A 54,080-nucleotide genomic window follows, 5' to 3' on the forward strand; every position below is an offset into this window, starting at 1 on the left:
ACCGTCCACCAGTACGACGGCGGCTACGCGTCCTACGTGCTGGCCCGCGCCGAGCGCGACCGCCAGGAGGCCGCCCAGGACGCCCGGCGCCGGCATCCGTCGCCAGGCGCAGTCGCCCCTCCTCCAGGCGCAGGGTGGTCGCCGCCGCGGGATCGACGGTCAGCGCGAGCGCCTCGAGGGTCGCCGCGAGGGCGCCCGCGTAGTCGGCCGACGCGTTCAGCCGCGTGGCCCGGAGGGTGAGCACCGCGGCGCGCTCCTCCCGGCCGTCGGGGAGCTGCTCGACGATCAGGAGCGCCTGGCGCTCGAGCCCCGCGGCGTCGTCGCGGCGCCCGGTGGCGAGCACCCGGCGCGCGTGGTCGAGGTAGGAGGAGACACGGGGGTCCATGGGGCGCTCGCCTGGTCGGTGGGTCGCGCGGGAGCCGACGCGACGTCGTGCGACGACCGTAGCGGGGAGCCGAGGCGATCGGGCCGGGCGCTGCACGGGACGGCCACCGCGCCGGCCGGTGCGGGCCTCGCCGCGGAACGACGCGCGAGCACCGGCGCTCCGCCCGCCCGGCGCTGCGCCCCGGGTCGCGACCGCGGCGATCCGTCCGGCGCCTCAGGACCCCTCGGGGTGGAAGGCTGCCCGCTCGTCGAGGCGGTTAGTCCGCCGCACCTGGGCCTCGCGCTGACGTCGCTGGGCCTGCACGTCGTCGTCGGCGATCTCCAGCGGCGGGACCTGCACCGGCCGGCCCTCGGCCGTGACGGCGACCATCGTCAGGTAGGCGGTCGAGGTGTGGCGCGTCTCGCCGGTCTGGAGGTTCTCGGCGGTGACCTTGACGCCGACCTCCAGGGAGGTCCGCCAGACGGCGTTGACCGTGGCCTGGAGGGTCACGACCTCCCCCACGTCGACGCGGGAGTTGAACGTCATCCGGTCCATCCCCGCGGTCACGCAGCGGACGCGACTGTGCCGGACGGCGGCGAGTCCGGCGGCCTCGTCGCAGAGCTTCATGATCGTCCCGCCGTGGACGAAGCCGCCGTTGTTGGCGTCCTCCGGTCCCATCCACTCCACCAGGGTCGCGTGCATGCCGACAGGGTCCCACCCCGGACGGCACGCGGTCGGCTCGCAGAGGGAGCGCGCCTGGCCGGCGGTGCGCCGCCGCCCGGGCGACCCGGGCGCCGTCCCGGCGGCCTCGGGCGGCGACCGCCACCTCGCGGCTACGCGGCGTCCGGGTCGACGAGGAACGCGACCGTCGCGTCGAACGCCTCGTCGGTGTCGGACATCGGCCAGTGTCCGCCCTCCACCGGCAGCGTGCGGGTCGGGCCGCCGACGGCCGCGGCGAGCACGTCCATCTCGGCGATCCCGACGTACGGGTCCTGCGTCCCCCAGATCACGAGCGACGGGCAGCGCAGCGACCCCAGGGCCTCGCCGTGCCCTCCGAGCACCTCGGGGTCCGCGGAGCGGTAGAGGCGCATGATCGCCCGCTTGGTGCCGCCGTCGAGGTCGCGGCCGATGCGGTCCAGGAGGCCGGGGTCGAGCGGGCGGAGGCCGAGAGCGGCACGACGTCGATCGCGACGACCGACCGGACCTGCTCCGGCCGCAGCGCCGCGGCGGCGAGCGCGACGCTGCCGAAGTCGTGGACGACGAGCCGGTAGGACGTCAGCCCGAGGGCGTCGACGAGCTCCCCGAACCAGCGGACGTAGGCGTCGACGGTGAGGTCGAAGTCGGCGACGTCCGGACGCCCGGAGCGCCAGAAGCCCGGCAGGTCCGGCGCCGAGGCGGTCGGGTTCGGGGCCCTGCGGGTCCGAACCGCGATCGACCACTGCCTCGCCGTGTCGTCGTCGCCGGGCGAGGCGGTCGAGCGCTACTTCGCGCTCGCCGGCGAGGTGCTGGCGGCCAGCGACTGGACCGAGGGCTGCCCGGTCGGGACCGTGGCGCTGGAGACGTCGGCCGTCCCGGGACCGGTGGCGGAGGCGTGCGGGACGGCCTTCGCGGGGTGGGAGGCGGCCTGGTCGGCGGCGTTCGCGGACGCCGGGGTCTCCCCCGCGCGGGCGGCCGAGCTGGCGACGATCGTCGTGGCGAACGTCGAGGGCGCGCTGCTGCTCGGCCGCGTCGCCCGCAGTCCCGATCCGATGCGGCTCGCGGGCCGGGCGGCTCGGGCGCTGGTCGACGCCGAGATCCACGGCTGACCGTGCCGCCGATGAGTTTCGCGGGAGCCGTCCGTCTAGGTGGCGAGCATCCTCCCGCCGGCGCGGCCCGCCGAACACCACCCCAGGAGCCCCACATGAGCACCAGGATCATCGTCACCGCCTTCGTCTCCGCCGACGGCGTCATGGAGGCCCCCGGCGGCGAGGAGGGCTACCGCAACGAGGGCTGGACCTTCAAGGACGTCCCGTTCGACGCCGCGGCCTACGAGCTCAAGGGCCGCGAGCAGGAGGAGGCCGGCGGGCTGCTCCTCGGCCGCCGGAGCTACGAGGCCTTCGCGCCGGTCTGGCCGACGATGGACGACTTCGCGCGCTACAGCGCGCTGCCCCGCTACGTCGTCTCGACGACGCTCGAGCAGGACGACGAGCGCTGGCCCGCGACGATCCTCCGGTCCGTCGACGACGTCGCCGCGCTGAAGGAGCAGGACGGCGCGCCGTTGCTGATCCACGGCAGCGCCGAGCTCGGCATCGCGCTGGCCGACGCCGGCCTCGTCGACCGCTACCACCTGCTCGTCTTCCCGGTGCTCCTCGGCGCCGGCAAGCGCCTCTTCAGCGCGGTCGACAAGGACACGACGAAGCTGACCCTCGTCGAGCACGAGGCCTACGCCAACGGCGTCCAGAAGCAGGTCTTCGACGTCGTCCGCTGATCCACGGGCCCCGGCGGCGAGGCCGGGGCGCTTGGCGCGCCGCCTATCATCGGCGCATGACCGGGACCCCGCCACCGCACCCGGACACCGAGCTGCGGTTCACCGTCGAGCGGGCCGACACCGAGCCCGGCGCGACGCTGCTGCGCGAGTTCCGCGCCGAGCTGGAGGGCCGCTACGGGCCGCTCGATCCGTCGGCCCCGTTGGGCCCGACGGCGACGCCCGACGAGCTCGCCGCGCCCTACGGCACCTTCCTCGTCGCCCGGCTGGGCGACGAGCCCGTCGGCTGCGGCGGCTGCAAGCGCCTGCTCGGTCACGACCACCTGGACGGCCCGACGGCCGAGATCAAGCGGATGTACGTGCGCCCCGCGGGTCGCGGCCACGGCGTCGCCCGCGCGCTGCTGGCCGCCCTCGAGCGCGCCGCGACGGACCTCGGCCACCGCCTCGTCCGGCTGGACACCGGGCCGAAGCAGCCCGACGCCCGGCACATCTACCGCACGTCGGGCTACCGCGAGATCGACGACTACAACGGCAACCCGCTCGCGGCGCACTGGTTCGAGAAGGACCTCGGGGCGGGGCCGGCTGAGCCGGCCGGCCGCGGAACGGCTCAGGCGTCCGCCGACGACCCGCCACCCGTCCGCCGACGCACCAGCCACATCACGGACCCGCCCAGGTAGGTCCCGCCGACGGCGCCGAAGATCCTCAGCGCGTCCCGCCGCGAGGCGAGCCCGGCGAGGTCCTCGTGCAGGCCGTCGCCGTGCCCGTGCGCGGGGCCGTGGTCGGTGGTGTCGTGCTCTATGGGCGACCCGGTCCCGCAGGACCCTGGGAGCCTCCTGACCGAAGAGGAGAAGCCTCCCACCGGCAACCACACCGGCCAACCCATCCTGAGACACAGAAGGGCGGCGGGGAACCTGCCGGGCGCGCCGCGGTCCTCACCGCCGCCGAATCGTGACGTGGCGGGCGCTGACCGAGCTCACGCCGAAGCGCTGGTACGTCACGATCCGCAGGAGCGCGCGGTGCGGGTTGCCGCCGGGCTGCAGCCGGTAGAGCCGGTCCGCCTCGACCCGCACGTTGACCGCGCGGTGCCGGAACGCCCCGGCCGGCAGGGACGTCGACGCCAGGGTGTAGCCGCCGGGCAGGAACAGGATGATCTGCTGCTGCGCGGCCGACGTGAGCGGCCGGAGCCGCAGCGAGAAGCGTCCCGAGTGGTTCACGACGATCCGGTCGTCGGCGGGATCGATCGTGGCCCGCGGGGCCGGCAGACCCATGGATGCGGTGAACCCGCCGAGCTCCCGGGCCGGGTCCCCGACCGGCCGGAGCGAGCCGTCGACCCGCTCCGGCCGCGGACGGCCGGCCAGGGACGGGTCGCGGACCGACACCGTCAACGTCGTGCCGGACCGGTTGTAGCGGGCGGTCGGGACGATCGGTGACGGCTCGACCGTCGGGGCGGTCGCTGGCTCCTGGGGCGGCGTCACCCTTCGGTAGACCGGGGCGGCCGCGCCCGGCGCCGTGCGGACGGTGATCGTCGGGACGGCCGCGAAGACGAGGTCGCCGTAGAAGCCGAGGCCGAGCGTCAGCTCCGCGTCGTTGGCGGCGGTTCGTCGACCGGCGAAGCGCGTCGTGGTCGTCCAGACCCCCGTCCTGGTGTCGAGCGCGGCGGTGACGCGGCCGATCCGCTGGTCCCGCGGGGCGTCCCGGGCCGGGTCCCCGCGACCGGAGCCCGGGACCACCGGCGGCGCCGGGGCCGGGACCGCGCCGGCGGGGGCCGTGGCGCCGAGCGCGATCGACAGGGCGACCGCGGCCGCGGCGGCGGACCGGACGGATGAGGAGGCCCGGGTCACGGGTATCGCCCTCGGAGGCGGACGCGAGGCGGGAGCACGCGCGTCCCGGTACCCCGCGACAGCGCTCGCCAAGACGGATCCCTCGGACCTCGTCGTCGCCCCGCGAGACCCGGTCGTCGGTCGACGCTGTCACAAGCGCGATGGCTGGTTCCATAGAAGGGGCGTGGTGGCTCCCAGACCCCTCTCCCGCGACGACCGCGAGCTGCTCGTCGCCGCCCGGACCGACCCCGACGCGTTCGGGGCCTTCTACGACCGCCACGCCGACGGCCTGCTCCGGCACTTCCGGCGCCGGGGCCTGCAGACCGACCTCGCACTGGACCTCGTCGCCGAGACGTTCGCCGCCGCCCTCGAGAGCCTCGAGCGCTACGCGCCCGGGCCGGAGCCGGCCGCGGCCTGGCTCTACGGGATCGGGCACCACGTCCTCGCCAGCAGCGCCCGCCGCGGCCGCATCGGCGACGACGCGCGCCGCCGTATGCACGTGCCCCGCCTGTCCGTCACCGACCTCGGGATCGCCGCGATCGACGACCGCGCGGACAGCGGCGACGACCCGCTGCTGCTCGCACTCGCCGAGCTCCCCGACGACCACCGTCAGGCGGTGTGGGCGCGCATCGTCGACGACCGCGACTACGCGGACATCGCCACCGACATGCGGTGCTCCGAGCACCTCGTCCGCCAACGCGTCAGCCGCGGGCTCCGCCGCCTCCGCGACGTCCTGCAGGGAGACCACGCATGAGCCACGATCCGCTCCAGGACCTCCGTGCCGGTCTCGTCCGCGCCGCCCGTCGGCGGCACCGGCCGTGGTGGCGTCGTCGTCCCGCGCTCCTCGGGTTCCTGGTCGTCCTGCTCGCCGCCGCTCCGGCCACCGCGGCGATCAGCACCCTGTGGCGCCCCGACGTCCCGCCGCTGCCCCCGGCCCGGACCACGGTCGCGACGCGGGTGTCTGCGTCCGCCCCGCGCTGCGTCCAGAACCCCGGGTTGCGGGCCGGCCACGGCACGACCGACCTCGTACCACCGAAGGACATGACCGACGCGTTCGCGGTGCTCCGCCGGCCGCAGACGGCGGCGGACCGCGCCGGCGGCCGGTACGCGCGCGTCATGATCGCCGGGAAGCTGGCCTCCGCCGCCGTGCGGACCGTCGGCCCGGACGCGAACGGCGACCCGAAGTTCCTCGTCCCGTCGCTGATCGACGTGCCGGCCCGGCCGCGGACCGAGCACTGCCCCGCCCGGCCCGCCGTCCGGACCTGGATGTTGAGCGTCGCCGGCCGGAGCGGCGGCGGCACCAGCCCCTACCGGGACTTCATCGCCCGAGGGACGTTCGGGACCAGCGGGCCCAGCGACCGCGAGTCCGTCGTCAGCGGCATCGTCCCCGACGGCGTCGCGTCGGTCACGGTCACGTACGGCTCCGCCGATCCGCGGACGTTCCCGACCCACGACAACGCCTTCACGTACGAGGTCGGGCTCGCGGCCGAGCAGTTCCCGAGCTCGGTCGTCTGGAACGACGCCGACGGACGGCCGATCAAGCGGGTGCACTGAGCGGCATCCGTGCCGGTCAGATCAGGACCGGCGGCGCCCAGCGCGGCCACGTCGCCGTGCCGACGAGTCGCCCCCGCTCGTAGCCGGCCACCGGCCGGAACGGCGCGTCGGCGCGGCTGTTGTCGTAGAACGACGTGCGGTCCGCGACGGCCCGGGCCTCCACCACCAGCGGCCAGAGCCGGTCGTAGCGCTCCCGGATCTTCGCCGGCGGCACCGCGTGCCCGCCCCGGGCGACACGGTGGTCGACGCGCCGCACGGTGACCCCGACCGGAACCAGGACGACGTGGAGCGCGACGAGATAGCCGGCGGCGACGCCCTGCCGGACCAGGTCGACCTTGCTGGGGTGGCTGAAGACGGTCTCGGTGATGAACGATCGCCGCTGCCCGAGCAGCTCGGCCCGCTCGCTCGCGGCGGCCGCCGAGGCCTCGTACGCGTGCTCGGCCTCGTGGCCGGGCCAGCGCACCTTCGCGATCTCGTCCGCGTTGACGAACGGCAGCCGCGTCACGGGCCGCAGGACCTCCGCGACGAAGGTCGACTTGCCCGCCCCGTTCGGCCCTGCGAGGACGTGCAGGACCGGCGTGCTCACGCCGAGGGCGCACCGGGTCCGCGGACGACGACCTCACCGTCGTCGTCGGCCTCGGCCCACTGCAGGCCCGTCGCCCGCAGGCGCTCGGTCAGATCCAGCCCGGCGATCCGCCCGGCGATCTCCTCGTCCCACGCCGCGCGCACCACGGCCTGGGTCCGGTCGTCGGCGTCGTCGTACGCCGCACGGCCCGTGAGCACCCGCTCGATCGCGTCGTGCGTCACCGCCGGCGACGCCTCGAGCTCCCGCCCGATGCGCGCCCAGTGGTCGAGCTGCTGCGCCGCGCTGCGGCTGTGGACCTGTCCGGCGGCCTTCGCCGCCTCGAACAGGTCCCCGTCGATCCGCGTCGGCATCGTCGCCATGGATCGACTGTAGCAGTCCGCTACAGCCGTTTCGGGCCGATCTGCGCGAACTCCTTCGTGCTGGAATGCATAAGGGAGGTGTATGCCGCCGACGAGACCTCACCAGGTGCTGCCTGACGACCGGGACGACCTGCATCCGGCGTTCGCCGACCTCTACCGGGAGCACCTCCCGACGATCACGCGATACCTGCGACGCCGGCTGGGCGACGCGCCGGCCGAGGACGCCGCCGCGGAGGTCTTCGTCCGGGCGCTGCGCGGACTCGCGACCTACGAGCAGTCGTCGGCGTCGCTCTCGGCGCTGCCGTGGCTCTACGGGATCGCCGCCAACGTCATCCGCGAGCAGCGACGTGCCGAGACGCGCCGGCTGCGGACGGTCGAGCGCCTCCTCGCGGACCCGCCCGCAGCGTCGCCGGACGCACCCGAGCGCGAGGCGCTGGATCCCCGGCTCGCCCGCGCGCTGCGCGGACTCCCGCCCGCGGACCGCGAGACGTTGCTCCTCGTCGCGTGGGGAGAGCTGACGTACGAGGAGACGGCGCTGGCGCTGGGGATCCCCGTCGGCACCGTGCGCTCCAGGATCGCGCGGTCCCGGAAGCGGCTCGACGACGGTCTCGGGGCCGAGCCGAGACCGCACGACGCGCGAGCCCTGACCGGAGAGACCCATGCCTGAGCACGACGAGCTGCACATCCCGCTCCACGACCTCCGAGCGATCGCCGACGTCGGCCTCGACCCGCTCGCGGCCGGGCGCGTGGAGGCCGGCGCGCGCCGCGCGTTCGAGCGCCGCCGGACTCGCGCGCGGACACCCCGGGGACGGTGGATCCTCGGGATCGGGGCCGGCGTCGTGGTCCTCGCCGGCGGCGGCGCCGCGGCGTCCGGGGTCCTGCACCTCGACGAGGGGACGACGCCCGGTCGCGACTACGTCATCGACCGGACCTCGCCGCCCGCGGCGGTCGCCGGCGAGCCGGAGCGGGCCGGATCGATCTGCCTGCAGCTGGCCGAGCGGCACGGCGGTGGCGTCGCCTACGGGTGCGGGGACCGGCCCACCAGGGACCGACGCTTCGGCGTCGTGATCGCCGACGCCGGCGACGCGTCGCGCGAACGCGTGATCTACGGGCTCGTCGCCGACGACGTCCGCACCGTCAGCGTCCTCGGCGCGGGCACCGCCCACACCGACGGCCGGACGACCGTCAAGCGCGGGCTGCCCGGCCGGTACTTCCGGGTCGTCGTGCCGAACCGGGGGCGGATCGAGGTCGTCGGCCTGGACGCCGAGGGCGCCGAGATCGCGCGGATCGGCAGCCGGGCGACGCCGACGAGGCCCGCGACCTCGCGGGAGGAGGCGCGGGCCCAGGGGGCGCTCGCGGGGTTCGCCCCGGCCGTCGCGATGCCCGGGTCCTTCGTCTACCGCGGCGGAACGATCGCCCCGGCGGAGGCCGCCCGCCGTGGCCTGGTCTGTGACCAGGACCGGAGCGAGGTCCGCTGCTTCGACACGCTCGGGGACCTCGACGCCGCGCGGCGCCCGGATCCGGGGCGGTAGACCGGCGCGGCGGCCACACGCTGGAGACTCGGTGCAGCGTTTCGACGCCCGTCGGGCGTCTCTCTCGTACATGCACCAGCTCACCACCTCCAACGGGCCGCCGGACCTCGGTGCCGCCGCCGCGCGGCGGTCGTCCGTCTCCGCCGCCGACGACGTGCGGGCCGGCCTCGCGACCGCGTCGCTCGCGGAACGCGCGCTCGAGGTCGCCTACCGGACGGCGCTCGGCGTCACCCGCGACCCGCAGCTGGCGTCGGACATCGCCCAGGACGTCGCCATCAAGGCCCTGCAGCGCGCGAAGGACCTCCGCGATCCCGAGGCCCTCGGGGCGTGGCTGCACCGCACCACGGTCCGTGCCGCGATCGACCAGCACCGCAGGACCCGCCGCCGACGGGCCGCCGAGGACGGCTTCGCGTCCGCTGCGCCGCAGAGCCACCGGGACGACGACCCGTACGACTCGGCGCTCGAGCTGCTCGCGATCCTGCCCGACCGGCAGCGTGCGGCGATGACGCTCCGCCACGTCCACGACCTCAGCGACCGCCAGATCGCCCACGCGCTGGGGTGCCGGACCGGGACCGCCCGGTCCCTGCTCTCCCGCGCCACCGCCACCCTCCGCGACCGGCTCGCGACCACCGCCACCTCGAAGGCCGACCGATGACCACCGACACCGACGACCTGCTGGCCGCCTCCTTCGAGCACCTCCGCGATGCGACCCCGCCGCCCGCCGCCTACGACGCCGTCCGGCGCGCGCAGCACCACGCACCCGCTGAGCGGGCGACGTCCTCCCGGCGCCGGCGGCCCGCGGCACGCACCCTCGCCCTGCTGGTCGCCGGGCTGGCGGTCGCCGGCACCGCGACGGCCGCGGTGACCAGCAGCGGGCCCTTCTCCGGCCTCGACGGCTCCGCGACGAGCGACGCGCCGGCGGCACGCACCCTCGGCGTGCTCCTGCACGCCCTCGACGACCTCGCTTCGCAGTCGGGCGCTCCGGCTGGCGCGACGGCGCCCGAGCGTGCCCTGGCCGGGAGCGGCACCGTCCGGGGCACCACGGTCACCCGCGACGGGATCAGCGTCGACATCGCGCTCGACGACACGCGGATCTGCCTCGGGACCGCCGGGCCGCGGACCCCCTCGGCCCGCGGCGGCGCCCGCGCGGACACCGAGCGGTCGCTACCGCCGCTGACGGAGGTCCCCCGGGCGACCGACCCACCCGCGGTGGCGTGCTTCTCCCGGTCCGCCTCCGACGTGTCGCTCCCGTCGATCAGCGGTCGCGACGCCGGCCGCGTCTGGCTGACGGCCGTGGTCCCCGACGACGTCCGCGACCTGTCCGTCACCGCGGACGGCGGCCGCACCGCCACCCCGTCGGTCCAGGACAACGTCGCGATCGCCTCGATCCCCGGCGCCGATCGCCTCGAGACCCTGTCCTGGACCGCGCCGACGGGCCGCCGGGTGTCCCAGGACCTCTCGGTCACCCCCGGCTCCGCCACGCCGACCGTCCGCAGGCTCGACGTCAAGTAGCCCCGCGGGGTGCGGGCGGCTCGGTCGTCGCGAGACCGCCCGCGATCCGGGAGCAGCCGGCGTTCCCGGGTCCTAGACTCGGGCGGTGTCTGTCCCGAGACCCGTCCTCCTGCTCGTGTGCGCCGTTCCCGTCGTCGGTGCGTCGGGTGCGCTATCGCCGTCGGCCGTCGCCGACGACGGGAAGCCGCCGCTGACCGTCCGCAACGACGGCGTCCACGCGTTGAGCAGGACCGTCGGCGGTATCGACTGGACGCTGCGGGGCGCGAAGCTCACCGTCACGGTCACGCGTGACGCGCCGAGGCGGATCCGGCGTCGGATCCTCGGACACACCCTCACGGCGGCCTGCGCCAAGAGCGGGCGCAAGCTCTCCGAGCTCGCGTCCACCCACACCCGGGCGGCGTTCCCGCGGGCGACCGGGCGGACGGTCTCGATCGCGCTGCCGAGGCACCTCCGGCGCGCCACGGCCTGCATCCTCGAGCCCCTCGGCGAGGCCGACGACCTCGTCACCGTGCGCTTCGCGCCGCAGCAGCCGCCCCAGGGGGCGCTGTAGGACCGGCGACGGACGGCTCAGGTCCGCCGGGTCCTGGTCCTGTACTCGTGGGATCTCGAGACCGTCCGACGGTCACGCGCGATTCGGATCCACCGCCGTCCCCAGCGCCCGGACCCGCGACCGATCGCCGGCCAGCGCGTCGATCTGGTCGTTCGTGATGCGGGCGCGAAGCGTGAGGTCGTCGACGGCCTGGAGCAGGGCGTTCCGGTCCCCCGAAGGCGTGGTGCGCTGATCGACGACGCGGACGATCCGCGTGTCGCCGAACTGCTCCGCAGGGTCGGGACCGGCGTGGACGAGCGAGACGATCGTCCCGACCCCACCGGCCACGACGTCCCGGCGCCCGATCCGGGTCTCCCCCGCGGCCACCGTCGCGCGTTCCCGGGCCTCGGGGCCGGCTCGCGCGGATCCCGAGCAGCGACTCGCGCGCGACCGCAACCCCCGCCAGGTGCATCAGCGCGTCCTCGGCGTCGGAGCGATTCGGCCTCGTCCGTGACGTGCTCGAGGACCAGACGTATCGAGACCTTGTGCGGCGGCGGACCGATGACGGCGAGCACGTGCAGGAGCCGCGCTCGGAGGACGCCGGGCGCAGCAGCCAGCTCCAGGACCAGCGTCCCCGGATCGTCGGCCGGGAGGTCAGCGCCGACGTCCGGGGCCTCGTCGCTCACCGGGAGACCGACCAAGCGCCGGACCGACGCTTCGTCCCGACGGATCCGGCCGGCGAGCGTTCCGACCGACACGACCTCGAGCGGTCCGTGGAGGATCCGCCGGTCGAGCTCCGCTGCACCGGCATCGTTCAGCGGATCGAGCTCACGAGCCGCATCGAACGCCCCCATCACCTACCCGCGTCCGGTCGAGCGACCGCGCTGCGCGCCGGAGCGTTCCAAGCCCCTCGCGCAACCGTCCGGGGCGCCCCCTGCGCGTCACGACGATCGAACAGGACGTCCGCGGTGGCGAGCCGCGTCATGCGGTCACCTCGGCCGAGACGACCTGGCCGGCGACGAACCGCACCGCCAGGATCCCCACCACGACGGCGACGACCACGAGCGTGAACCCGGCGGCGATGCCCCAGGCCGGGCCGGTGCTGCGGGCGTGCGGGTACCGATCCACGGCCGGGACCCTACGGGGCGCGTCAACCGCAGCGAGACGGCGTCCGCGCCACATCGGCGCTCGCGATCGTCTCGGTGCTCGGCGTCGACGCGCGCGGGGCGGTGGCACGGACGAGGTCCGCTGGACCGCGACCCAGGTGCACGCCGTCCTCCGATCACGTGCAGATGGGGCGGGTCGTGGTCTGCGTGAGGCCGCCCACGACGTACGGGACGAGCAGGACGAAGACGGCGCAGGCGGCCCAGGCGCCGAGCGTCGCGCCCCAGGTGCCGGGGAGCGCGGCGCCCCGCTCGGCCACGAGCGCCGCTGCGCCGAGCATCAGCACGAGTCCGGGGCCGAGGAAGAACCAGAACAGCCAGATCACGGAGTCGTCGCGGAACGGAGCGTAGAAGAGGACCGCCGCGATGCCGCCGAGCGACGCCGCCGCCAGGAGGACCACGCCGGGCGCCCGGCTGCGCGTGGCGGACCGTCGGCGCCGTCCCAGCGCGGCGGCGGTCGTGACCATCGCGACGACGAGCAGAACCAGCGGCCCAGCGCCGGCGCGCGCGAGCGCCCGGTCCGTCGCGGGCTGCAGGCTCGGGCACCCGGGGCCGTAGCCGCTGCCGTCGTACCGCAGATCCACGCCCTCGAACGCGATCGACAGCCAGCCGATAGCGACCAGCAGCACCAGTGGCGGGAGCCACGCGGGCAAGACACGCAGCACACGCATCGATCGAGCGTCCCATCTCCGGCTGGAGGACTTGTGCGCAGGACGTGCGGGTCCCGTGCGGGTCAGGCGCCCTCGATCGTCGCCAGGAAGTCCCCGAACGCCCGGTCCGTCCGCTCGGCGTCGCCGGTCGCGTCGAGATCCATGAGGAGGCCGCGGATGACGGCGAGGACGACCGTCGCCAGCTCCGGCCGGCCGAGGCTGCGCATGCCGTCCTCCAACGGCGCCAGCCAGTCGGTGGTCGCCATCCGCCGGAAGCCCGGCCAGTGCGGCTCGCCTGCGGTGTCGTGCAGCCGGCTGAAGATGCGCAGGTAGGGCCGGCCCTGGGGACCGGACATCGCGGACCACGCACGACGCAAGGTGACCGGGTAGGGCTCCTCGGGCCGGACGCGCAGGAGTGCGGTGAACGCCTCGACCTGGCGCTGCCGCGCCCGTTCCAGGACCGCGCGGATGAGCTCGTCGCGGGTGCCGAAGTGGTAGATCAGCATGCGGCTCGAGGCGCCCGTGGCCGTCGCGAACGGACCGAGGCGATCGGGCAGCCCGTGCTCCAGCGCGTGGTCGGTGCACGCGTCGACGAGCCGTTCCCGGATCTCCGGCTGACGGTGCCTGCCCATGGCCCAACCTTTTCACGTAACAATCGGTACGTCTAACGTTGCGGAGCGACAGTCGGAACGAGACGAGAGGCACCGATGAGAGTCGTGTTCGTGCACGGGGCATGTGTCGAGGACGGGTCGTGGTGGTGGCACCCCACGGCCGAGCTGCTCGCGCGGCGGGACGTCGCCAGCGAGGCGCCCGCGCTGCCGAGCTGCGGCGAGACCGACGACCCCGTCGACGGAAGCGGGCCGGGCCTGGCGGAGGACGTCGCCGCAGTCCGGGCGGTGCTGACGGCGAGCGACGAGCCGACCGTCGTGGTCGCCCACAGCTACGGCGGCATCGTCGTGGCCGAGGCCGCGGCGGGCCTGGACGCCGTCCGCCACCTGCTGCTCGTGTCCAGCTACCTGCCGGAGGTCGGCGAGAGCCTGTCCTCGTTCGGCGGCGAGGAGCCCGCCCCGTTCCTGCAGATCGACCCCGAGGGCGGCACCTTCACCGTCCGGACCGACGCCCTGGCCGGCACGTTCCTCCAGGACTGCGACCCCGGGATCCAGCGGGCCGCCGCGGACCGGACCGCCCACCAGAGCCTGGCGGTCCTCCAGCAGCCCGTGCAGGCCGCGGCCTGGAAGGACGTGCCGACGACGTACCTCGTCTGCGCGGACGACCGCGGGACGCCCGCCGGCCTGCAGCGCGGGTTCGCCCGCCGGGCCGGGCGCGTCGTGGAGCTCGGCACCGGCCACCACCCGTTCCTGTCGCAGCCGGCCGCGGTCCGCGACCTGGTGCTCGGCCTCTGACGGCCGCCAGGCCCTCGCGTCGCTCGGGCGGCACGACGGCCTCCGGCCCGGGGACCGCAGCGGCCACCACCCGTCGGCGACCCGGCGCGAGGCCGATGCCCGTCCGGCGATCGAGATCACGCGTCCCGGGCCCGCGAGCGGCGATACTGACCCGGTGCGTGTGCTGTCTCGTCCCTTCGTGGGCGGCCCGCGGGCTGCCTTGATCCCGGTCTCCGGGCCCGGACCTTCGTCCTCCGGAGGCGCCGGCTCGACCGTGCGGGCGGACGCGAGATCCGAAGCGACGCGCACCGGCGATGTGGTCCAGGCCGCCCTCGCCGCCGGAACAGGACGATGAGCACCGATCGAGCCCGCGCCGCCGCCGGCCGCGGCGCACCGGCAGGGCGCCGCCCGCCTTCCCGGCGCCGCCCGAGGCCGGTTCGCATCGCGAGCGTCCTCGTAATCCTCCTCGCCGCCGTCGCCGTCTACGTGCTGCTCGACGGCCGTGCCACCAGGAACGCCGAGCGCGATGTCGTCGCCCGCTACCTCTCGTCGTGGGAGACGAACGACCCCGCCGCGATGTACGGCACGATCGACGCCGCGGCCCGGGGTCGGCTCGACCAGGGGCGCTTCACGCGGCTGGTGCGCGGAGCACTGGACACCGCCACCGTCCGTTCGATCACGACCGGCGAGCTCCGCCGCGACGGCCGCACGTTCACCGTCCCGGTCGCTCTGCGCACCCGGGTCTTCGGTGTCCTGCGCAGCACGATGTCGCTGGCGATCACCGGCCAGGGTGACGACGCCCGCGTGGACTGGTCGAGGCGCCTGACGTTCCCCGGGCTCCGCGACGGCGAGACGCTGAAGCGCACGACCCAGATGCCGCCGCGCGCGACGATCCTCGCCCGCGACGGCACCGTCCTCGCCCAAGGCCCCGCCCGCACGTCTCCGATGCCGGGCATCGCCGATCAGGTCCGCGGGCTGCTCGGTCCCGCCGATCCCGCCGACGCCGCACTGATGCGCCGCCTCGGCGTCCCGCCGGGCGCGAAGGTCGGGACATCGGGCCTGGAGCGCGTCCTCAACCCGCAGCTCGTCGGCATCCCCGGCGGCACCCTGACCGCCGGGGACCGCACCGTCGCGCGGGCCGCCCCGAAGCAGGGCCCGGCCGTCCGCTCGTCGATCTCCCCCGCCGTCGTCAAGGCCGCAGCGCTCGCCCAGCAGGACGCGCCGGACGTCACCGGCACCACCGTCATCGACACCCGGACCGGCGAGGTCCTGGCGTTCCAGGGCAGCGCTTGGCGGACCCTCCAGGCGCCCGGATCGACGATGAAGATCGTCACGGCCGCCGCGGCGCTCGAGGACGGCCTCGCCACCACCGGCACGGAGTACCCGATCGAGACCGAGGCGAAGGACTACGGCATCCAGAACTCCAACAACGAGCCCTGCGGCGGGACGCTCGTGCAGTCCTTCGCGATGTCCTGCAACTCGGTCTTCGTCCCCCTCGGCGCCGAGCTCGGGCCGAAGCGCCTCGTCGACATGGCCGAGCGGTTCGGCTTCAACCGCACCCCCACCGTCCCCGGCGCCGTCGCCAGCGTCATCCCACCCGCCGCCGGCATGACCGACGGCCAGGCCGCGATCTCCGCCATCGGCCAGCTCGGCGTCCGAGCCACCAGCCTCCAGGTCGCCCTGATGGCGGCCACGATCGCCGCCGACGGCCGGCAGCCCACCGTCACGTTCCTGAAGACGGACGCCCCCGCGCCGACCCGCCGCGTCATCACCCTGAAGACCGCCGCCGCGATGCGCCAGCTGATGGCCGCCGTCGTCTCCGACGGCACCGGCAAGGACGCGCGCGTGACCCTCCCCGGCATCACCACCGCCGGCAAGACCGGAACCGCCGAGCTCGCGACCACCCAGGGCGAGCAGTGCGACCAGCAACAAGCCGCCAAGAAGCAGCCCGACGACATCACCACCGCCCCGGAACCACCCTCGCCGTGCGGCAACGCGGACGGCAAGTCGACGACCGCGTGGATGGCCGCCTTCGCTCCCATCACCCCCATCCGCGGCAGGTCCCCGATCGCCGTCGGCGTCATGCGGGCCCGGAACTTCCAGGGTGGCGCCACCGCGGCCCCGGTCGCGCGGGACGTGCTCACCGCGGCGCTGCGGTGAGGTCATCGGCTGGCCGTCGCTGTCACAGCGGCGACCGCCGTGCGTAGTCCTTCGTGATGCCGCCCGCACCGTCCGACGAGGTCCTGCTCGCCAGCGCCCACGCGGCGGACTTCGAGATGTTCTACCGGCGCCACCTCGACCTCGTGACCGCCTACGTCACCCGCCGCGCGGGATCGCCGGACCTCACCGTCGACCTGGTGGCCGAGACGTTCGCCCGGGCGCTCACCGCCCGACGCCGCTACGACGCCGACCGCGGCCCCGGCATCGCCTGGCTGCTGTGGATCGCCCGGAACCTCCTGATCGACACCGCCCGACGCGGCCGCGTCGCCTCCGACGCCCGTGAGCGACTGCGGATGGAGCCGGTGGTCCTCGACGACGACGGGTATCGCCGCGTCGAGGAGCGCGCCGCGTTCGACGTCGACGCCCTCCTGGAGTCCTTGCCGCCCGATCAGCGCGAGGTCGTTCGCCGCCGGGTGATCGACGAGGAGCCCTACGTCCTGGTCGCCGACCACGTCGGATGTTCCGAACAGCTCGTCCGGCAGCGTCTGAGCCGCGGCCTGGCCACCCTCCGTCGCACCGTGGAGCGCCCATGAGCACCCCCGACCCCTTCGACCAGATCGCCACGCAGCTCCGCCGCGCGCACCACCTCCGGCCGGACGACTGCGACGCGGTCCCGACGCCGCCGCCCGCGGGTCGCCGCCACGGCCGCCTTCCGGTGCTCGCGGTGTTGGCCGGCCTCGCCGTCGGCGGGACGGCGACCGCGGCGGCGATCGTCGCCACGCGTTCCCCGTCCCGGCCGCTCTCCGGGCGGCTCGTGCCCGGGGCCGGCCCGTCCGACGGGCGCTACGTGGTGCGGATCGGCCCGTCCCTGGACGCCGGCGACACGTCCTGGTGCACGACCACGCAGGTCCGAGTCGGCGACCGCATCGCCGGGTCGTCCGGTTGCGGCGGGGCCGCGACGACCCGGCAGCCGGTGGTCGCGGCGGGTGGGCTGATGGACGTCAGCCGCGGCGGCACCTCGGTCCTCTCCGCCGTCGTCGACCGGCGCGTGAGCGCGATGCGGCTCCCGTCCGGCCGGCGGATCACCCCCGTCCGCGCGCCCGAGCTCCCCGACGGCTTCCGGGCGATCGTCGCCACCTCCGACGCCGGCGACGCCGAGGGCGATCCGGTCTTCGAGGGCCGGGACGGGCGGCCGATCCCGGCACCGACCGGTCGGTCGTTCCTCCCCCGGCAGGCGACCCGGGACGCGTCGACCGCGTCGGCGCGGACGGCACCGTGCTCCATCGCGGGCACGGGATCCGCCCGGCTGGGCACCCAACGCGTCCTCCGCTCGCCGCCCACCGCCGCCCCGCGGGCGAACGGCCGGCCGTTCCTGACCTGCGCGTCGGTCGTCGTCCGGATGCGGGGGCGTCGGTTCGTCGCCGCCGTGCTGCTGGACGCGAAGCACCCCGGCGACCGGCCGGCGCCCCTGCCCGGAGCCGTCCGCGAGAGCGACGGCACCTACCGCGCCGAGCCCGCGCTCTCCGCCGTCCGATCGCGGGACACGTGGCTCGTCGTCCGCGGGGTCGACGGGGCGGTGCGGCGAGCGGTCCTGCGCAGGCTGTCGGTGCACCGCGGTGCCCGGCGGTGATCCCGCTGAGCCCGGGCGCGTGAGCGTCGCGAGGGCCGCACGGGGAGCGGTCGGGCCGCCGAGGTCCCCGATGGCCTGCGTCCAGACGACCGTCGCCCGACCGACGACGCCCTCATCGCGGGGCCAGGTACCGCAGGTGGACCTCCGTCCCGTCCGCCTTCCGGCCCGTGAGGACGCGTCGCTCCTCACCACCGAAGAAGCCGTACCCGGTGGCGACGTCGCCGGCGCGCTGGACGTAGACCAGCGAGACGCGGCCGAGCGGGACGGTGCGGACCGTGCGCACGCCGAGCGCGTCCTCGATGTCGACCTCGGTGATGTCGCGCGGGAACGCCCAGGCCTGCGAGCTCGAGCCCACGAGCGTCCGGCGCTCCCGGAGGCGACGGTGCTCGGCGTCGCGGTCGGTGCTGTTGCTGGACGAGCCGCCGTTCAGCCCCGTCCACCGTCCCGGCGGGACGTCGAAGGCACGCTGGCAAGAGGCCGGCGCCGGAGCGAGGGCGCCGGTGTCCTCCATGCTCCGGACGGGCTCCCCGCCCACCAGTCGGTCGAGGATCGCGTAGCACGGGGCGCCGGTCGTGGGCTCCCGCGACGTCGCCACGAGCGTCGGGCGATCCGACGACGGATCGGCGACGACCGCGGCCACGCGCAGCCCGGCGGTGACGCCGGCGAGGCCGTGGTCGTCCCCGCCGGAGCGCGTCCCCCGCCAGAAGCTCGGCACGCCGTACCAGGCGTTGTCAATCCCGCCGTCGATCGGCTCGCCGGCCGCGATCACCGTCCGCCGGCCGACGTCGAGGTCGCCGCGGACGACCCGGAGTCGCGCGCCGCCCCGGAGCGCCGGCAGCTCCATCGCGTCCTCCGGGGAGCGCAGCGTCACACGGGTCCGTGGCCGCGGGCTCACGCCCCACACGACGGTCGCGGAGATCTGCGGGTTCGATCCGGGATCGGCGGCGGCCGGCAGTCGCAGCGCGCCGAGGACGACCGCCCGGCTCCGACCGGTGCAGACCGTCGTGGTGGTCGTGTTCACCGGGACCCCGAGCGCCCGCGGGCGGTGCGGATCGATCCACACGAACGTCCCGTCGAGGATCCGCCCGACCTGGGCGCAGGTCTGGTGCACGCGGCGCGGCGGTCGCTTGTCGCTGTAGCGCAGCGAGCGGGCCGCGAAGGTCCGGATCGCCCAGTCGGGTCCGCCGTACGGATCGGGGACGCGGGCCACGATCCGGGCGCCGTGGCCCGGGCGCGCAGGTCCCGCGACCGGCAGCCGCTCGTCGTGGCCGGGAGCGGCCACGCCCGGCATGGCGGTGCGGAGGGGCCCGGTGGCGAGCGGCACGTCGACCGTGGCGCGGGCCGCGGTCGTCGCCGGCGCCGGGGCACCGTCCGCCAAGGCGCTCAGGAGCGCGGCGAGCAGGCCGGCGATCGCGGCGGCGACGAGCAGGCCGACGGGGACGAGGCGACGTCGGCCGGTGGGACGGCGGGGCATCAGCGGCCTCCGTACGGGGTCGTGGTCGGTCCGCCGGCGCGCGGGTCGCGCGTCGCGGTGACGGGCAGGGTGCGGCTCGTGCCGTCGCGGACGGCCCGGATCAGCAGGTCGCGGGCGCGGACGCCGGCGGGCAGGACGGCGAGCGACGCCGTCGGGCCGCTCGAGGCGAACCGCACCGCGCGCTCGACGATCCGGCGGCGGCCCGCGCGGTCGCGCTCGAGGACGCGCTCCGTGCCGACCCGGACGCGCCCGGCCATCCGGACGGTCACGATCGGGACGTCGTGCCCGCGGAACGCGACGGTGATCCGATCGCCGTCGTCGCGCCGGACCAGCAGCGCCAGCCGCGGGCCGAGGCCGTGCATCGCCCGCACGGGCACGAGCGTCGCCTGACGGCCCGCGAGGGGTCCGCAGACGCGCGCGCCGCCGGCGCCCTGGACGCGCAGGATCGAGACGACCGCGCAGCCTTCTGGTCCCCGGTGCGCGGTGGCGGCCGACCATCCGAGGCGACCGCCGGGATCGGGGAGCGACGAGTCGCGCCCGAGCTCCACGTTCCTCTCGGCGCCGTCGTCCCAGCGCAGCCGCACCTGCGGGGCCGCGCCCTCGGGCAGGCCGGCGACGGCGAGGACGAACGTCCCCGAGTCCCCGACGGCCACCGGCCGGGGCGCGCCGCCGGCGGTCGCGATCCGGACGCTCCGGAGGCCCGGGCCGCCCGATCCGAAGACGACGCTCGTGGCCCCGGTCGGGCTGCGGGACCCGGGACCCGAGAACCCGCGCAGCTGCACCAGCGGTCGACCGGAGCGGGGCGCCGGACCGCACGAGTCGTTGCCGAAGGGCGCGATCGCGCGGAACCGGCCGTCGAGCCCGCGGACCCCGAACGTGCCGTCGGCCGACACCTGACCGGCGCCGACGCACACCAGCCCGTCGGCGGTGCGACCCACGCGCACCCCCCAGGCCGGTCCGCCCGTCGGGTCGGCGGACCGCACGTCGGTGATCCGGGTGGTGCCGGAGTCGGGGAAGACGTTCGTCGTGTCGCCGCGGGCGAAGCCGGGGACGGGCGAGCCGGTCGCCGCGGTCAGCGCGACGGCCGCGGTCGCGGTGAAGGTCGCGGTCGCCGCGAGGGTGGCGACGACCGCGACCAGCAGCCGCGGACGGCGACGGGTCGGCGCGGGCCGCCGCCCGGAGGCCCGGCGCACACCGACGCCCGCGGCCGAGCCGGAGTCGTCGAGCGCGGCGAGGTCGTGTCCGAGGCGGTCGCGGACGCGGGCGATCGCCGCGGCGTGCCCGGCCTCGAGCCCCCGGTCGCCCAGCTCGCGCAGGACGGTGTCGAGCTGCGGGTCAGACATGCGCGTCGCCGTTCGTGATCGCGGGGGCCGGTCGCCGCTGCGGTGCGGCGGCGTCGTGCAGGGTGGTCCGGGCGCGCGAGATCCGCGACCGGACCGTCCCGACGGGGATGTCCAGTGCGCCGGCCACCTCCGCATAGGACAGCTCGCCCCAGACGACGAGGAGCAGCGCCTCGCGCTCCTTGGCGGGCAGGCGCCGGAGCGCGCGGGCGAGCGCCGGCGAGAGGTCGAGTCCCGCCGGGGCGTCGGGGCTGGACCGCGGCGTCGCACCGGCGAGCCGCTCGAGGGCCCGGAGCCTCCGGCCCTCGGCCCGCCGGTGCTCGGACGCAACGTTGAGCGCGATGCCGAACAGCCAGCCGGCGACGCTGCCGAGCGCCGCGTCGTAGCCGGCCCGCAGCCGGAACGCCCGGACGAACACGTCGTGCGCGGCGTCCTCGCCGACGTCCGGCCCCAACCGCCGGATCAGGTACCGCATCACCGCTGGTCCGTGGCGCTCGTAGACCGCGCCGAACGCCTCGGCACCGCCACGGAGACCCGCCACGCATGGGTCGTCGTCGTACGTCATCCATCACCAGTTGGCCGGGGCCACGGGGGAAGTTCGCACGAATCCCCCCGCGGTCGTCCGCAGGCCCTCCCGTCCGTGGGCCGGCCCCGGGCTACCGGACGTCCAGGAACAGCGGGGACCGTTGCTCCTTGCCGCTGCGCAGCGTCGCGACCAGCTCGGAGCTGCCGGCCGGGAACCGTCCGGCGTAGACGACGAGGAACGCGTGCGCCGGGCCCGCCGGGTTGAGCGTCCGCACGTCGCTGGGGGTGCGGAAGGTCAGCGACCGGACGTCCGCGCGAGCCTGCCCGGCGGTCCACGCCAGGCCGGGAGGCGTGCGGCGCGCGACGCGGCCCGGCGCCGGAGCCCCCTCGGCGTACATGGGCTCGGCGCCGAGGTCCTCGCCCCCGCTGCTCTGCACCGGGACCGCGCGCCCGTCGCGCGCGCCGCCCGCACAGCCGAAGGCCCGGCCCGTGTGCTCGGTGAACGTCCCGAGGCGGAAGTTCAGTGTCCCCGAGCGCCCGTCGACGACCCGGCCGACCGGACCGACGCACCAGGCGCCGCCGGATCCCCGGGCGGCCGAGAGGCCGTAGGGCATCCCACCGGCCGGGTCCGCCGCACGGACCGCGAGCCGCGCCGCGAGGCCGCCGGGATCCGCGGCCTCGACCCGCGTCCCGCGGCCGTACCGCGCCGTGACCGAGACCGTCCGGGGATCGAGGTCCGGGGAGCCGACGCGCAGCACCACGCCGTCGGGGCCCGCGGTCGTGGCATCGCGCCGGGCGCCGAAGCGGACGTCGACGTCGCCGGCGGCCGGTCCGAGCCGCCCCCAGAGGACGGTCGCCGCGAGGTGGGGCTCGGCGCTCCGGAGCCCGGAGGTCGTGCGCAGGACCTCCGCCCGGGGCCGGCTGTTGACGTCCGGCCGCCGCGACCCGCAGACCGTCTCCGACGTGAAGAGGCTCGGACGCGTGGGGCGGAACGTGCCCTCGCCGTCCAGCCACCCGAACCGGCCCCGGTGGATGCGGCCGAGCTGGGCGCACCGGTTGTGGCCGATCGTCCTCGTCGTGCCGTCGGCCTCGTCGAACGTGCGGTCCGCGTCGAACACGCGCACCGCCCACGCCGGACCGCCGCCGGGGTCGGCGACCCGGGCCTCGACCCGGATCGTGCCGCGGACGCGCAGGTGGATCGCCCCCGAGCGCGTCGGCTCGGGCCGCGCGGCGACCACCCGGCGGACGACCGTCGGGCGGACCGGGGTCAGCGATCCGACCGGCTGTGCCGCGGGAACCGCGACGACGCGCTTCAGCGGCGTCGGCGTCGGGCGGCCCGCGCGCCCCGAGCGCTGGGTCGTGGCCCTCGGCCCCGACGGCGCCGTCGTCGTCGTGCTCGCCCGCACCCGCGCCACGGGGGTCGAGTCGTCGGGGAGCGCGACCGCGACGACGGCGCCGCAGGTCACGCCGACCGCGAGGGCGACGGCACCGATCTGGAGGGAGGGTCTCATGCAGGACGTCCGGTCACGGGGTCGGGGGAGTGGTCAGGTTCGTGTCGCCGCGCGAGGTCGTGGTGGCGCCGTCGCGGGTCGTGATCCGCACCCGCAGGTCGCGCGGGTCGACGGTGCCGGGGAAGACCGCGAGGAACGGCCGGCGCGACGGGTCCGCGACGCGGTGCTCGCCGCCCGGCGCCCCGAGGATCACGACGGAGGTCACCTCGTCGCCGACCTGCCCCCACACCGCGGTGCGGGCCGGCCGACCGTGCCAGTCGCCGCGGGCGTAGCTGCGACGGTCCGCCGCGTCCGCGCGCCCGTGCAGCCGGCGAACGGCGAAGAACGCCCCGTCCCGCCGCGCGCCCGTCGCGTCGACCGGGCGCAGCACGCCGCAGACGACCGGGGATTGCGCGGCTCCCGGCGCGGTCCGCGCCCACGAGAACGAGACGCACGACCGCGCGTCGCCGGAGAGCATCGAGCCCTGGACCCGCCACGCCGGTCCGCCGGCGGGATCGACGACCACCGCGGGGTCGCCGGTGCCCAGGGACTCCGTCTGGACGCGACCGTCCTTCAGCGTCAGCCGCACCTGCAGCGCGAGGTCCTCCGGGTAGCCGGCGAGCACCGCGACGAACGCGCCCGAGGGGTCCAGGCGCAGCGGGCGGGTCCGGCCGCCGGCCGTCAGCGTCACCGACCGCGCCGACGGCGCCAGGCCGTTGACGACGGTGCGGACGCCGCGCTGCGACCGGGCGGCGAAGACCCGGGCGCCGACGAGGGTGGCGCGCTCCGCGGCGGGGCTGCCGCACGAGTCGGAGGCCCCCGGATCCAGGGTGCGGAAGCGTCCGTCGAGCCCGACGAGCCCGAACCGGCCGCCCTGCACCTGGCCGACGGTGCTGCACACGTAGCCGGTCCGGCCCTTCGCGATCCGGATCGTCCAGGGCGGCGCGCCCGCCCGCGGGTCGGCGGCCCGCAGGTCGCTGACCCGCACGGTGTCGGCGATCGGCGTCTGCTCGGGACGGACGTCCTCCTTCGGCGGCGCGGAGATGACGCTCCCGCGCAGGGTCAGGACGGTCCCCGCCGCGCCCGCCGACGCGGTGACGCCGACCAGCAGGCCGGTCGCCACGACGGTCCGCAGCGACGCGTTCCGGGCGGCGCCGATCGCGCGCCGCAGCCGGCGCGGGACCGGCGCGGACGGCACGGCCGACGTCGCCGGCGCGCCGTACGTCCGGCGGGTCGCCGCCACGAGCTCCCGCTCCAGGGCCTCGAGGAAGTCGCTCATCGGTCGCCTCCGGTCATCTGGGCACGCAGGGACGAGAGCCCGCGGCTGACGCGCTTGCGGACGACGGACTCGGAGACGCGCAGCGTCCGCGCGATCTCCTCGTAGTCGCGCTCCTGCACGACCCGCGCCTCCAGCGCCTCGCGCTGGTCGTCGGGCAGGGCCTCCAGCAGCGGCGCGACGAGGTCGGCGCGGTCGCGCAGCTCGGAGACCGCTTCGACGTCCGCGTCGGTCAGCGCGATCGGGTCGATGCCGAGCCTGCGCCGGGCGCGATCCTCCACCTGGCCCCGCCGCGCGGCGTCGATCAGCTGGTTCTGCGCGACCCGGAAGAGCCACCCGCGCGCGGCCCCGCGATCGGGGTCGTAGCGGTCGAGCCTCCCGAGCAGGTGCGCGAAGGTCTCGGCGCACACGTCGGCGGCGAGCTCCGGCCGGCGGGTCCGCCGCAGCAGGTAGGCCAGGATCGCCTCGGCATGCCGGCGGTAGAAGACGCCGAAGGCCTCGGGGTCCGTTCCGGACGCCGCGGCGACAAGCAGCTGCTCGTCGCTCCGGCGATCGTCTCCTCCACTCCACACACCCCTACTACGGACCGGACGGCGGGGCTGTGACCGCGGGGCGCGAGCTCGGGAGCGCGGCACCGGGTGCGCGCCACACCGGATCGTTCGACGCGGGCCGTCCCGGGCCCTAGGATCGCCCCCGTGAACGACGCGCTCGAGCCCGCATCGGACGGGAGCCCCGGCCCGCGCACGCGGGCGCGGGCCGGCGGCGCCCTCGGGAGGATGCGGGGCCGCCGCCCGACGTCCGGCGGCTACGCGCTCCTGTACTTCGTGGCGTTCGTGCTCGGCGCCGGCATCGTCGGGCGGACGCTCGCCGGGCTCGCGGGGGCCGACGGAGTGTGGTTCCACGCCGCGCGCGTCGTCGGCTTCGGCCTCGTCGTCGGGCCGCTCTACCTTGCGCTCCCGACCGGGTTGACCGAACCGGCGGATCCCCCGGAGCCGGCGACCGAGTCCCTGCCGGTCCAGGCCCCGCCGGCCGCGCCCTGACGGTCCGCGCCAGCACCTGCGGCTTCGCGCTCCCGCGCGGCGAGAACCACACGACCACGCGGTAACGGGCCGCAGGACGAGGCGCACCCGGCGGCGCACCCGCGCGACCGTCGCCGACCGTCCCTTCACGTCCGCTTCATGCATGCTCCGGCACCGTCGTGCTCGTCAGCCGCTGATCCTCCGAGGAGCCCGACCACCATGTCCATCGCCACCACCCTCCGCGCCGCCGCGCTCACCGCCGTCCTGACCGTCGCCGGGGCGGGGTTCGCCGCTTCAGCCGACGCCGTGGGCAACGGCGTGGGTGGCTTCGGCTTCGAGCAGTACCCGCACCCCGGAGCGACGAGCACGCTCGTCCTCGCGCTGGAGGCGCAGGGCGGCGGCCCCCTGGCCGGCGCCACCGTCTCCGTCGAGGGCACGACGGCGGTGACGGACGCGCAGGGGCGCGCGCGGGTGACGCGCCGCTGGGCGGCCCTGCGCCGCACGTACACCGCGGTGGTGAACGTGCCGCCGCCGGCCGGGGGCGAGACGATGCGCCTGAAGTTCCGCACCACCACGCCGGAGCTCGGCGCGAGCGACGTCCCCGCGCTGGGGTCGCCCACGACGACCGCCCGACCCGCGGGAACGATCACGCTCCGGCTTCGGGGCGAGGTCATCGGCCAGGCCGAGCGATGGTCGAGGACCGGCGGCGGCATCCTCGCCGCGCTCGTCCCGCCGCGCGGCACCCACGGAGCCTGCAGCCGCGTCGTCCGCAGCCCGCTCGCGCGCTTCACCGGCACCGGCGACGCAGCGGTGGCGACGATCCGCATCCGTCCCTCCGCGGTCCGCGGCGGACGTTGGTGCCGCGGCCGCTGGACGGCGCACGTCGTCTCGAGCGACGAGACCGTCGCCGACGAGGCGCTGAAGCCGGTCGAGAGCCTGCTCCTGTGGGGCGACGTCGAGGAGCTCGGCGTGCTCGGCATCTACCACGCCGTCGGCGACGCGACCTTCACCGTCCGCTGATCGTCGCGGCGCCGGTCACATCCTCGGCGCTCGCGCAAATACCAAGTGATGCGTGTTCGTCCCCGTCCTCCCGCGCCGGCCCGCGGCACCGACCGCGACGAGGCGCTGCTGCGGTCCGCGGCGTCCGGCGACGACCTGGCCTTCGCCGTGTTCTACCGGCGGCACGCCGACGGCGTGACCGGGTTCCACCTGCGCCGCACCGGCCGGCCGGAGCTCGCGTTCGACCTCACCGCCGAGACCTTCGCGGCCGTCGTCGTCGGCCTGCGGCGCTTCGATCCCGCGAAGGGCCCGGCCACGGGATGGCTCTACGGCATCGCGGCCAACAAGCTGCTGGAGAGCCTCCGCCGCGGGCGCGTCGAGGACCGGGCGCGGCGGGAGCTGCGACTCGACCCGGTGGTCCTCGAGGACGCCGGCTTCGCGCGCGTCGAGGACCGCGCGTCCGCGGCGGACGAGGACGCGCTCCGCCTCGCGCTCCAGGCGTTGCCCGAGGACCAGCGGGCGGCGGTCCTGGCCCGGGTCGTCGACGAGCGGCCCTACGACGAGATCGCCCGCGAGCTGTCGTGCTCCACCTCGGTGGTCCGCCAGCGCGTGCACCGCGGGCTGCGACAGATGCGGACCCAGATGGAGGACCGGGCATGAGCGAGTACGACGACCTCGAGCGCCAGCTCCGCACCCGCGTGCGCGACCTCGACCCGCAGCCGGGCCGGACCCGGCGCTTCCGCGGGCGGCGCCTGCTCGCCCTGATCGCCGTGCCGGTCGTCCTCGCCGGCGGCACGGCGGCGGCCACCGGCCTCGTCGGCGGGGATCCCGGCGTCCAGGACCGCGCCGAGCGGCTCGCGACCCGGGCGGTCGTCCGGAGCTTCGAGGACGCGCCCTGCACGCTGTCGGACCATCCGGCACCGATGCCCGGCCGTCCGCGGCTGGTCGACGGTCCGGCGCCGGCGAAGGTCCTCCGCGTCCTCCCGGCGCTCGCACCCGGGGCGCCGGGCCGGCTCTCGGACGCCGAGATCGACGCCGCGCTGCCGCCCGGCCTGACGCACGGGACCATCGCGCGCAGCAGCGTCCGACAGGCGACGTTCCCGGGCGGCGGTCGCGTCCTCGTCTTCGTGAGCTACGGCTCGGACTTCGCGCCCCGCGACCCAGCCGGGTGCACCGCCCGCCGGAAGCAGCGGCTGCTCGCGGACCGCCGGGCCGCCGGGGAGCCGACGAACGACGCGACGACCACCCGTGCGCTGTTCCTCCTCGATCACCACCGGGACACCGACCCGCGCTCCCCGTCCCTCCAGGTCCTCGCCGGCGACCCGGGCAGCGGCGCGTACGGGGGCGCGGGGGCACCGCTGGAGCCCGGCGACGAGCTCCACCCCGGTCTCCTCGCGTCCGGCAGTGCCGGAGGCGGCCGCAAGCGCTTCGTCGGCATCGCCGCTCCCGGCGCGACCTCCGTCACCGTGCGGGCGGCCCCCGGATCGCCGCACGCCCGCCCCCGCGGCAGCGCGGGCGAGGTGCGCCGCGACGTCCCGGTGCAGCTCGGCCTGTTCGCCCTCACCGAGTCGCGCGGCGCCGGCCACCTGGTGATCGAGCACCGCGCGGCGGACGGCCGTGTGCTGCTCCGGCGGAGGCTGCAGTAGCGTCGGTGCGCGCCCGACCGTGCGCACCAGCCGGCTACCGCACGCCCTGCGACGCCGCGTCGACGGCGTTCGCGATCTTCGTGGTCCTCGGGCGGGTGCCGTTGAGGTCGACCGGGTCACGAGGGCGATGCCGAGCAGCGGCACGGCGAACGGGACGGTGAGCAGGGCACGCGTGGCGCACAGCGTATGGGCCCGAGTTCGGCACCGCCGCATCCTCGGTGCGCGCCTGAGCCCCCGCCCCGCGGCGAGGACGTCGCGGCGGCGCGTGACGACCGCACCGCCGCCGCCTAGGATCCGACGATGACCAGGATCGAGGCCCGGCGCCTCCACGCGGTGGACCGGCTCGGCACCGAGTACGCGGCCGGCCGGCTGCGGACCGGGTCGCTGGAGTTCCGCGTCGCAGAGGCCCTCCGTGCCTCCAGCGACGTAGGGCTCGACCTCGCGCTCTGGGGTCTGCCCGATCGCCGGGCCGTCGTCCGGCGATGGCACCGCCTCCAGGACGTCCTGCTCGGCGGCCCGATCGGCCTGCACCTCGTCGGCACGCCGGACCTGGTCCTGACCCCGACCACCGAACGGCAGACCTGGAGCGTCGGACGCAGCAGCCGCTGCACCGTCCGGCTCGACGACGACACCGTCTCCCGCCACCACGCCCGCATCGCCCACCGCGGCGGGTGCTGGACCGCGAGGACCTCGACTCGAGCAACGGCACGTACGTCAACGGCAACCGCATCGATCGGCGCACGCTGCGCCCCGACGACCGCATCGTCTTCGGCCGCACCGCCGCGCACCTCACGCGGCGGACCTGAGCGGCGACGGGCCGCCGGCGTCGTCGCCGGCCCGTCGTCCCACGGCGCGCGTCGGACCCGCGCCGCGGGGGTACCCGGCCCACCGTGTGGACGATCCCGCCGACGACGCTCGCGGCCGTGCTGGCCCTCGCCGGCAGAGGCGGCGTCGGCGACGGCTCCGCTCCGGGACAACGGCCTACCGGACCGGGCGGCAGCGGCGGGAGCGCGACCCTCGGGTCCCTGACCGGGGCGGGCCTCATGGCCGAGTGGACGCGACGGCTGGACGACTTCGACGACCGCGGGTGGCACTCGCGGTCGCCGGTGACCAGCACCCCGCGCGTCCGGATCGTCGGCGTCGTCAACCGCGTGGGAGACCACGACGACCGCGTCGTCGTCCGGGCCCGCGCGAACAGCTGGGTGGACACCGACGCCGGACCGCAGTACGAGAAGGGCGAGATCGGCCCGCGGGTGCGACTGCGGCAGTACTGGACCCTCGGGCGGCGCGAGGATCGGTGGGTCGTCTTGTCCATCGAGGAGGAGCGCGAGGGTCGCCATCACCTCGACGAGGCGATCGTCCCCTCCCCCGCCCGCGATCCCGACCTCGCCGACCGTGCCCGCGTCGAGCTCGCGGCCGCCGACGCCACCGGCCCCGGCGTCGCGGTGACCCAGCTCGTCACGACCTCCCTGACCGCCGACGCCCGCGCCGCCGCGCTCGACCTCGCGCTGCCTGATCATCCGCGTCTCGACGGTGAGCAGCACACGTGGCGGATCGCCGTGGTGCCCCCGGCCGGGACGTCGCGGACGAAGCGGATCACGAAGCTCGACGGCGACAGAAAGCGCCCGTCGCTCGGCGCGGAGTCGAACGTGAAGGTCCCCGCGGGCCCGCCGGTGGCCGCGGCGAGCGCGGTCCACGACCACGCGCCCGTGATCAGGCGGCAGCGGTCCGGGCCGAGTTCCTCGACGATCGCCTCCCGGGCGTTGGCGCGGATCTCGGCAGCGGGGGCGTCCAGGACCACCTCGCCCCGGCACGGCCAGTCGCCCGCGCGGTCCGTCGATCCGCGGAACCGGCTCGCGACGAAGGCCGCCAGGTCGCCACCGGGGACCTCGCGCGGGGTGAACCGCGGGCCGGTCAGGTCCCGGGGCCGCATCCGGACCGACCGGGCCGAGGGCCCGCATCACCGCCTCCTCGATCCCCGCGCCGGCCGTGGCGGCGAGCTGCGAACGCCACCGCCAGCGCCACGGCCCGATCGTCGTCGAAGAGCAGCCGCCGGTCTCAGACGACCTGCGCCGCCGCGTGCCCCGAGGCCCAAGCCCACTGGAAGTTGAAGCCGCCCAGGTGGCCGGTGACGTCCAGCACCTCGCCGACGAAGTAGAGGCCCGGGCTCTTCAGCGACTCCATGGTCTTCGACGAGACCTGGCGGGTGTCGACGCCGCCGAGCGTGACCTCGGCGGTGCGGTAGCCCTCGGTGCCGGCCGGCACGACGCGCCACGCGTCGAGGTGGCCGGCGAGATCGCGCAGCTCGGCCGCGGTGAACCGCTTCAGCGGCTTGGCGGCGCCCCAGAACTCGGCCAGGAGCGTCGCCATCTTCTTGGTGAAGACCTCGCCCAGCACGGTCTTCAGCTCGCTGTCGGGGCGCGCGGCCTGCTGGGCCTGCAGCCACTCCAGGGCGTCGTGATCGGGCAGCAGGTCGATCTCGACGGCGTCGCCGGGGTTCCAGAACGAGGAGATCTGCAGGATCGCCGGGCCGCTGAGGCCGCGGTGGGTGAAGAGGAGGTTCTCGCGGAAGCTCTGGCCGCCACCGCGGACCGCGCTCGCCGCTGACGTGCCCGACAGCTCCGTGCACAGGTCCTTGAGCGGGCCGTTGGCGGTGAACGGCACGAGGCCGGCGCGGGTGGGCAGCACGTCGTGGCCGAACTGGCGGGCGACGTCGTAGCCGAACCCGGTGGCGCCCAGGGTCGGGATCGACAGGCCGCCGGTGGCGACCACGAGCGACGTGGCGGTGACCTGCCCCATGTCGGTGGTCAGCAGGTAGCCGGCCCCGGTCCTCTCGATCTGGTGCACCGCGGTGTTCACGCGTAGGTCGACCCCTCCCCGCTCGCACTCCCCCAGGAGCATCTGGAGGATGTCCTTGGACCGGTTGTCGCAGAACAGCTGGCCGAGCTTCTTCTCGTGGTACGGCACGCCGTGGTCGGCGACCATGCCGATGAAGTCCCACGGCGTGTAGCGGGCCAGGGCCGACTTGCAGAAGTTCGGGTTCTGCGAGAAGTAGTTCGCCGGCTCGGCGTACATGTTCGTGAAGTTGCAGCGGCCCCCGCCGGACATGAGGATCTTCTTGCCCGGCTTGTTGGAGCTCTCGATCACCAGCACCTCGCGGCCGCGGGCGGCGGCGGTCAGGGCACACATCAGGCCGGCGGCACCTGCGCCGATGATCACTACGTCGGTGGAGCGCACAACACGTCCTGGAGCACGGAGGAGGTCCGGGAGGGATCCCGGTCCCACACGGTAGAGCGGCGCTCGCGCGCACGACCTGCGCACGCGCGACGAGCCCGGCGACCGGGGCTTGGATCGCCGTTGCCCCGGAGCCGTCGACCGTGCATACTTAGCCTTGTGGCAAAGTATGAAGCACTCGACGACGTCTTCTCCGCCCTCGCCGACCCGACCCGACGCATCGTGATCCGGCGCCTCGGGAGCGGGCCGGCGAGCGTCGGCGAGCTGGCCGAGCCGTTCCCGATCACGCTGCCGTCGTTCATGAAGCACGTCCGCACGCTGGAGTCGAGCGGACTCATCCGGACCACCAAGACCGGCCGGGTGCGCACCTGCACGCTCGTCCGCGAACGCCTCGCGCTCCTGGACGACTGGCTCGCCGACGAGCGACAGCTCTGGGAGGCGCGCACCGACCGCCTCGAAGCCCTCCTCACCGACCCGAAGGACACCCCGTGACCACGATCGACCCCACCCTCGACCTCACGCTGCGGCGCGTGATCCGCGCCGCGCCCCGGACCATCTGGCGTGCGTGGACCGACCCGGATCTCCTCGCGCGCTGGTGGATCCCCGCCCCGACCGTCGCCCGGGTCGAACGGCTCGACGTCCGCCCCGGCGGCGCCTTCGTGACCAGCATGAGCGACGACGGCGAGACCTTCGTCCCCCACACCGACGCGGTCTTCCTCGTCGTCGAGCCCGACGTCCGCCTCGTCTTCACCAACGCCCTCGACAGCGCATGGCGGCCGGCGTCGCCCTCCCCCGTGTCCATGGCCGCGGAGATCACGCTCACTGAGCACCCCGACGGCACCGACTACGGCATCGTCGTGCGCCACGGCGACCCCGCGGCCCGCGACCACCACGAGGAGCTCGGGTTCTTCGACGGCTGGGGCGCGGTCACCGGCGCGCTCGCCGCGCTGGCCGAGAGCGGAGACGTGGCGTGAGGATCGCGATCGTCCGACGGTCCGGCACGACCTGGCGGCAGCGGTACGCCGGATCGGACTGCAAGACGCCGGCGCGGAAGTCCATGCCGCGCCGCGTCTGGCGCGACCTGTCCGCCGACTTCTGCGGCCAGTGAGCGGCGGGGCCTCGGCTCACGCCCCCAGCAGCGACGGGAGCAGGGGCGGGAGCAGCGGCGCCGGCGCCGTGGGTGCCGGAGTGGCGGGTGCCGGAGCGGCCGGGGCGGGCGCGACCGGGGCGGGCGGCGTCGGTGCCGCCGGCGCGGGCGGGGCGGGCGCGAGCCGGATGAGCTTCCGGCCGCGGACGATGCGCGAGTTGCCGCGGCGGAAGCGCGCGTCCTGGGCGTTCACGACCCGCACCATCCGCCGGTAGGCGCGTCGGTACGGGCCGTCGGAACGGGCGCGCGACATCTCGCGGATGCCGCGCCGGACGGCCACGGCGGTCTCGTGCGCACCGTTCGAGACGTCGCGGTGTCCGCGAAGCAGCAGCGTCCGCCCCCGCGCGGCATCGGCGGTCTCGGGGGCCTGGGCGCGATACCTGCGGTGCAGCCCGTCGACGCTGCGCTCGATGCGCGCGGAGTGGTTCGCGTAGCGGCGGAGGAACCGGATGTAGGCCGGGAACGACTTCGAGCTCGGTGCGCGCACGCGGCGCCCCGCGGCGTCCAGCCGCTTCTCCGCGGCGATGTCCCGCTTGACGACCGCGCGCAGCCCGGCGTCGCTGGCGGACGCGGACGCGGGTGGTCCGAGCACCCCGAGGATCGCGACGAGGACGAGCAGGGACCACCCACGGGACGCACGCATGCGGCGCACTGTAGTTCCGCTGCCGGCCCCCTCCGCTCGCGCCGGACGACCGTCGTATCGGGACGGACCTGGCGCGCTCGCACCCGCCGGTGACCGTTGGCGACGCGCACGGCCCGGGTACACCGCGGGCATGCCGTCCGTGCCGAAGAACGACGTGACCCGTTACTGGTGGCACGGCGGGGAGCCACTGTGGACGGGCGTCGCGGCTCTCGTCGGCGTCTTCATCGCGGTCGGGATCGCGCTCGCACTCGACCTGAGCGACGCCGCCGGCGGCGTGGTCGCGATCGCGACGGTCGTCGTCGTGCAGGTCGCCGTCCTTCGCGTCCGCGAACGGCGACGCGCGCGCGCCGCACCCGGACCCTCGACGCCCACGGACCGCAGAGCTAGCGCGGCCCGTCCGAGGCCGGTCGTTCGAGAGGATCCCTCCGTGTCCGCTCCGACGACCGCCGTGGTGATCCTGCGGCCGGCCTCCGACGCCACCAAAGCCGAGCTGACGGGCAGCCTGTCCACCTGGGCCCAGCGCCACCGGCGGTTCGCCGACCTCCCCGCCGCGCTCACCTGGGCCCGCGCGAAGGCCGACGCCGTCGCACTCCACGTCGACGGTGCCTGGTGGTCGGCCGGGACCGTTCCGCCCGACGACGAACGCGCCCGCCCCCTGGATCCGGCCACCGAGGCGCGCCTGGCCGACAGCGTCGCCGAGGAGTTCCGGCGCTCGGCAGCCGAGCGCCGACGCTACCCGGAGCCAGTTCGCTGGTACCTCGCCTTCGCCCTGCCCGAGACGATCGAGCTGCCGGTCGCCGTCGCCGCACTCGAGGACTGTCCGGACGTCGTCGGCCTGACCGTTCGCGAGCCGGCCGAGGGACGGCCCCACCTCTTCGCGCACGTCGAGGCACGCAGCCGCGACGACGTCCTGCGCACCAAGCACGAACCGATCTCCGCGGCCCTCCGAGCCGTTGCTCCACCGATCAGACGACCGGCCGTCGACCACGCGCTCGTCGACCTCAGCATCATCGGCTCCCACCAGATCGGCCTGGTCGAGTTCGAGCACCGCGCCCCCTAGCCCGGCGGTCGAGCGGCGACCGGCCCCGATCGCCGACCGGTCGCGGTCACCCCACCGCGACGACCACGGTGGCAGCGGGGAGACCGTCGGCCGTGATCCGGAGGCGCTGACGGCCGCGCCGGACGGGGCGCACGCGGACCGTGGCCCGTCCGTCGCCGCGCGACCGAACGACGCGCCCGAGCACCGCGATCCGCGCGCCGGGGAGCGGGTCGCCCCCGGCCGTCGTCACCCGGATCCGCAGGCGGACGCGGCGACCCGCTGTCAGCCGGCCGGGCGCCACGGACGCGTGGGGCCGCCGGCGGTCGAACACGTACGACGCGATGCGCGGCTCCCGCAGGACCGATGGCGCTCCCGGATCCGGCGCGGGCGGCGCCGGCTGTGGAGGAGCGAGCGCCACGCCCGGCACGAGCGGCGTCGCGCACGTGGCGGCCGGCACCCGGCCGATGTCGGCGGGCCCGTCGTGGTCGAGCGCGTCGAGCGCGATCGCCCAGGCGGTGTTCGACAGCGTCCCCGTCTCGGCGTGGCCGCTGTGGTCGTTCGGGCAGACGTCCTGGATCGCGACGTTGGTCACCCGGCCCCGCCCGGAGAGCGACTCCCGCGCCCGGGACGCGGCGGCGCTCCGGCTGAGGATCAGCTCGCCGTCGCGCGAGCGGATCTGGGTGTACGAGATGCCGGGAACGGTCTCGGCGCGGCTGTTGAGTGCCTGCAGGAACCGGGACCCGGCCGCCTGCTGCATCGACGCCGGAGGGCATCCCTGCGGAGCGCACCGCGCGACGATGTCCCCCGCGGGGACGCCGTGGTTCGTCGGGGCCAGGCCGACGACGTCGTCGACCAGGCGACGGGTGTCGGGCCAGAAGCGCAGCGCCCACCGCGGCACGATCCCGCCCTGGCTCGCGCCCACGACCGAGACGCGGCGGTGCGCGGCGGCGGACATCGCCCGGATCGCGGCGACGACGTACTGCCCTGCGACCTGGATGTCGCCGAGCCCGTCGTGCGGCAGGCGCACCGAGCAGTACGGGATCCCTCGCTGCCGCAGCGCCTGCATCCAGTTCCCGCCGAACAGCACGTCCGGGCTCACCCCTGTCCCCGAGACCAGCAGGACCGGCGCCCGGGTCGCGGCCCGCAGGTCCGTCGGGCAGACCAGCGCCCGCGTCGTCTCGGACGCCGGAACGGACAGGGACGGTCCCGGACGGTCGACCGCCGAGAACGGCGGCGCGGCACCGGCCGTCGCCGGCAGGCAGGCGGCCCCGAAGACCGTCGCCGTCGCCCACCGGGCGCCGCGCGACATGTCTCGACTGTAGAGCGCGACGCGGGCTCAGGGCGCGGCGCGGCGGAGCCGGATCACGAGCCCGCCCTCGCCGCTGATCTGGCCGACGCGCACGTGCCGCATGTCCGTGTAGATCCGCCCGTCGGGGACGTCGACGCCCCAGTCGCCCTCGAGGTGGTCGGCCGGGTGATGCCGCTCGACGAGGGTGCCGTCCGGCGCCCGGAACGTCGTGACGTCCCACGGATGGGAGCGCTGGTCGTCGGTCCAGCGGGTCGCGATCAGCCGCGTGCCGTCCGGCGTCGACTGCAGGGCACCGAAGCTGCCGGGTGCCGACTCACCGGTGTCGACCGCCTCGAGCCCGCGCACGGGCGCACCTCCGCGGCCGGTCAGCCGCAGCGCGTGCGACGAGCCGTACTCGTAGCCGTCGTCCGAGCTCACGAACGCCACGCCGCCGCGGACCGCGAGCGTCCTCGTGACGGTCGTGTCGGCGGCGCCGTCCCACCTCCGGACGCTCTCCCGACCGTCGAGACGCGCGGTGCGGACCGTGTGACGGAGACGGCCGCCGACGCGCTCCGTCCGGCTGAACGAGACGACGCCGCGGCGCAGCCCTGGCGCCGAGTCGGCCCGGCCGTCGGCCGCGAACGGCACCGGCGTCGGCGGGGCCGACCCGTCCGCCGGCATCGACCGCAGAGGACCGGGACGCTCCGAGGACGCCAAGAGGACGGTCGGCGTGCCGTCCCGGTCGGCGCCGATGGCGATCTGGTCCGCACCGAAGGGGACGGGGCGAGCGATGGTCCGCGGTGCCGCGCCGGCCGCCCGCACGACGACGCGGCCGTCCGCGATCCACGCCGCCCGCCCGTCACCGGCGGCGACGGCGACCACGTCCCGCGCCAACAGGATCTTCCGGTGCCCGGCGCGGACGCCCCGCTGGTACGCCTCGGCGGGCGGGTCCCCGCCGCTCGGCCGTGCGGCGCGGGTCGTGAGCTGCCCGGACGTCGCCGTCGCTGCGTCCTCGTCCCCCGCACCACCACATCCGGTGACGCTCACGGCGGCGAGACCACAGCCAGCCGCGGCGACGAGCCGCCAGGGATGCCGCCGCACCGCGCCCGGGTTTCGGGGAGACCGCCACACGACTTCACCGTACACCGGGCGTTCGGTCGTCCGACGCAGGTCCGTGCGTTCGAGCCGTCGGCCGATGGCGTCTTCCGTGAGGGCGATCCCCGCGCCGTCCAGGTCATCCGGGCGTCGACCCCGACCGCTCGCCCTCTTCCGGGCGCCCGCAGATCACGCAACGTGCGACCGTCGAGAACCGCCCGAGCCCGTGCGGTCATGAACAGACAGATGAGCCCTCCCCCAGACCCTCTCCTCTGGCGCCGCGCCGTCGCCGGGGACACCGACGCGTTCGGAGTGCTCTACGAGCGGCACGACCGGGCCGTCCTCGCCTTCTGCCTTTGGCGGACCGGCGATCCCGCGCTCGCCGAGGACCTGACCTCGATCGTGTTCCTCGAGGCCTGGCGGCGGCGCGCGAGCACGCCGCTCACCACGGGCGACGCCCGGCCGCTGCTGCTGGCGATCGCGACGAACGTCCTGCGCAATCAGTGGAGGACCCGCCGGAGGCACCGCGCCGCGCTCGAGCGCCTGGGCCGTGCCGGCGAACCCCGGCCGGACCACGACGACGACGCGGCGGATCGCGTCGACGCCGCCGCGCGCCTCCACGAGGTCCGCGCGCAACTCGATGCGCTCCCCCAGCGCGAGCGCGAGGTCCTCGCCCTCGTCGCGCTCGCCGACCTGACCTACGAGGAGACCGCCTCGGCGCTCGGCCTGCCGGTCGGCACCGTCCGCTCCCGGCTCTCCCGCGCCCGGGCCCGTCTCGCCGCGGGCCCCCTCCCCACCGACGTCCGCCCCACCCTCCGCCCGACCACGAAGGAGACCTCCTCGTGAGCCCGCTGCCCGACATCGACTCCCTGCTGCCCGACGACGACCGCCGCCGCACCCTCCGCGACGCGCTCGTCGCGGATCTGCGCACGACGACCGCCCCCGACCGGCGCACCGAGGACCCCGGAGCGCTGACCCGTCGCCGCTTCGTGCGGGGCGGCATCGCGCTGGCGGGCGTCTCCGCCGTCGGTCTGGCCGGGACGGCGGTCGTTCCCGGGCTTCGCGGGACGCCCGTCGACGTCGTGGCCTCGGCCCGCGCCGCCGCGGAGCCCGGCGGCGAGGGCATCGTCCACGCGCTCGTGCGCTACCACCACGGGCCGTACGTCTTCATGGGGGCGATGTACGCCGAGCCCCGCGGCGGACACCACCACCCCGGTGACGTCGGCCGGAAGGTCGGGACCGTCACCGGCGACATCGAGAGCTGGAGCACCGCCACGCCCCTGCGTCACCGGGAGGTCCGCTTCCTCGACGCGCCCGGCGGTGGCCAGGCGACCATGCAGACCGCCTACGCCGACGGCGTGGTGGCGGAGCGGAACTCCTGGGAGCCGAAGGGTCGCGAGCGGCAGATGGGCGCCCGGGAGCGTCGACGCGCCGTCCGCGATCTGACCGGGACGTCCGGCGGGCGCCTGTCGGGCCTCGACTCGAAGGGCGACCCGGTCACCACGATCCGGAGGCTCCTCGACGGCGGCCGGCTGCGCGAGGCGGGCAAGACCGACCTCGACGGCCGGCACGTGCGCCGCCTGGTGGGTCGCGAGGACGGGTACGTCGACGCCGGCGGCACGTGGACCCCGCCCGTGGACTTCGAGTACCTGATCGACGCGGGCTCCTACGCCCCCGTCCGCGTCACGTCCCTCCGGGTCCTGGCGGCGCATCCGAACGACGAGGAGCCCGCCGCGCGCCACGAGCGGCGCATCGTCGACCGCTGGGTCTTCGAGGTGTTCGAGCGGCTGCCGTTCACCCCCGAGACCGCGAAGCTCCTGACCATCGACGGGGCGGGCGAGATGCCGTCGCCCCAGGCAGACTGACCGTCGGCCCGGTTGGGACCCGCGGGATCTGGACAGCAGGACCCCATGCTCGTTCGGCACCTCCGCGCCTGGTTGCATCCCGTCCACGAACCCGTGCTCCTCGCGGAACCGCTGCGAACGGAGGTGGTGGAGCTGTTGCGCGGCGGCAAGGCGATCGAGGCGATGAAGATCACGAATCGGCGCACCGGCATCGGACTCGCCGCGACGAAGCGCGCCGTCGACGCCGTCGCCGCGACCGAAGGACTCGACGCGACCCTCTGACCGCGTCGCTGTCACAACCCGCCGCCGAGTGCAATGGAAGGGGCACATGACGCCAAGCGACGCGCTCGAGCGCCTCTACCGACGACAGTCCGAGCGGCTGCTGTCGTTCTTCGTCCGCCGCACCGCGGACCCACAGATCGCCGCCGACCTCTGGGCCGAGACGTTCGCCCAGATGGTCGCCGGCACCCGCCGCCGCGGCGGTCTGACGGGCCACGACGAGAGCGACGCCGCCCTCCTCTACACGGTGGCCCGCCGCCAGCTCGCGCTGTACTACCGGCGCGGCTACGCCGAGAAGCGCGCCCTGAACCGGCTCGATCTCGAACGTCCCGACCTGGGCGTCGACCCGGCCTCGCACCTCGAGGCGCTCTGCGATCTCGAGGAGCTCCGCGACGCCGTCGGCAAGGCCGTCGCGGAGATCCCCTCGGGACTCAGCCAGGCGGTCCGGCTGCGGATCGTCGACCAGCGCTCGTACGCCGACGTCGCCGCCGCGCTCGCGATCTCGGAACCGGCCGCACGAGCGCGCGTCTCACGCGGGCTCAAGGCGCTCGCGGACCTGCTCCCCCTCACCGACCCGACGTCGCGCGCCGCGCGTGGACTGGAGACCACATGACCGATTCCCCGCAGGACCCGACCGCGGCGCCCGAGGACCTCGAGCGGTTCCGCGACGACTTCGGCCGTGCGCTGTTCGCCGCGGCCCGCGAGCAGGACGCCGTCCGCCGGCTCCCGACCACCCGGCCGCGCCGGCGACGCGCCGCGATCGGCATCGCGGTCGCCGCCGCGGCCACCGTCCTCGTCGTGACCGCGCTGCCGTCGCCGGGGGATCACGACTCGCCGCTGCTCGGGGCGTCACCCGCCGAGGCGGCCGTCCAGCAGCTGCGCCGCTCGCTCCGGGAGGGCGTGCTCGTCCGCAGGGCCGAGACGACGCAGTACGGCCGCACGGTCGAACGCCGGACCGAGGAGGACTGGACCGATCTCGCGACCCGAGAGCAACACGTGCGGTACTCCAGCGACGATCCCAAGCGGGACTCGGAGTACTGGAACCCGTCCAAGCACGAGCGGTGGACCCGGGGGTCGCGGCGTGCTGCCGATGGACGGCCCGTGGTGACGCACGGCGACCTCCATGGCGCCGAGAACACGTCCAGCTCGCAGTCGCCGGCCGAAGAGGTCGACGACCTGCTGAAGCGCGCCCGCAACAACGACCTCGTCGTGCGACGCACCACCACGGCGAACGGCACGAAGGTGCTCGTGCTCGAGCAGCGGCAGAAGTGCTACGCCGACGCGACCAACAACGCCGGCGTGTGTCCCGACCCCGAGAAGCGGAGCCGCTGGCCGCAGGGCGGACCGGCCGGCCTGCGCCCCGTCACCTCGTTCCAGACCTGGTGGCTGCAGGAGGGCGACACCCCGCGCATCCTGCGCTACGAGAACGGCGCCGTCGCGTACGGCACCACCAAGCGCGACGTGGTCTATCGCAGTCGCTATACCCGCTGGGACGTCCTGCCGGCCACCGAGCAGAACCTCCGCCTGGTGCGCCCGCCGGCGTTCCCCGCCGACCGGTTCCTGGTGATCGAGGAGTGAGGCGTGGCAGACGGATTCAGGCCCCGGCTCGCCGATCCGCTCCAACGCGGCCTGGACGATCTCGGCGACCTCGGCCGCGGACCTGCCCGACCAGTCCGGGTGCGCTTCGGGCTCGGTCCCCACCCAGTACTGCCCGTCGTAGCCCGCGGCTTCCAGCGGCCACGCGCCGGTCGCCTCGTCGCCGTCGTCCGATCCGATCCCGTCGACCGTGATCTCGAGCGCCTTGGCGTCCGCGGCGTAGCGCGGGGCCTCCGGTTCGCCCCTGAACGGGGACGATCCGACGCGCCGATGCTCGCCGTTGGATAGTTGGAGCATGGGCATCGCCGACGGTAGGGCCTCGAGCTCGTCCCCCGAGAGCCTGTTCGCACCGGCCACGGCCGACGGCCGCCCCGTGGCCCCGGTGCTCGGGGCGACGATCACGCCGTGGGTGCTGGACCTGATCCGGCGCTACCGGGCCGCCGCCCCGTCGATGCGGGTCTGCGCGCACCTCGCGGAGGATCCGGACGAGGGCGCGGTGTGGCAGTCGTCGATCTTCGACCTGCGCACCTGCCGCCGGGCGGAGTGCACCGGGGCGGCCCTCGCGGTGCTCGAGGAGCGGCTCGGGCATCCGCCGGAGGACGAGCCGGCCCGGTGCACGACCTGCGGGCGGACGGGGGTCGCGGTCCGAGGGGTCGGCGTGGCCGTGGGACCCACGATGCTGCGCGGCACGGTCTGCGACCACTGCCTGGCCGCCCAGCCGATACCGACCCCCTCGTCGGCGACCGACCCGGTGGCGGGCGTCGACGCGCCCAGCGCCCAGCGCCAGATCGAGCCCGACGACGAGCCGCTCGACGTGGACGTCCCGGAGCTCGCCGCCGCGGAGAGCCGGATCCCGTTCGACGCGGTCGGCCGGCGCGCGCTCCGGCGGGGATGGCTCATGGCCGAGGCCTGCGCCAGGACCACGGCGCCCGGCCTCGCCCCGGACCGGGCCGTGATCGGGGGCCTGCTGGTCCGGGCCGCGAAGCTCGCCAAGGGCCTCGCCGGCCCGGCGCCCACGGACGGGGCATTCGTGCACGACCTCGCGTTCCGGTCCCTCGTGGAGACGACGACGACCCTCTGGTGGCTCCTGCGCGCCGAGGCCGCGGACGCGGCGACGGCGACGGCCGCCTTCCGGGACGCCGGACCTGCCGGCCCGGGATCAGGGCAGGTCCGGGACCGCCTGGCAGACCTGGGGCGCGAGGCGGACCATACGACGCTGCTCAGTCCATCGCCCGACGCCGTCCCCGGCTCGTGGCGGGAGCTCACGACCCTCCACCTCTCCGAGCGCCCGGACGGGTTCGCCCTCGACCTCGGGAACCCGGAGATCGGCCCGATCCAGGCGCTGATCGCCGGCGAGCACCTGTCCCTCGCGTGCGCCGACTACGTCGACCGGATGCCGACCGACCTCGACCCGGACCAGCTGCGCCGGCTCGCCGACGAGCTGACGGAGCTCCGCGCGAACGTCGAGGTGGCGTACGCGGAGGCGTTCCCCGAGTCCGGCGACGCCTGACGGCGGCCGTGCTCGTCCGCCGACCAGGAAACCAGGCTCAGGCTCCCGGCGACGCCTGATCCTCGACGACATCGGCGCGTACGAGCACGGCCACCCGGTCCCGCGCCGACCGCCTTCGTTAGGCTCAGGGGATGGCCGATAGCCCCACCTCGGCCGCCATTGCAACCGACGGCGCCGCCGAGCCCACGGCCGCAGCGTCGGCCGACCTCCGGCGCGAGGCCGGTCGCCGGCGGACGTTCGCGATCATCTCCCACCCGGACGCCGGCAAGACGACGCTGACGGAGAAGCTCCTCCTCTACGGCGGCGCGGTCCACGAGGCCGGCGCGGTCAAGGCCCGGGCCGGCGCGCGGAACTCGACGTCGGACTGGATGCAGATCGAGCGCGAGCGCGGCATCTCCGTCAGCTCGACCGTCCTGCGGTTCGAGGTGGGCGACGTCGTCGTCAACCTGCTGGACACCCCCGGCCACCAGGACTTCTCCGAGGACACGCTGCGCGTCCTCGCCGCGGCGGACTGCGCGGTGATGGTGATCGACGCCGCCAAGGGCATCGAGCAGCAGACTCGGCGGCTCTTCCAGGTCGCCCGGGCCCGGCGGATCCCGATCATCACGTTCGTCAACAAGTGCGACCGCCCGGGCGTGAGCCCGCTGGAGCTCGTGGACCACATCGAGAAGGAGCTCGGCCTGCGGGCGACGCCGGTCACCTGGCCGGTCGGCGAGGGCCAGGACTTCTGCGGCGTCATCGACCGGCGCGACGACTCGTTCCACCGCTTCACGCGCACTGCGCGCGGCTCGTCCGTCGTCGACGACGAGGTCGTGTCGGCCGACGACGTGGGCCTCGACGAGGATCCCCGGTGGGCGACGGCCCGGGAGGAGGTGGACCTCTTGGACGCCGTGGAGGCCGACCACGACCCGGAGACCTTCGAGGCGGGGAGCTCGACGCCCTTGTTCTTCGGCTCGGCGGTCTGGAACTTCGGGGTCGACGCGCTGCTGCAGGCGCTGCAGGAGATCGCGCCCGCGCCCACCCCCTGGCCGACGGTCGAGGAGGTCCTCCGCCCGCTGGAGGCGCCGTTCTCCGGGTTCGTCTGCAAGGTGCAGGCCAACACCGACCCCCGGCACCGCGACCGGATCGCGTACGTCCGCATCTGCTCCGGGCGCTTCGAGCGGGGGCTGAAGGTGCTGAACAGCCGCAACGGCCGACCCTTCACGATGCACCACGCGCACGCGGTGTTCGCCCGCGAGCGCCTCGACCTGCCCGAGGCCTGGCCGGGCGACGTCATCGGCGTCGTCGGCGCCCTGGACCTCCGGGTCGGGGACACGCTGCACGCCGGATCGACCTCCGTGGCGTTCCCGCCGATCCCGACCATCCCGCCCGAGCGCTTCGTGGCGGCCGTCAACCGCGACGCGCGGCGGCACAAGCAGTTCCGCAGCGGCCTCCAGCAGCTCGACGAGGAGGGCGTCGTCCGCCTGCTGCAGCGCGGCGGCGTGCAGGACCCGCGCCCCATCCTGGGCGGCGTCGGAGCCCTGCAGTTCGAGGTCGCGGTGCAGCGGATGCAGGACGAGTTCGGCGCGGAGATCCGCCTCGAGTCCCTCCCCTGGTCCGAAGCCCGCCTCATCGCCCTCGAGGACGTCAAGACCGTCGAGGACGACGGGGCCGGCGTCGCCCTCCTCGGCGCCGACGGCGCGGTCTTCGCCGCCTTCACCGACGGCTTCCAGCTCCGCCGCTTCGCCAAGCGCCACCCCGACGTCCAGCTGCGCGAGCTCGTGAACACGGCGTCCGACGTCCTGCCGGCCTGACGCGCACTGGCTGGTGAGCCTCGGTGGAGCCGAGCTCGCCCGGTGCGGGTCGTCGAGGCCGCTGAGCGCGTCGGTCGTTCGTGACGACGTCGCCCTGACGGCGAGCCGACCGGTTCTCGGCCGCAGGTCAGGCGCCGGTAGGCGCTGCCGACGGTGCCGGACGAGACGGTCGACGAGCCACGGCTCCGGCCACGATCGCCGCGACGATGGAGCAGACGACCGTCAGGAAGACGCCGGGGCCGAGGCCACCGGAGGCAACGCTCCTGCCGGTTCCCGCGGCCGTGAACACGATGGTGTCGGTCTCGAGCCGCCTGGCCTCCGACACGACCGACAGCACGATCGATCCCGCGGCCACGAGCAGCGCAGAGACCGCCAGCGCCGGCACCACCCGGCGCGGCGCGGAACGTCCTGCCAGGGCAACGCACGCCAAGGCGAGACAGCCCGCGGCGATCGCCAGCGCGACGCCGACGGGCGCGACGAAGCGGCCCGCAGGACCATCGAGCCCCCCGTAGGTGAGCTTCGCCGTCTCGGACGTGAGCGGCACGTAACACGTCCAGCCGCACGCGCCGCGCTCGACTCCGAGCCACGGAACCCACAACGACCCGAGAGCACCCGCCACCGCAACGAGCGCAGCGACGAGCAAGAACGAGCGAGCCCACGCGTTTCGCACGCTGCGAAGTCTAGCCCGCCCGTCCCGGCTCGACGCCGATCAGGTCGGGGCGGTCGAGCGAACCAGACGCTGGTCTTCGCCATCGCTCCAAGCTCTCGCGAGAGCGCCAACCCGCGCCAACGGTGTCGTTGCCCAGAACTCCGGCGGCGCCACCGCGACGTACGAGCCGATCGTTTGAGCGCGCCCTGCCGTCGTACGGTCACATCGCAAGGACCCGCGACGATATACGGGCATGGACACGTCCTTCGAGCGCCGCACGGACGCGCGGCTGCTGTCCGAGCGACGCCGCCCGGAGGACGCGTTCGCCGCGTTCTACCGCCGGCACAACGACGCGGTCATGCGCTATGTCGCGTCACGCGGACTCGACCCACACGCCGCCGCCGACGTCGTCTCCGCGACGTTCTTCGCTGCGCTCCGCGCTCGACGGCGATACCGACCGCAGAACCCGACCGCGCTTCCGTGGCTCCTGACGATCGCCACCTCCCAGATCGCTGACAGCGCCCGGAAGGATCGCCGCGACGACCGACTTCAGCGACGAATCGTCGCCCACGACCCACCACCGCTCACCGACGCAGACACCGCCGGCTACGCCGCCCTCGTGGCAGGAGAGGAGCCATTCACCAAGGCCCTCGGACGGCTCCCCGACGACCAGCGCTCAGCAGTCCAGCCGGCGGACCGACCAGGGCGCCCGTGACCCGACATGGAGCCGGACGGTGCGCCAGGAGGTCGCCCAGCTACGGCCTCGCCCGTCGAGCTGCATCCGGGATGACACATGGCCCCGGCGGCGAGCCGTCGCGGTACTGGGCGCACATGTCGCGTGGGTTCGTCATTCCGGGGCGGTAGCAGTCTCCGGGCCGGTCGACCCGCCGGCCGTCGGTGCAGACCCCAGGGGAAGACGTTCGCGGCGCGGAGCGCCCATCGCGCGGAGAGGCGCCGGGCTCCCGAGACCGGGCAGACCATGCCGCCGCTGCCTCCTGGCTTCGAAGTCCACCCACGCTCGATCGAGGACGGAGAGTCGAGACCGCGCTTCGTGGGTCCTTTCTGGCACCTCTGCGAGGCGCTGTCGACGTATCGGCCGCGCGGCGCGCGACCGGGTGGGCGCCGCTCACCCCAGGGGCCGCGACGCCCAGCGCAGGGCCGGCTTGTTCTCCGCCCGCGCTCCCTCCCAGACCGCGCGGAAGCCCGTCGTCCCCGAGTCGATGAGCAGGCCGCCGCGGTCGCCCGGCGTCGCGGTCGCCACCGGCTCGATCGCACCGAACGGACCGGCGTCGCGACGGAAGGCGACCCCGGCCACCGTCGGCGGCGGTGCGTCCAGGCTGTTGGTCTTCGGATCAAACGCCACGGCCGAGCCAGTCACCGAGACGGCGGTCGTCCCGCCGTGCACCGCGATGAGGTTCACGTAGCCCTCCGGGAGCAGCGCTGTCGTGGGCCCGAACCGGTCGGTGCGCGTCGCGACCGCGACCCGCGGGGAGGTCGGTCCGTCGAGTTCACCGATCGCCTGAGTCCACGCGACCGCCGCACGGCCCTGGTCGTCCATCGCCGTCTGCGGGACACCACCAGGACGCTCACGCGTGCCGCCCGGATCGAGCGTCACGGCGGAGGTGTAGGTCGTCCTCCCGCGCCGCCGGAACGCCGCACGGACGACGTACGGGTGGTCGGCCTCCTCGCCCCCGTCCTGGATGCCCCACGCCAGCACCGCGCCGCCGTGCTCGTCGACGGAGACCGACCCATCGATGCTGTCGTACTTCGTGTGGTCGAGGGTCCGCTCGGGCCCCAGCCGTCGGGTGCGAAGGTCGAACGTACGGGCGGCTACGACGTAGCCCGTGCGCGTCGCGTGCTGCAACAGCAGGACGCCTGCCCCGCGACGGTCCAGCGTGGCGTCGAGGAGCGCGGCGCGCCCGGGGACCGGCAACGAGGACCAGCGCGATCGATGCCCCGCGGTGGACCAGGCGAGCCGGTAGCGCTCGTTCGCGGAGGTGATTCCCTCGTCCGGGGGCGTCTTCGCGGCGACCACGACGAGCACGTGCCCGCCCGGGCCGACGACCAGGTCCTCCGCGAGCTCCTTGCCGCGCGTGACCAGGTGCAGCGCGCCGAGCGACCGGGCGCCGAGGTCACCGAACGACACGCCCTGGGGCCCGTCACGAGTGGCACTGCGCAGGTAGACCGCCCGGTCGCCGGAGCCCGAGATCTCGCTGACGTTCGGCACGCGACGGACCTTGCCCGGACGACCAGCGGCGGAGACCGGGACGAGCTCCGAGTCGCTGCCGTATCCGTAGACCAGCGACGCACCGTGCGTCCCGACCACGAACTGGTTCAGCTCGATGCCCGACGGACCGACCGTCTTCGGCGACGACCACGGCGAGTCAGCCGCGGCGGGCCCCGCGACCGCGAGAGCCAGCGGGACGACGGCGAAAGCGACGACGACGGATCGCGACCGGCGCGACGGGTGGGGAGATGCGGATCTCACGGGACTCCTGGTGCTCGGGATACCCGTCCAAACACCGCGCACCACCCGGAGGTGCGCAGGCGCTCCCGATTCCGTCGCGTGCGCCGGACGTTCTCCAGAGGACCGCCGCCGGCTCGGTGCTCGGAGCCTCCCCAGGCAGGCGGGCCGCCCGCGCGTCGCCGGTCGTTCGCGACCCGTACCGCCGGGTGGGTGGACGTCGGCGCGGACGCGAGCTCCGCCGCGCGGACCGCGGCCACGGAAGCCGAAGGCGCACGGGCGTTGACCATGGGCGGCGAGCCGACACCGTCGACCGACGGGATCGGGTGGCCACGGTCTACGGTCTTTCAGCTGCCGTCCCCGACCGCCCAGGCGCGATCCCACCGACCCGCGGCAGCGTCCTCCTCGCGGATCAGGATCCGGACGTCGCCCCCGTCGCCCACTCGAGCCCGAGGTCGGCGGACCCGTCGAGCGAGAGGAGGACCAGCTCCCCCTCCTCGGCAGGGCACCCCTGGGCGCGGGGGCGTCCCCCAGGAGCGTGCCGAATGCCGCACCGGACAGCTCGTGGTCATCGTTGGTGTCGCGGTCGTCGCCGGCCTGTTGGGTGATGCGCTCGATCGCGATCGCGCGGAGCTCGTCAGCCGTCAGGTTCTCGACGTCGTCGGGGAGCCCACCGAAGCCCTCGAGGAAGCGTCGCCAGCCGTCCGCGTTGCTCTCGCGGTCGGGGTCCTGCGGGCCGTCGGTGGTGGCCAGGGTCGTGAGCACCGATCCGGTCGGGGGCCACCGCAGCGAGGTCGATCGCGCGGCCCTCCCCCTGCTCGACGGCGTCGCGCGTTCTCGAGATCGACTCCCACTGGGACGGAAGGCGCCGCCAGCGATCGCGCCAGGCACCGTCGAGCACCGTCAGGTCGGGCAGCGGCGGCGACCGACGCGTGTCGCCCGTCCACCAGCCCATCACGAGCGCGCACGGCTCGGCCGGATCGATGCCGGTGACGGCAGCGACGATCAGGTCCCGCATCGCCGACGCCGCCTCCTCCGTGTCCCCCGGCGCCGGATCGTGCGACGCCCATCCCCCGTGCAGGCGACGGGACCAGAGCGGCACGGACGCCGACGCCGGCGCGCCGGGCTCGACCAGCGCGCGCAGGCCGTGCTCGAGCAGCGACGACGGATCGGGAGCGCACGCGCCGACGACCTCGACCTCGGCGGGCGGCTGGCCACCCGCGATATCTCCGCGCGCCATGCGGTCCACCCGTCGCTCGCGCGGCTCCCCGTCGATGCCGAGCCGAACCGCATCGGCCGCAAGCACCGCGACGGCGGGACGATCGGGCTCCCTCCGCTGCACGTAGACCCGGGCGCGCTCGATCCGCAACCGGCCGCGGCCCGCCGGCGTGACGACCACGAGATGCACCTCGGGCTCGGGCGGCTCGTCCGTATCGCCCCGCTCCCACTCCGCGCGCACGACGACCACGACTCCGTCGTCGAGGACCGCCCGGGCGGACACGTCGTGAGCGCCCGGATGCCGGACCACGACCAGGATCTCGGTGCCGTCGGGATCGCGACGGCCGACCCCTACCGTGTGCTGGTCCCCCCGTCGCGAGTGCGCGCGAACCGTCGCGACGGCTCCCTCGGCGTCGAGGCCGATCGTCGCTCCGTCGGCGTCCCCCAGCCGGTTCGTCCAAACCGGACCCTCCGGATCGAGCGTCGCTGCCGGGTCCAGCCCGGCGGCCTCTTCCCCGCTCGCGAAGCGCGTCGTCACGACATCGATCGATCTCCGGTCGAATTGGGCCGCGAGCCACCGCTCGGGCTCATCGACCACCACCTCGTCCGCAACCTCCACGACCCGGCGGGTCAGCCGCCGAGCCTCTTCCCACCACACGGGCTCACGCATGCGACGCACGCTCGCATGCCGTGGAACCGATCGCGAGCACCGACGCATCACACGGCCGGGCCCCACCGACCAGCTACCCCAACCCCGTCGTTCTGGGCACCCGTGCTCCGTAGGCTCAGACCATGGGCTTCGACGGCGACAGCGTCATCACGGTTCACGATCCCCGGGCCGTTCTGCTGAGCGTGACCGAGACGGGACTGCTGGCCGGCTTCCGACGGGACTACGCCGACACGTTCGATCCCGAAGCTCCCGACGACTGGGAACACGTCTTCACCATCCTGCCCTCGCCACTGCTCGTCCCCGTCACCGGGGCCACGATGATCACTCGAACGCCCCGAGGTTCAACACAGCGACCTGTCCAGCTGTCCGTACTCAGCCTCGACGCACTCCCAGACGCCCCGACATCCCCGACCGACTTCTACGCCGACGCATACCGAGCCCTCGGTCCGACACGGCTCCTCCCCCTCGCCAACGTGACACGCGAGATCACCGACGGCGCGATCGCCGACCCCGAGACCCTGGCGCTCCTCTTCTGGATCCTCCACGCCGAACACGCGTGACCTGAAGCAGGACACGCGACGCGGCTCAAGACGAACGACAGCTGGAGGTGCGGGCGTTCCAACCTAGGATCCTGCAGCGAGGTCCCGATTCGCAGGACGTGCGTCGACGGTGCTCGATTCGGCTTAGGGCGCTGTCAGCCGCGTGACCACGCCGTGTTCGACTCGTACGTCGATGCGCCGCAGGTTCAGGTCAGCCGTGAACGCCTTCGCAGCTCCCTCTCCTTCGACGACCCGCAAGGTGCAGTCGTACCTGGCCGCGAGTCGTCGAGCCGGATCAACGCGCATGCCAATGATGCGCCGCGCATCGAACCGGGACACGCGAGCCCCGGGTGAAACTCCCGGCGCATTCGCGATCCGCGGGTACGGCTTCGCCTTCGCTGGCATCGTCGCGACGACCACCTCGGGGGCGTCATCGCCGCAACCGCATACGAGGACCATCGCGCCGACGACAGCGACCTTCGTGAGCCTCTGCTTCCACACCGGCTGAGCATGACGGGGACCGCGCTCCAGCGCTACCAAGCATCGCGAGTGGTCAGTCGACGGTTCCCCGCCAGAGCGAAGCCCGGGTGCCTCCCGACGTCGCCGCGTACGCCCTGGCGCCACCGCTGACCGCCGTCCTTGCCGCTGTCTTCGCTGCCATCGCCGGCAACTGGATCGCGTGCGCCGGGTTCGTGGTTCTCCTCGCCCTGAGCACCGACGACATCCGAAACCTCTGGAAGAACCGACTCCGCCCGGATGACGACGCCGTCGAGCACCGCGAACCTCCAAGGCGCGAACCCCGAGCTGCGAGGACGCCGTCGACCATCAGGCCATGACAGACAGGGCGGTCGTCTGTGAGCCCTTTCGGCCGCCCGGCGGGGGTTCCAACCGCCGTACGTATGGTTGTGCGATCCCTCGGTTCCCCAGGAGCACCATCATGCGGCTCGCCAGCACACGGAACACCTTGTACGTCATCGCAGCCGCAGGAGGAGCCTGCACGGCGTTGTCCGCGTGCGGCTCGAACTCCAACGCGACCACCGCGGCGGCAACAACGCCCCGGCCCACCACAACGGCCGCCCGAGCTCAGAAGACCGAGGGTCCCGGCACACTGCTCGCGCCGGCCCTGGTCTACCGGGACACCCCGGACTACATCGCCAGCGCCGATTACGTCGTGATCTTCCGGGCCCGCGGCCGATTCGCAGGCACCGACTCGGTCGGCACGACGAATCCCGGCCGCATCGAGCTCCTCGACGCCGTCGACAACCACGACGGCTACGCCGGTGCACTCAGCACCGGGACGCCCAAGGGCAAGTGCTATTGGTGGACGCTTCAAGGCACGCCGAAGCTCGACGGCACCCCAAAGGGCAAGCACACCACGCTGACGCTGCACCTTCCCCGAACCACGGCCCAGCGGCGCACCGTCACCCTCCGCACGCTGCCAGCCGGTGCAACGTCGGACTCGTGGACCACCAATCGCCAGATCGCCCGCGACCTTCGCCGCATCGGATGCAAAGGACGAAACCTCTCGCAGTAGCCGGGTCGGTTCCGGCACGAGTGAGAGTGCGTCGCCCCGACGCCCCAGAACGGCTGCGGTGGCGGGGTCACGCCTGTCGTCGTTGTCGGGCATGTTGAAACCCGATCGCGTCCGGAACGAGAGCCGTGTGGGTCAGCGGTAGGCGCTGGAACGAGGACCACTTGATCGATGTCGGCTCCGGAATTGTTCTGCAGACCGTCGCGCAGCCGGACGGTGCAGGTGACGGCGGGCGTCGGCCGGGACTGCAGTCGATGCTTCATCGCGGTCTACGTGACGACCGAGCGTTCACGGCCAGCGATATGACGAAGACCACTGCTGCAAACGGAAGAGCGAACCGGATCGCCTGCGCGTTGGCCGCCGCGCGACCGTCGCGCCGACCCATAAGGAGCCAAACGCCTGCGCCGGCGACGACAGTCGCCAGAACAGCTTCGAAAACGGCGGTGCCAAGTGTCGCTTGAGCCTCAGCCCCAGGCGATCGGGGCCCTCGATGGCAACGGGCATCCCGATCTCGTGATCGCCGACGCCGGCTCCAACACGGTGTCGGACCCGGGACGCCGCGAGGTCAGCGCTTCAGGATCAGGGCGCGCTTCGTGGTCCGCTTCGGGCCGGTGCCGTCCCGGGCCACGACCGTCACGACGAGCCGTACGGACCTGACCTTCCCGAGGGCCTTCCGGGCCTTCGCGGCGAACCGCACCCGGAGGTTCTTCCTGGCCGTCGTGCCCTTCCCGCCGGCCGAGCCGACCACCGTCTCGGTGGCCTTCTTGGCGAGGTGCAGCTTCTTCGCCGTCCTGCCGGCGACCGTGACCTTGACGGCGAGGTCGCAGGAGCGGGAGCAGGAGAGCGGGAGCTTCAGTCCCGACCGCAGCACCGTGCCGAGCTTGCCGGCCCGCAGCTTCGACAGCGTGATCGCCGGAGCCGTCGCGGGCGGACGAGTGGTTTGGCCACCGGTCGTCCCGCCCGGTGCCGGTGCGCCGGGGGAGCCACCCGACCCGGCGGGCCCGAGGTGGGCGTCGATGCCCACCGCGGGGCTCGCGATCGTCGGCGTCACGGCCTTCGCGGTCTGCGGGGACGGCTGGCCGTCGTACCACTCGGAGGTGTAGGCGGCGGAACCGCTGGCGTTGCACCGGTCGAACTGGACGCGGTAGTCGACCCCCGCGGCCAGGCCGTGGACCGCGTAGGCCCCGGCCGCGTCCGTGCTGACGCGACGCTCGAAGGTCACGCCGCCGGTGTCGGGCGACGGCACAGCGACCGAGACGCAGGCGCCCGCCAGGGGAGCGTCCGTCCCGGAGCTCCCGTAGACGTGCCCGCTGATGCTCGTCCCGGGCTCGAGCGTCGCGTCGACGCCGGTCCGCTCCCCGCCGCTGGGGACGGTGACGGTCGTGGCGTCTCCCGGGCGCTTCGCTGCACGGTAGTACTGGAGGCCGTACGTGTCGGACCCCACCTGCTCGCAGCTGTCGAACTTGACGCGGTAGTCCCCGGGACCCAGGCCGACGAGCCGGTACGTCCCGTCAGAGGAGATCGCGGCGTGTCCGAGGGGTAAGCCGGAGGGGGAGGCGGTCGACACGAACACGCAGGTCGCGGACGCGTCGACCGGGGCGCCTCCCGGCCCCGTGACCGTGCCGGAGAACGAGCCGGCGGCGGCCGAGGCCGGTCCGGCGAAGCCGGTCGAAGCGACCAGCGCGACCCCGACGACGAGCAGTCGCCGACAGTGCTGTCGGGATGGCGAGGCCGGGCGCGGGCGTGCCGTCGCGCTCCCGCGAGGGCAGGATGCATCGGTGTTCATGGGCGCTCCTGGGGCGATCACGGGCGAGCGGGCGTGCGGCCGCAGAACCATCACGCGACGACGAGACGCAGTATGCAACCAGCCCTACCGGCCGCGCGCAAGCATCGACGGGGCAACGCTCTGGCCCATCGGGATCCGATCGCACGCAGCCAGCGTCACCGGCGTAGAAGAGGACTGATCTGCCCGCCGGCAACGCGGACGGCTGATCCTGGAGGGTCGGCACCCGGTCGTGTACGGAACGCGAACGGATCGAGCGCTGAGGTCGCTCCTCAGGCCGGGGCGATCGCGATCACGTCGAGGCCGTCGAGGTCCTGGAAGTCGTCTGGGTTGCACGTGTAGAGCGGCAGTCCGGCAGCGAGCGCGGCGGCTGCGATCAGCAGGTCGACTGCTCGTCGTCCCCGTGCCTTGCGGCCGGCAGCGTGAACCGACGCGTAGATGCGCCCGTAGGCGCGAGCGGCCGCGTCGTCGAATGGCAACGGCGCGAACACCGCTTCGGCCCGTTGCAGGCGCTCTTGGCGACGCGCCCGCTCTGCCGGGTCGTCGGTGGCGTGCGGACCGGCAGCGAGCTCGGCCATCGTGATCGCCGAGACCGCGAGCTCATCGGGAAGCTCGTGCTCATCGAGACGGCCCAGATCGATGACGACCGACGTGTCGATCAACCCTCGCCGTCGACCTTCAGGCACGAGGCTCCGATCCCTGGTCGACCCCGTCGTCGAGGTCGGCCCGGAACCGGCCCTGGTCGACGATCGGGGCGTTCATGAACGCCCGCAAGACGGCGTCACGTTCTACGAACGGCCCCGGCGCGACGGGACTCAGCTCCCCCACCGGCACACCGTTGCGCGTCACGACGAAATGCTCCCCGCGGTCGAGCGCTCTCATGACGTCACCACTTTCGTTCCGAAGCTCACGCTGCGTGATCGACCGCCTCATACGCGAATTGTAGCACCGGTGCTACAGGCCCCGGCACGATTTTCAGACACGACGACACCCCCGCCGCGTCACGGGTCCGTTCTGGCATCTCACCCCACGCCGCCGGGCTCGTCGCAAGCCGGACGGCTCGGGGTCGTCGCCAGCCATCTTGCGACGAGATGTGGCGTGCGTCCTAGGCTTGGCTCATGAGCCTGGGGCAAGCGACTCTCTCGCCCACCGTCGACCGCGTGCCGCAGGCGAGGACCACCCGCGCAGCCGCGCTCACCCTTGTGGCGCTCGCGGCGGGCATCACCGGGTGCGGGAGCAACGACAAGGTCGACTCCCTCTCAGACGCGAAAGAAGTCGCGCTGGCGCAGGCCAAGAAGACCTGCGAGGGGTCACCGAAGGCGCGAATCGTCACGTGCACACAGAGGACCGACGAGTGGGACTGCTCGTACCTCAGAGACGGACCCAACGATGGAGGCGGAACCATCATCGTCAAACGCGACGGATCCACGGCGGTCCTTTCGACACTCTGTACGTAGCGTGGGATCTGCCGACGGTCCCGATCCGCGTATCGAGGGCCATCGGGTCGTTCAGGAAATATGCCATCGCTCGCAGAGCCCGGTGAGCGCGGATGGGCGAGATTCGCAATGACTCGTGTTACATCCGGCTCGCCGTCGACATAAGGAGACCGTGCCGCCACCCCTCTCCAACCTTGAGCGCTTCGACGCGTTGTACCGGGAACACCACGCGGCCATCAAGCGCTTCGTTCACCGTCGCGTCGACGAGGCAGTCGTCGACGACGTCGTCGCTGACATCTTCGCGGTCGCATGGCGTCGGCTGGAGGACGTACCCGCGGAGCCACTTCCTTGGCTGTACGTCACAGCCCGGAACCTCATCGGCGCCGAGCACCGCTCAGCCGCGATGAAGCGCGCACGGAACGAGGACCTCCGGCGCGCAGCGACCGACGAGCACGAGAGCGCGAAGGACCCGGGCGACGAGATCGCTGACCGCGACCTCGCGCTCGCCGCCTTCCGAGAACTGTCCGAGCGCGAACGCGAGACCCTCCGCCTCGTCGCCTGGGAAGGCCTGGACCACGCCACCGCCGCTCAGGTCCTCGGCATCACCCGCGTCGCGTTCTCCATGCGTCTCTCGCGAGCCCGCCGCCGGCTGCATGCCGCCGCCACCGAGCTCGAACGCGCACCACGCCCCACCCATCACCACCCCGTCCCGGAGAAGCAGGTATGAATCCCGATCAGATCCTCCTCGGCCTCGCAGCAGCGGACCCCGCCCGGGACATCGACCCCAACGAGCAGCCGACCGCCGAGCAGATCGACGCCGCACGGCACCGGACTGTTCCGGCGGACGT

At 74.8% G+C, this 54,080-nt stretch carries 64 protein-coding genes and 2 pseudogenes (1 of these 66 running past the window's edge); 36 read left to right on the top strand and 30 right to left on the bottom strand.

Annotated elements, in window-relative coordinates; translation table 11 throughout:
- From AB0L40_RS03970 to AB0L40_RS03985, 4 genes are all read right to left on the bottom strand, one after another.
- On the bottom strand, nt 1-385 hold a 385-nt coding region (locus AB0L40_RS03970), incomplete at its 3' end, for a hypothetical protein (protein WP_364349503.1).
- 213 nt (nt 386-598) lie between these two features.
- Entirely contained in the window at nt 599-1,066 is a 468-nt protein-coding gene (locus tag AB0L40_RS03975) for an acyl-CoA thioesterase (protein WP_364349506.1), read from the bottom strand.
- A 131-nt stretch (nt 1,067-1,197) separates the two neighbouring features.
- Nucleotides 1,198-1,425 (bottom strand): alpha/beta hydrolase, encoded by a 228-nt coding sequence (locus tag AB0L40_RS03980; protein ID WP_364349509.1) that lies wholly within the window; start codon nt 1,423-1,425, stop codon nt 1,198-1,200.
- On the bottom strand, nt 1,371-1,796 hold the full coding sequence (locus AB0L40_RS03985; RefSeq protein ID WP_364349692.1) for an alpha/beta fold hydrolase: 426 nt from the start codon (nt 1,794-1,796) through the stop codon (nt 1,371-1,373). The genes AB0L40_RS03980 and AB0L40_RS03985 overlap by 55 nt, the downstream gene beginning before the upstream one ends.
- On the opposite strand from AB0L40_RS03985, the gene AB0L40_RS03990 reads away from it, so the two are divergent.
- From AB0L40_RS03990 to AB0L40_RS04000, 3 genes are all read left to right on the top strand, one after another.
- Nucleotides 1,693-2,169 (top strand): TetR family transcriptional regulator C-terminal domain-containing protein, encoded by a 477-nt coding sequence (locus AB0L40_RS03990; RefSeq protein ID WP_364349512.1) that lies wholly within the window; start codon nt 1,693-1,695, stop codon nt 2,167-2,169. The two genes, AB0L40_RS03985 and AB0L40_RS03990, sit on opposite strands and share 104 nt — an antisense overlap.
- A gap of 95 nt (nt 2,170-2,264) precedes the next feature.
- Nucleotides 2,265-2,831 (top strand): dihydrofolate reductase family protein, encoded by a 567-nt coding sequence (locus AB0L40_RS03995; protein ID WP_364349515.1) that lies wholly within the window; start codon nt 2,265-2,267, stop codon nt 2,829-2,831.
- 56 nt (nt 2,832-2,887) lie between these two features.
- Nucleotides 2,888-3,505: a GNAT family N-acetyltransferase gene (locus AB0L40_RS04000; protein WP_364349518.1), complete on the top strand. Its 618-nt coding sequence runs from the start codon at nt 2,888-2,890 to the stop codon at nt 3,503-3,505.
- A gap of 255 nt (nt 3,506-3,760) precedes the next feature.
- Here the strand turns inward: AB0L40_RS04000 and AB0L40_RS04005 are convergent, their stop codons facing one another.
- Nucleotides 3,761-4,669 carry a hypothetical protein gene (locus AB0L40_RS04005; RefSeq protein WP_364349521.1) on the bottom strand — a complete coding sequence of 303 codons (909 nt, stop codon included), beginning with the start codon at nt 4,667-4,669 and terminating at the stop codon, nt 3,761-3,763.
- A gap of 166 nt (nt 4,670-4,835) precedes the next feature.
- Between AB0L40_RS04005 and AB0L40_RS04010 the strand changes: the two genes are divergently transcribed.
- Together AB0L40_RS04010 and AB0L40_RS04015 are read left to right on the top strand one after the other, a co-directional pair.
- Complete coding sequence (locus tag AB0L40_RS04010) at nt 4,836-5,402, top strand: RNA polymerase sigma factor (RefSeq protein ID WP_364349524.1); 567 nt, start codon at nt 4,836-4,838, stop codon at nt 5,400-5,402.
- Complete coding sequence (locus AB0L40_RS04015) at nt 5,399-6,202, top strand: hypothetical protein (RefSeq protein WP_364349526.1); 804 nt, start codon at nt 5,399-5,401, stop codon at nt 6,200-6,202. The genes AB0L40_RS04010 and AB0L40_RS04015 overlap by 4 nt, the downstream gene beginning before the upstream one ends.
- Before the next feature lie 16 nt (nt 6,203-6,218).
- Here the strand turns inward: AB0L40_RS04015 and AB0L40_RS04020 are convergent, their stop codons facing one another.
- A complete protein-coding gene (locus AB0L40_RS04020) occupies nt 6,219-6,788 on the bottom strand; it encodes an AAA family ATPase (RefSeq protein WP_364349529.1) in 570 nt (189 codons plus the stop codon).
- The gene (locus AB0L40_RS04025) at nt 6,785-7,147 is read right to left on the bottom strand and encodes a hypothetical protein (RefSeq protein WP_364349532.1); all 363 of its coding nucleotides are present in this window, start codon (nt 7,145-7,147) and stop codon (nt 6,785-6,787) included. Before AB0L40_RS04025 ends, AB0L40_RS04020 begins: the two co-directional genes overlap by 4 nt.
- Nucleotides 7,148-7,253: 106 nt before the next feature.
- On the opposite strand from AB0L40_RS04025, the gene AB0L40_RS04030 reads away from it, so the two are divergent.
- The 5 genes from AB0L40_RS04030 to AB0L40_RS04050 all read left to right on the top strand — a co-directional run bounded on the left by AB0L40_RS04030 (nt 7,254) and on the right by AB0L40_RS04050 (nt 10,741).
- On the top strand, nt 7,254-7,814 hold the full coding sequence (locus AB0L40_RS04030; RefSeq protein WP_364349535.1) for an RNA polymerase sigma factor: 561 nt from the start codon (nt 7,254-7,256) through the stop codon (nt 7,812-7,814).
- On the top strand, nt 7,807-8,679 hold the full coding sequence (locus tag AB0L40_RS04035; RefSeq protein ID WP_364349538.1) for a hypothetical protein: 873 nt from the start codon (nt 7,807-7,809) through the stop codon (nt 8,677-8,679). Before AB0L40_RS04030 ends, AB0L40_RS04035 begins: the two co-directional genes overlap by 8 nt.
- Before the next feature lie 70 nt (nt 8,680-8,749).
- A complete protein-coding gene (locus tag AB0L40_RS04040) occupies nt 8,750-9,334 on the top strand; it encodes a sigma-70 family RNA polymerase sigma factor (RefSeq protein WP_364349541.1) in 585 nt (194 codons plus the stop codon).
- A complete protein-coding gene (locus AB0L40_RS04045) occupies nt 9,331-10,191 on the top strand; it encodes a hypothetical protein (protein ID WP_364349544.1) in 861 nt (286 codons plus the stop codon). The genes AB0L40_RS04040 and AB0L40_RS04045 overlap by 4 nt, the downstream gene beginning before the upstream one ends.
- An 85-nt stretch (nt 10,192-10,276) precedes the next feature.
- The gene (locus tag AB0L40_RS04050; RefSeq protein WP_364349547.1) at nt 10,277-10,741 is read left to right on the top strand and encodes a hypothetical protein; all 465 of its coding nucleotides are present in this window, start codon (nt 10,277-10,279) and stop codon (nt 10,739-10,741) included.
- Between the two features lie 72 nt (nt 10,742-10,813).
- Here the strand turns inward: AB0L40_RS04050 and AB0L40_RS04055 are convergent, their stop codons facing one another.
- The 4 genes from AB0L40_RS04055 to AB0L40_RS04070 form a co-directional block, all read right to left on the bottom strand.
- Entirely contained in the window at nt 10,814-11,107 is a 294-nt protein-coding gene (locus AB0L40_RS04055; protein ID WP_364349549.1) for a hypothetical protein, read from the bottom strand.
- A 594-nt stretch (nt 11,108-11,701) separates the two neighbouring features.
- The gene (locus AB0L40_RS04060; protein ID WP_364349552.1) at nt 11,702-11,848 is read right to left on the bottom strand and encodes a hypothetical protein; all 147 of its coding nucleotides are present in this window, start codon (nt 11,846-11,848) and stop codon (nt 11,702-11,704) included.
- 154 nt (nt 11,849-12,002) lie between these two features.
- On the bottom strand, nt 12,003-12,554 hold the full coding sequence (locus AB0L40_RS04065) for a hypothetical protein (RefSeq protein ID WP_364349555.1): 552 nt from the start codon (nt 12,552-12,554) through the stop codon (nt 12,003-12,005).
- Nucleotides 12,555-12,616: 62 nt separating this feature from the next.
- On the bottom strand, nt 12,617-13,165 hold the full coding sequence (locus AB0L40_RS04070; RefSeq protein WP_364349557.1) for a TetR/AcrR family transcriptional regulator: 549 nt from the start codon (nt 13,163-13,165) through the stop codon (nt 12,617-12,619).
- A gap of 75 nt (nt 13,166-13,240) precedes the next feature.
- Between AB0L40_RS04070 and AB0L40_RS04075 the strand changes: the two genes are divergently transcribed.
- The 4 genes from AB0L40_RS04075 to AB0L40_RS04090 all read left to right on the top strand — a co-directional run bounded on the left by AB0L40_RS04075 (nt 13,241) and on the right by AB0L40_RS04090 (nt 17,705).
- Nucleotides 13,241-13,936 (top strand): alpha/beta hydrolase, encoded by a 696-nt coding sequence (locus tag AB0L40_RS04075; RefSeq protein ID WP_364349560.1) that lies wholly within the window; start codon nt 13,241-13,243, stop codon nt 13,934-13,936.
- 330 nt (nt 13,937-14,266) lie between these two features.
- Complete coding sequence (locus AB0L40_RS04080) at nt 14,267-16,075, top strand: penicillin-binding transpeptidase domain-containing protein (RefSeq protein ID WP_364349563.1); 1,809 nt, start codon at nt 14,267-14,269, stop codon at nt 16,073-16,075.
- Between the two features lie 56 nt (nt 16,076-16,131).
- A complete protein-coding gene (locus AB0L40_RS04085) occupies nt 16,132-16,668 on the top strand; it encodes a sigma-70 family RNA polymerase sigma factor (protein WP_364349566.1) in 537 nt (178 codons plus the stop codon).
- The gene (locus AB0L40_RS04090; RefSeq protein ID WP_364349569.1) at nt 16,665-17,705 is read left to right on the top strand and encodes a hypothetical protein; all 1,041 of its coding nucleotides are present in this window, start codon (nt 16,665-16,667) and stop codon (nt 17,703-17,705) included. The genes AB0L40_RS04085 and AB0L40_RS04090 overlap by 4 nt, the downstream gene beginning before the upstream one ends.
- Nucleotides 17,706-17,817: 112 nt before the next feature.
- On the opposite strand, the gene AB0L40_RS04095 is transcribed toward AB0L40_RS04090, so the two are convergent.
- The 6 genes from AB0L40_RS04095 to AB0L40_RS04120 form a co-directional block, all read right to left on the bottom strand.
- Nucleotides 17,818-19,179, bottom strand: a complete 1,362-nt coding sequence (locus AB0L40_RS04095; protein ID WP_364349572.1) for a hypothetical protein — start codon at nt 19,177-19,179, stop codon at nt 17,818-17,820.
- Nucleotides 19,179-20,522 (bottom strand): hypothetical protein, encoded by a 1,344-nt coding sequence (locus AB0L40_RS04100; RefSeq protein ID WP_364349575.1) that lies wholly within the window; start codon nt 20,520-20,522, stop codon nt 19,179-19,181. The genes AB0L40_RS04095 and AB0L40_RS04100 overlap by 1 nt, the downstream gene beginning before the upstream one ends.
- Nucleotides 20,515-21,060 carry an RNA polymerase sigma factor gene (locus AB0L40_RS04105; protein WP_364349577.1) on the bottom strand — a complete coding sequence of 182 codons (546 nt, stop codon included), beginning with the start codon at nt 21,058-21,060 and terminating at the stop codon, nt 20,515-20,517. Before AB0L40_RS04105 ends, AB0L40_RS04100 begins: the two co-directional genes overlap by 8 nt.
- A 115-nt stretch (nt 21,061-21,175) precedes the next feature.
- Nucleotides 21,176-22,555 carry a hypothetical protein gene (locus tag AB0L40_RS04110; RefSeq protein WP_364349580.1) on the bottom strand — a complete coding sequence of 460 codons (1,380 nt, stop codon included), beginning with the start codon at nt 22,553-22,555 and terminating at the stop codon, nt 21,176-21,178.
- Between the two features lie 13 nt (nt 22,556-22,568).
- A complete protein-coding gene (locus tag AB0L40_RS04115; RefSeq protein WP_364349583.1) occupies nt 22,569-23,813 on the bottom strand; it encodes a hypothetical protein in 1,245 nt (414 codons plus the stop codon).
- Entirely contained in the window at nt 23,810-24,382 is a 573-nt protein-coding gene (locus AB0L40_RS04120) for an RNA polymerase sigma factor (protein ID WP_364349586.1), read from the bottom strand. The genes AB0L40_RS04115 and AB0L40_RS04120 overlap by 4 nt, the downstream gene beginning before the upstream one ends.
- Nucleotides 24,383-24,505: 123 nt before the next feature.
- Between AB0L40_RS04120 and AB0L40_RS04125 the strand changes: the two genes are divergently transcribed.
- The 5 genes and pseudogenes from AB0L40_RS04125 to AB0L40_RS04145 all read left to right on the top strand — a co-directional run bounded on the left by AB0L40_RS04125 (nt 24,506) and on the right by AB0L40_RS04145 (nt 28,280).
- Entirely contained in the window at nt 24,506-24,850 is a 345-nt protein-coding gene (locus AB0L40_RS04125) for a hypothetical protein (RefSeq protein WP_364349589.1), read from the top strand.
- A gap of 198 nt (nt 24,851-25,048) precedes the next feature.
- On the top strand, nt 25,049-25,849 hold the full coding sequence (locus tag AB0L40_RS04130; protein WP_364349592.1) for a hypothetical protein: 801 nt from the start codon (nt 25,049-25,051) through the stop codon (nt 25,847-25,849).
- A 48-nt stretch (nt 25,850-25,897) separates the two neighbouring features.
- Nucleotides 25,898-26,488, top strand: coding sequence for an RNA polymerase sigma factor (locus AB0L40_RS04135; RefSeq protein ID WP_364349594.1), 591 nt, complete (start codon nt 25,898-25,900; stop codon nt 26,486-26,488).
- The gene (locus tag AB0L40_RS04140; RefSeq protein ID WP_364349596.1) at nt 26,485-27,474 is read left to right on the top strand and encodes a hypothetical protein; all 990 of its coding nucleotides are present in this window, start codon (nt 26,485-26,487) and stop codon (nt 27,472-27,474) included. The genes AB0L40_RS04135 and AB0L40_RS04140 overlap by 4 nt, the downstream gene beginning before the upstream one ends.
- A gap of 300 nt (nt 27,475-27,774) precedes the next feature.
- A pseudogene (locus AB0L40_RS04145) lies at nt 27,775-28,280 on the top strand (FHA domain-containing protein).
- Nucleotides 28,281-29,149: 869 nt separating this feature from the next.
- Here the strand turns inward: AB0L40_RS04145 and AB0L40_RS04150 are convergent.
- Nucleotides 29,150-29,419 (bottom strand): annotated as a pseudogene (locus AB0L40_RS04150) (transcriptional regulator); the annotation flags it as partial.
- Nucleotides 29,420-29,532: 113 nt separating this feature from the next.
- Nucleotides 29,533-30,711: an NAD(P)/FAD-dependent oxidoreductase gene (locus AB0L40_RS04155; RefSeq protein WP_364349598.1), complete on the bottom strand. Its 1,179-nt coding sequence runs from the start codon at nt 30,709-30,711 to the stop codon at nt 29,533-29,535.
- Between the two features lie 156 nt (nt 30,712-30,867).
- On the opposite strand from AB0L40_RS04155, the gene AB0L40_RS04160 reads away from it, so the two are divergent.
- The 3 genes from AB0L40_RS04160 to AB0L40_RS04170 are packed head-to-tail and all read left to right on the top strand — an operon-like array spanning nt 30,868 to nt 31,816.
- Nucleotides 30,868-31,200 carry a metalloregulator ArsR/SmtB family transcription factor gene (locus AB0L40_RS04160; RefSeq protein ID WP_364349601.1) on the top strand — a complete coding sequence of 111 codons (333 nt, stop codon included), beginning with the start codon at nt 30,868-30,870 and terminating at the stop codon, nt 31,198-31,200.
- Nucleotides 31,197-31,682, top strand: a complete 486-nt coding sequence (locus tag AB0L40_RS04165) for an SRPBCC domain-containing protein (protein WP_364349604.1) — start codon at nt 31,197-31,199, stop codon at nt 31,680-31,682. Before AB0L40_RS04160 ends, AB0L40_RS04165 begins: the two co-directional genes overlap by 4 nt.
- Nucleotides 31,679-31,816 (top strand): hypothetical protein, encoded by a 138-nt coding sequence (locus tag AB0L40_RS04170; RefSeq protein WP_364349607.1) that lies wholly within the window; start codon nt 31,679-31,681, stop codon nt 31,814-31,816. The genes AB0L40_RS04165 and AB0L40_RS04170 overlap by 4 nt, the downstream gene beginning before the upstream one ends.
- Nucleotides 31,817-31,832: 16 nt before the next feature.
- Here the strand turns inward: AB0L40_RS04170 and AB0L40_RS04175 are convergent, their stop codons facing one another.
- Entirely contained in the window at nt 31,833-32,498 is a 666-nt protein-coding gene (locus tag AB0L40_RS04175; protein ID WP_364349610.1) for a hypothetical protein, read from the bottom strand.
- Nucleotides 32,499-32,628: 130 nt separating this feature from the next.
- On the opposite strand from AB0L40_RS04175, the gene AB0L40_RS04180 reads away from it, so the two are divergent.
- Nucleotides 32,629-33,558 carry a hypothetical protein gene (locus tag AB0L40_RS04180; RefSeq protein WP_364349613.1) on the top strand — a complete coding sequence of 310 codons (930 nt, stop codon included), beginning with the start codon at nt 32,629-32,631 and terminating at the stop codon, nt 33,556-33,558.
- A 46-nt stretch (nt 33,559-33,604) separates the two neighbouring features.
- Here the strand turns inward: AB0L40_RS04180 and AB0L40_RS04185 are convergent, their stop codons facing one another.
- Nucleotides 33,605-34,846: a lipase gene (locus AB0L40_RS04185; RefSeq protein WP_364349616.1), complete on the bottom strand. Its 1,242-nt coding sequence runs from the start codon at nt 34,844-34,846 to the stop codon at nt 33,605-33,607.
- Between the two features lie 27 nt (nt 34,847-34,873).
- A complete protein-coding gene (locus tag AB0L40_RS04190) occupies nt 34,874-35,872 on the bottom strand; it encodes a hypothetical protein (protein WP_364349619.1) in 999 nt (332 codons plus the stop codon).
- 294 nt (nt 35,873-36,166) lie between these two features.
- Here AB0L40_RS04190 and AB0L40_RS04195 point away from each other — a divergent pair, with 294 nt between their 5' ends.
- The 7 genes from AB0L40_RS04195 (at nt 36,167) to AB0L40_RS04225 (ending at nt 42,942) form a co-directional block, all read left to right on the top strand.
- Complete coding sequence (locus tag AB0L40_RS04195; RefSeq protein ID WP_364349622.1) at nt 36,167-36,766, top strand: RNA polymerase sigma factor; 600 nt, start codon at nt 36,167-36,169, stop codon at nt 36,764-36,766.
- Nucleotides 36,763-37,785 carry a hypothetical protein gene (locus AB0L40_RS04200; RefSeq protein WP_364349625.1) on the top strand — a complete coding sequence of 341 codons (1,023 nt, stop codon included), beginning with the start codon at nt 36,763-36,765 and terminating at the stop codon, nt 37,783-37,785. The genes AB0L40_RS04195 and AB0L40_RS04200 overlap by 4 nt, the downstream gene beginning before the upstream one ends.
- 45 nt (nt 37,786-37,830) lie before the next feature.
- A complete protein-coding gene (locus AB0L40_RS04205) occupies nt 37,831-38,046 on the top strand; it encodes a hypothetical protein (RefSeq protein WP_364349628.1) in 216 nt (71 codons plus the stop codon).
- Nucleotides 38,047-38,092: 46 nt separating this feature from the next.
- Entirely contained in the window at nt 38,093-38,656 is a 564-nt protein-coding gene (locus AB0L40_RS04210) for a sigma-70 family RNA polymerase sigma factor (RefSeq protein WP_364349631.1), read from the top strand.
- A complete protein-coding gene (locus tag AB0L40_RS04215; protein WP_364349634.1) occupies nt 38,653-39,621 on the top strand; it encodes a hypothetical protein in 969 nt (322 codons plus the stop codon). The genes AB0L40_RS04210 and AB0L40_RS04215 overlap by 4 nt, the downstream gene beginning before the upstream one ends.
- 313 nt (nt 39,622-39,934) lie before the next feature.
- Nucleotides 39,935-41,149 carry a hypothetical protein gene (locus AB0L40_RS04220; RefSeq protein ID WP_364349637.1) on the top strand — a complete coding sequence of 405 codons (1,215 nt, stop codon included), beginning with the start codon at nt 39,935-39,937 and terminating at the stop codon, nt 41,147-41,149.
- A gap of 131 nt (nt 41,150-41,280) precedes the next feature.
- On the top strand, nt 41,281-42,942 hold the full coding sequence (locus AB0L40_RS04225; protein WP_364349640.1) for a peptide chain release factor 3: 1,662 nt from the start codon (nt 41,281-41,283) through the stop codon (nt 42,940-42,942).
- A 127-nt stretch (nt 42,943-43,069) separates the two neighbouring features.
- Here the strand turns inward: AB0L40_RS04225 and AB0L40_RS04230 are convergent, their stop codons facing one another.
- A complete protein-coding gene (locus AB0L40_RS04230; protein WP_364349643.1) occupies nt 43,070-43,486 on the bottom strand; it encodes a hypothetical protein in 417 nt (138 codons plus the stop codon).
- A gap of 358 nt (nt 43,487-43,844) precedes the next feature.
- Between AB0L40_RS04230 and AB0L40_RS04235 the strand changes: the two genes are divergently transcribed.
- On the top strand, nt 43,845-44,306 hold the full coding sequence (locus AB0L40_RS04235) for a sigma factor (protein WP_364349646.1): 462 nt from the start codon (nt 43,845-43,847) through the stop codon (nt 44,304-44,306).
- Between the two features lie 411 nt (nt 44,307-44,717).
- On the opposite strand, the gene AB0L40_RS04240 is transcribed toward AB0L40_RS04235, so the two are convergent.
- Both AB0L40_RS04240 and AB0L40_RS04245 read right to left on the bottom strand, forming a co-directional pair.
- Nucleotides 44,718-46,079 (bottom strand): hypothetical protein, encoded by a 1,362-nt coding sequence (locus AB0L40_RS04240; protein ID WP_364349649.1) that lies wholly within the window; start codon nt 46,077-46,079, stop codon nt 44,718-44,720.
- 613 nt (nt 46,080-46,692) lie between these two features.
- Nucleotides 46,693-47,943 (bottom strand): hypothetical protein, encoded by a 1,251-nt coding sequence (locus AB0L40_RS04245; protein WP_364349652.1) that lies wholly within the window; start codon nt 47,941-47,943, stop codon nt 46,693-46,695.
- Between the two features lie 122 nt (nt 47,944-48,065).
- Between AB0L40_RS04245 and AB0L40_RS04250 the strand changes: the two genes are divergently transcribed.
- On the top strand, nt 48,066-48,503 hold the full coding sequence (locus AB0L40_RS04250) for a hypothetical protein (RefSeq protein ID WP_364349655.1): 438 nt from the start codon (nt 48,066-48,068) through the stop codon (nt 48,501-48,503).
- Between the two features lie 123 nt (nt 48,504-48,626).
- On the opposite strand, the gene AB0L40_RS04255 is transcribed toward AB0L40_RS04250, so the two are convergent.
- Together AB0L40_RS04255 and AB0L40_RS04260 are read right to left on the bottom strand one after the other, a co-directional pair.
- Nucleotides 48,627-48,983 carry a hypothetical protein gene (locus AB0L40_RS04255; protein ID WP_364349658.1) on the bottom strand — a complete coding sequence of 119 codons (357 nt, stop codon included), beginning with the start codon at nt 48,981-48,983 and terminating at the stop codon, nt 48,627-48,629.
- Between the two features lie 32 nt (nt 48,984-49,015).
- Nucleotides 49,016-49,258 (bottom strand): hypothetical protein, encoded by a 243-nt coding sequence (locus tag AB0L40_RS04260; protein ID WP_364349661.1) that lies wholly within the window; start codon nt 49,256-49,258, stop codon nt 49,016-49,018.
- Nucleotides 49,259-49,419: 161 nt separating this feature from the next.
- On the opposite strand from AB0L40_RS04260, the gene AB0L40_RS04265 reads away from it, so the two are divergent.
- Complete coding sequence (locus tag AB0L40_RS04265) at nt 49,420-50,016, top strand: hypothetical protein (protein ID WP_364349664.1); 597 nt, start codon at nt 49,420-49,422, stop codon at nt 50,014-50,016.
- A gap of 562 nt (nt 50,017-50,578) precedes the next feature.
- Here the strand turns inward: AB0L40_RS04265 and AB0L40_RS04270 are convergent.
- The 3 genes from AB0L40_RS04270 to AB0L40_RS04280 form a co-directional block, all read right to left on the bottom strand.
- Complete coding sequence (locus AB0L40_RS04270; protein WP_364349667.1) at nt 50,579-51,580, bottom strand: carboxypeptidase-like regulatory domain-containing protein; 1,002 nt, start codon at nt 51,578-51,580, stop codon at nt 50,579-50,581.
- A 488-nt stretch (nt 51,581-52,068) separates the two neighbouring features.
- Nucleotides 52,069-52,458 (bottom strand): PIN domain-containing protein, encoded by a 390-nt coding sequence (locus AB0L40_RS04275; protein ID WP_364349670.1) that lies wholly within the window; start codon nt 52,456-52,458, stop codon nt 52,069-52,071.
- Between the two features lie 16 nt (nt 52,459-52,474).
- Complete coding sequence (locus AB0L40_RS04280) at nt 52,475-52,729, bottom strand: type II toxin-antitoxin system prevent-host-death family antitoxin (protein ID WP_364349673.1); 255 nt, start codon at nt 52,727-52,729, stop codon at nt 52,475-52,477.
- Between the two features lie 185 nt (nt 52,730-52,914).
- Here AB0L40_RS04280 and AB0L40_RS04285 point away from each other — a divergent pair, with 185 nt between their 5' ends.
- The 3 genes from AB0L40_RS04285 to AB0L40_RS04295 all read left to right on the top strand — a co-directional run.
- Nucleotides 52,915-53,253, top strand: a complete 339-nt coding sequence (locus tag AB0L40_RS04285) for a hypothetical protein (RefSeq protein ID WP_364349676.1) — start codon at nt 52,915-52,917, stop codon at nt 53,251-53,253.
- 151 nt (nt 53,254-53,404) lie between these two features.
- Nucleotides 53,405-53,959, top strand: a complete 555-nt coding sequence (locus AB0L40_RS04290; protein WP_364349679.1) for a sigma-70 family RNA polymerase sigma factor — start codon at nt 53,405-53,407, stop codon at nt 53,957-53,959.
- Nucleotides 53,956-54,080, top strand: partial view of a hypothetical protein gene (locus AB0L40_RS04295; protein WP_364349682.1) — the beginning only. Its footprint extends 865 nt past the window's final position; the window shows 125 of its 990 coding nt (coding positions 1-125); the start codon lies at nt 53,956-53,958; the stop codon falls past the right edge of the window. The genes AB0L40_RS04290 and AB0L40_RS04295 overlap by 4 nt, the downstream gene beginning before the upstream one ends.

The organism is Patulibacter sp. NPDC049589, assembly GCF_040675535.1.
Classification (GTDB): domain Bacteria; phylum Actinomycetota; class Thermoleophilia; order Solirubrobacterales; family Solirubrobacteraceae; genus Patulibacter.

Excerpts from the sequence above, each read along its gene's own strand:
- AB0L40_RS03975 (WP_364349506.1), bottom strand. The coding sequence starts at position 1,066 with ATGCACGCGACCCTGGTGGAGTGGATGGGACCGGAGGACGCCAACAAC.
- AB0L40_RS03995 (WP_364349515.1), top strand. The coding sequence starts at position 2,265 with ATGAGCACCAGGATCATCGTCACCGCCTTCGTCTCCGCCGACGGCGTC.
- AB0L40_RS04000 (WP_364349518.1), top strand. The coding sequence starts at position 2,888 with ATGACCGGGACCCCGCCACCGCACCCGGACACCGAGCTGCGGTTCACC.
- AB0L40_RS04015 (WP_364349526.1), top strand. The coding sequence starts at position 5,399 with ATGAGCCACGATCCGCTCCAGGACCTCCGTGCCGGTCTCGTCCGCGCC.
- AB0L40_RS04025 (WP_364349532.1), bottom strand. The coding sequence starts at position 7,147 with ATGGCGACGATGCCGACGCGGATCGACGGGGACCTGTTCGAGGCGGCG.
- AB0L40_RS04035 (WP_364349538.1), top strand. The coding sequence starts at position 7,807 with ATGCCTGAGCACGACGAGCTGCACATCCCGCTCCACGACCTCCGAGCG.
- AB0L40_RS04040 (WP_364349541.1), top strand. The coding sequence starts at position 8,750 with ATGCACCAGCTCACCACCTCCAACGGGCCGCCGGACCTCGGTGCCGCC.
- AB0L40_RS04045 (WP_364349544.1), top strand. The coding sequence starts at position 9,331 with ATGACCACCGACACCGACGACCTGCTGGCCGCCTCCTTCGAGCACCTC.
- AB0L40_RS04065 (WP_364349555.1), bottom strand. The coding sequence starts at position 12,554 with ATGCGTGTGCTGCGTGTCTTGCCCGCGTGGCTCCCGCCACTGGTGCTG.
- AB0L40_RS04070 (WP_364349557.1), bottom strand. The coding sequence starts at position 13,165 with ATGGGCAGGCACCGTCAGCCGGAGATCCGGGAACGGCTCGTCGACGCG.
- AB0L40_RS04075 (WP_364349560.1), top strand. The coding sequence starts at position 13,241 with ATGAGAGTCGTGTTCGTGCACGGGGCATGTGTCGAGGACGGGTCGTGG.
- AB0L40_RS04080 (WP_364349563.1), top strand. The coding sequence starts at position 14,267 with ATGAGCACCGATCGAGCCCGCGCCGCCGCCGGCCGCGGCGCACCGGCA.
- AB0L40_RS04085 (WP_364349566.1), top strand. The coding sequence starts at position 16,132 with ATGCCGCCCGCACCGTCCGACGAGGTCCTGCTCGCCAGCGCCCACGCG.
- AB0L40_RS04090 (WP_364349569.1), top strand. The coding sequence starts at position 16,665 with ATGAGCACCCCCGACCCCTTCGACCAGATCGCCACGCAGCTCCGCCGC.
- AB0L40_RS04095 (WP_364349572.1), bottom strand. The coding sequence starts at position 19,179 with ATGCCCCGCCGTCCCACCGGCCGACGTCGCCTCGTCCCCGTCGGCCTG.
- AB0L40_RS04100 (WP_364349575.1), bottom strand. The coding sequence starts at position 20,522 with ATGTCTGACCCGCAGCTCGACACCGTCCTGCGCGAGCTGGGCGACCGG.
- AB0L40_RS04110 (WP_364349580.1), bottom strand. The coding sequence starts at position 22,555 with ATGAGACCCTCCCTCCAGATCGGTGCCGTCGCCCTCGCGGTCGGCGTG.
- AB0L40_RS04115 (WP_364349583.1), bottom strand. The coding sequence starts at position 23,813 with ATGAGCGACTTCCTCGAGGCCCTGGAGCGGGAGCTCGTGGCGGCGACC.
- AB0L40_RS04130 (WP_364349592.1), top strand. The coding sequence starts at position 25,049 with ATGTCCATCGCCACCACCCTCCGCGCCGCCGCGCTCACCGCCGTCCTG.
- AB0L40_RS04135 (WP_364349594.1), top strand. The coding sequence starts at position 25,898 with ATGCGTGTTCGTCCCCGTCCTCCCGCGCCGGCCCGCGGCACCGACCGC.
- AB0L40_RS04140 (WP_364349596.1), top strand. The coding sequence starts at position 26,485 with ATGAGCGAGTACGACGACCTCGAGCGCCAGCTCCGCACCCGCGTGCGC.
- AB0L40_RS04175 (WP_364349610.1), bottom strand. The coding sequence starts at position 32,498 with ATGCGTGCGTCCCGTGGGTGGTCCCTGCTCGTCCTCGTCGCGATCCTC.
- AB0L40_RS04180 (WP_364349613.1), top strand. The coding sequence starts at position 32,629 with ATGCCGTCCGTGCCGAAGAACGACGTGACCCGTTACTGGTGGCACGGC.
- AB0L40_RS04185 (WP_364349616.1), bottom strand. The coding sequence starts at position 34,846 with ATGTCGCGCGGCGCCCGGTGGGCGACGGCGACGGTCTTCGGGGCCGCC.
- AB0L40_RS04195 (WP_364349622.1), top strand. The coding sequence starts at position 36,167 with ATGAGCCCTCCCCCAGACCCTCTCCTCTGGCGCCGCGCCGTCGCCGGG.
- AB0L40_RS04205 (WP_364349628.1), top strand. The coding sequence starts at position 37,831 with ATGCTCGTTCGGCACCTCCGCGCCTGGTTGCATCCCGTCCACGAACCC.
- AB0L40_RS04210 (WP_364349631.1), top strand. The coding sequence starts at position 38,093 with ATGACGCCAAGCGACGCGCTCGAGCGCCTCTACCGACGACAGTCCGAG.
- AB0L40_RS04215 (WP_364349634.1), top strand. The coding sequence starts at position 38,653 with ATGACCGATTCCCCGCAGGACCCGACCGCGGCGCCCGAGGACCTCGAG.
- AB0L40_RS04220 (WP_364349637.1), top strand. The coding sequence starts at position 39,935 with ATGGGCATCGCCGACGGTAGGGCCTCGAGCTCGTCCCCCGAGAGCCTG.
- AB0L40_RS04225 (WP_364349640.1), top strand. The coding sequence starts at position 41,281 with ATGGCCGATAGCCCCACCTCGGCCGCCATTGCAACCGACGGCGCCGCC.
- AB0L40_RS04235 (WP_364349646.1), top strand. The coding sequence starts at position 43,845 with ATGGACACGTCCTTCGAGCGCCGCACGGACGCGCGGCTGCTGTCCGAG.
- AB0L40_RS04245 (WP_364349652.1), bottom strand. The coding sequence starts at position 47,943 with ATGCGTGAGCCCGTGTGGTGGGAAGAGGCTCGGCGGCTGACCCGCCGG.
- AB0L40_RS04250 (WP_364349655.1), top strand. The coding sequence starts at position 48,066 with ATGGGCTTCGACGGCGACAGCGTCATCACGGTTCACGATCCCCGGGCC.
- AB0L40_RS04265 (WP_364349664.1), top strand. The coding sequence starts at position 49,420 with ATGCGGCTCGCCAGCACACGGAACACCTTGTACGTCATCGCAGCCGCA.
- AB0L40_RS04280 (WP_364349673.1), bottom strand. The coding sequence starts at position 52,729 with ATGAGGCGGTCGATCACGCAGCGTGAGCTTCGGAACGAAAGTGGTGAC.
- AB0L40_RS04285 (WP_364349676.1), top strand. The coding sequence starts at position 52,915 with ATGAGCCTGGGGCAAGCGACTCTCTCGCCCACCGTCGACCGCGTGCCG.